The 56,522-nt window shown below is 57.4% G+C and carries 60 protein-coding genes, 1 tRNA gene and 1 pseudogene (2 of these 62 running past the window's edge); 44 read left to right on the top strand and 18 right to left on the bottom strand.

The annotated features are described in order from the left end of the window. Positions 1-110: the 3' portion of an alanine dehydrogenase gene (gene ald / locus RSE16_13175; protein ID WRH75643.1), read on the top strand. The gene continues 1,018 nt to the left of window position 1, outside the view; 110 of the gene's 1,128 nt are visible here — the last part of the coding sequence; the start codon falls outside the window, past its left edge; the stop codon is at positions 108-110. Here ald and RSE16_13180 read toward each other — a convergent pair. Then, a complete protein-coding gene (locus RSE16_13180; GenBank protein ID WRH75644.1) occupies positions 107-484 on the bottom strand; it encodes a hypothetical protein in 378 nt (125 codons plus the stop codon). The genes ald and RSE16_13180 overlap by 4 nt on opposite strands. On the opposite strand from RSE16_13180, the gene RSE16_13185 reads away from it, so the two are divergent. The 22 genes from RSE16_13185 (at position 474) to RSE16_13290 (ending at position 20,246) form a co-directional block, all read left to right on the top strand. Further along, positions 474-2,372: a PBP1A family penicillin-binding protein gene (locus RSE16_13185; protein ID WRH75645.1), complete on the top strand. Its 1,899-nt coding sequence runs from the start codon at positions 474-476 to the stop codon at positions 2,370-2,372. The two genes, RSE16_13180 and RSE16_13185, sit on opposite strands and share 11 nt — an antisense overlap. Before the next feature lie 71 nt (positions 2,373-2,443). Next, positions 2,444-3,967: a serine protease gene (locus RSE16_13190; protein ID WRH75646.1), complete on the top strand. Its 1,524-nt coding sequence runs from the start codon at positions 2,444-2,446 to the stop codon at positions 3,965-3,967. A gap of 66 nt (positions 3,968-4,033) precedes the next feature. Then, positions 4,034-5,848 carry a cobaltochelatase subunit CobT gene (gene cobT / locus RSE16_13195; GenBank protein WRH75647.1) on the top strand — a complete coding sequence of 605 codons (1,815 nt, stop codon included), beginning with the start codon at positions 4,034-4,036 and terminating at the stop codon, positions 5,846-5,848. 58 nt (positions 5,849-5,906) lie between these two features. After that, complete coding sequence (locus RSE16_13200; protein WRH75648.1) at positions 5,907-6,578, top strand: nitroreductase; 672 nt, start codon at positions 5,907-5,909, stop codon at positions 6,576-6,578. A gap of 137 nt (positions 6,579-6,715) precedes the next feature. Then, positions 6,716-8,146 carry a cysteine--tRNA ligase gene (gene cysS / locus RSE16_13205; protein ID WRH75649.1) on the top strand — a complete coding sequence of 477 codons (1,431 nt, stop codon included), beginning with the start codon at positions 6,716-6,718 and terminating at the stop codon, positions 8,144-8,146. A gap of 30 nt (positions 8,147-8,176) precedes the next feature. Next, positions 8,177-8,533 carry a hypothetical protein gene (locus RSE16_13210; GenBank protein WRH75650.1) on the top strand — a complete coding sequence of 119 codons (357 nt, stop codon included), beginning with the start codon at positions 8,177-8,179 and terminating at the stop codon, positions 8,531-8,533. Beyond that, positions 8,530-9,474, top strand: a complete 945-nt coding sequence (locus RSE16_13215; GenBank protein WRH75651.1) for a D-2-hydroxyacid dehydrogenase — start codon at positions 8,530-8,532, stop codon at positions 9,472-9,474. The genes RSE16_13210 and RSE16_13215 overlap by 4 nt, the downstream gene beginning before the upstream one ends. Positions 9,475-9,476: 2 nt before the next feature. After that, positions 9,477-9,779, top strand: a complete 303-nt coding sequence (locus tag RSE16_13220; GenBank protein ID WRH75652.1) for an alkylphosphonate utilization protein — start codon at positions 9,477-9,479, stop codon at positions 9,777-9,779. Between the two features lie 14 nt (positions 9,780-9,793). Next, entirely contained in the window at positions 9,794-10,189 is a 396-nt protein-coding gene (locus tag RSE16_13225; GenBank protein WRH75653.1) for a nuclear transport factor 2 family protein, read from the top strand. Positions 10,190-10,391: 202 nt separating this feature from the next. Next, positions 10,392-11,381, top strand: coding sequence for a TerC family protein (locus RSE16_13230; protein WRH75654.1), 990 nt, complete (start codon positions 10,392-10,394; stop codon positions 11,379-11,381). 13 nt (positions 11,382-11,394) lie between these two features. Continuing rightward, the gene (locus RSE16_13235) at positions 11,395-12,177 is read left to right on the top strand and encodes a universal stress protein (GenBank protein ID WRH75655.1); all 783 of its coding nucleotides are present in this window, start codon (positions 11,395-11,397) and stop codon (positions 12,175-12,177) included. Between the two features lie 132 nt (positions 12,178-12,309). Then, entirely contained in the window at positions 12,310-12,885 is a 576-nt protein-coding gene (locus RSE16_13240; protein ID WRH75656.1) for a NifU family protein, read from the top strand. A 29-nt stretch (positions 12,886-12,914) separates the two neighbouring features. Further along, positions 12,915-13,505: a malonic semialdehyde reductase gene (locus RSE16_13245; GenBank protein WRH77362.1), complete on the top strand. Its 591-nt coding sequence runs from the start codon at positions 12,915-12,917 to the stop codon at positions 13,503-13,505. Positions 13,506-13,523: 18 nt separating this feature from the next. Further along, complete coding sequence (gene tsaB, locus RSE16_13250) at positions 13,524-14,147, top strand: tRNA (adenosine(37)-N6)-threonylcarbamoyltransferase complex dimerization subunit type 1 TsaB (GenBank protein WRH75657.1); 624 nt, start codon at positions 13,524-13,526, stop codon at positions 14,145-14,147. A 5-nt stretch (positions 14,148-14,152) separates the two neighbouring features. Further along, positions 14,153-14,599 (top strand): ribosomal protein S18-alanine N-acetyltransferase, encoded by a 447-nt coding sequence (gene rimI, locus RSE16_13255; protein WRH77363.1) that lies wholly within the window; start codon positions 14,153-14,155, stop codon positions 14,597-14,599. Positions 14,600-14,726: 127 nt separating this feature from the next. Then, entirely contained in the window at positions 14,727-15,161 is a 435-nt protein-coding gene (locus tag RSE16_13260) for a MucR family transcriptional regulator (protein WRH75658.1), read from the top strand. Between the two features lie 106 nt (positions 15,162-15,267). Beyond that, entirely contained in the window at positions 15,268-15,690 is a 423-nt protein-coding gene (locus RSE16_13265; protein WRH75659.1) for a Fur family transcriptional regulator, read from the top strand. Continuing rightward, positions 15,662-16,462, top strand: coding sequence for a lysophospholipid acyltransferase family protein (locus tag RSE16_13270; GenBank protein WRH75660.1), 801 nt, complete (start codon positions 15,662-15,664; stop codon positions 16,460-16,462). The genes RSE16_13265 and RSE16_13270 overlap by 29 nt, the downstream gene beginning before the upstream one ends. Positions 16,463-16,471: 9 nt before the next feature. Then, the gene (gene miaB, locus RSE16_13275; protein WRH75661.1) at positions 16,472-17,791 is read left to right on the top strand and encodes a tRNA (N6-isopentenyl adenosine(37)-C2)-methylthiotransferase MiaB; all 1,320 of its coding nucleotides are present in this window, start codon (positions 16,472-16,474) and stop codon (positions 17,789-17,791) included. Next, positions 17,792-18,784: a PhoH family protein gene (locus tag RSE16_13280; protein WRH75662.1), complete on the top strand. Its 993-nt coding sequence runs from the start codon at positions 17,792-17,794 to the stop codon at positions 18,782-18,784. Beyond that, the gene (gene ybeY / locus RSE16_13285; GenBank protein WRH75663.1) at positions 18,777-19,280 is read left to right on the top strand and encodes an rRNA maturation RNase YbeY; all 504 of its coding nucleotides are present in this window, start codon (positions 18,777-18,779) and stop codon (positions 19,278-19,280) included. Before RSE16_13280 ends, ybeY begins: the two co-directional genes overlap by 8 nt. 30 nt (positions 19,281-19,310) lie before the next feature. Next, entirely contained in the window at positions 19,311-20,246 is a 936-nt protein-coding gene (locus tag RSE16_13290; GenBank protein ID WRH75664.1) for a hemolysin family protein, read from the top strand. 30 nt (positions 20,247-20,276) lie between these two features. Here RSE16_13290 and msrA read toward each other — a convergent pair whose 3' ends face one another. Next, positions 20,277-20,891, bottom strand: a complete 615-nt coding sequence (gene msrA / locus RSE16_13295; GenBank protein ID WRH75665.1) for a peptide-methionine (S)-S-oxide reductase MsrA — start codon at positions 20,889-20,891, stop codon at positions 20,277-20,279. Positions 20,892-20,965: 74 nt separating this feature from the next. Then, entirely contained in the window at positions 20,966-21,649 is a 684-nt protein-coding gene (locus RSE16_13300) for an MOSC domain-containing protein (GenBank protein ID WRH75666.1), read from the bottom strand. 70 nt (positions 21,650-21,719) lie between these two features. Here RSE16_13300 and RSE16_13305 point away from each other — a divergent pair, with 70 nt between their 5' ends. The 6 genes from RSE16_13305 (at position 21,720) to RSE16_13330 (ending at position 27,676) form a co-directional block, all read left to right on the top strand. Further along, positions 21,720-22,883 (top strand): glycosyltransferase family 1 protein, encoded by a 1,164-nt coding sequence (locus RSE16_13305; protein WRH77364.1) that lies wholly within the window; start codon positions 21,720-21,722, stop codon positions 22,881-22,883. Beyond that, the gene (locus RSE16_13310; GenBank protein WRH75667.1) at positions 22,880-24,202 is read left to right on the top strand and encodes a replication-associated recombination protein A; all 1,323 of its coding nucleotides are present in this window, start codon (positions 22,880-22,882) and stop codon (positions 24,200-24,202) included. Before RSE16_13305 ends, RSE16_13310 begins: the two co-directional genes overlap by 4 nt. After that, positions 24,199-25,182 carry an NADPH:quinone oxidoreductase family protein gene (locus RSE16_13315; GenBank protein WRH75668.1) on the top strand — a complete coding sequence of 328 codons (984 nt, stop codon included), beginning with the start codon at positions 24,199-24,201 and terminating at the stop codon, positions 25,180-25,182. Before RSE16_13310 ends, RSE16_13315 begins: the two co-directional genes overlap by 4 nt. Before the next feature lie 186 nt (positions 25,183-25,368). Continuing rightward, positions 25,369-26,616, top strand: a complete 1,248-nt coding sequence (locus tag RSE16_13320) for a mechanosensitive ion channel (protein ID WRH75669.1) — start codon at positions 25,369-25,371, stop codon at positions 26,614-26,616. A gap of 81 nt (positions 26,617-26,697) precedes the next feature. Next, positions 26,698-27,573: a hypothetical protein gene (locus tag RSE16_13325; GenBank protein WRH75670.1), complete on the top strand. Its 876-nt coding sequence runs from the start codon at positions 26,698-26,700 to the stop codon at positions 27,571-27,573. Positions 27,574-27,600: 27 nt separating this feature from the next. Then, positions 27,601-27,676 (top strand) — tRNA-Thr (locus tag RSE16_13330). 139 nt (positions 27,677-27,815) lie between these two features. Here RSE16_13330 and RSE16_13335 read toward each other — a convergent pair. Beyond that, entirely contained in the window at positions 27,816-28,319 is a 504-nt protein-coding gene (locus tag RSE16_13335) for a DNA starvation/stationary phase protection protein (GenBank protein WRH75671.1), read from the bottom strand. A gap of 148 nt (positions 28,320-28,467) precedes the next feature. Between RSE16_13335 and RSE16_13340 the strand changes: the two genes are divergently transcribed. Continuing rightward, entirely contained in the window at positions 28,468-28,932 is a 465-nt protein-coding gene (locus tag RSE16_13340; protein ID WRH75672.1) for a CHRD domain-containing protein, read from the top strand. Positions 28,933-29,081: 149 nt separating this feature from the next. Here the strand turns inward: RSE16_13340 and RSE16_13345 are convergent, their stop codons facing one another. Further along, complete coding sequence (locus RSE16_13345; protein ID WRH75673.1) at positions 29,082-29,351, bottom strand: hypothetical protein; 270 nt, start codon at positions 29,349-29,351, stop codon at positions 29,082-29,084. Positions 29,352-29,583: 232 nt separating this feature from the next. Beyond that, positions 29,584-31,155, bottom strand: coding sequence for an HWE histidine kinase domain-containing protein (locus tag RSE16_13350; GenBank protein ID WRH75674.1), 1,572 nt, complete (start codon positions 31,153-31,155; stop codon positions 29,584-29,586). Positions 31,156-31,653: 498 nt separating this feature from the next. On the opposite strand from RSE16_13350, the gene RSE16_13355 reads away from it, so the two are divergent. Then, complete coding sequence (locus RSE16_13355; GenBank protein WRH75675.1) at positions 31,654-31,923, top strand: GlsB/YeaQ/YmgE family stress response membrane protein; 270 nt, start codon at positions 31,654-31,656, stop codon at positions 31,921-31,923. Between the two features lie 18 nt (positions 31,924-31,941). Next, positions 31,942-32,283 (top strand): hypothetical protein, encoded by a 342-nt coding sequence (locus RSE16_13360; protein ID WRH75676.1) that lies wholly within the window; start codon positions 31,942-31,944, stop codon positions 32,281-32,283. A 69-nt stretch (positions 32,284-32,352) separates the two neighbouring features. On the opposite strand, the gene RSE16_13365 is transcribed toward RSE16_13360, so the two are convergent. The 3 genes from RSE16_13365 to RSE16_13375 are packed head-to-tail and all read right to left on the bottom strand — an operon-like array spanning position 32,353 to position 34,796. Further along, positions 32,353-34,053, bottom strand: coding sequence for a sensor histidine kinase (locus RSE16_13365; protein WRH75677.1), 1,701 nt, complete (start codon positions 34,051-34,053; stop codon positions 32,353-32,355). Then, the gene (locus RSE16_13370) at positions 34,028-34,612 is read right to left on the bottom strand and encodes a sigma-70 family RNA polymerase sigma factor (GenBank protein ID WRH75678.1); all 585 of its coding nucleotides are present in this window, start codon (positions 34,610-34,612) and stop codon (positions 34,028-34,030) included. The genes RSE16_13365 and RSE16_13370 overlap by 26 nt, the downstream gene beginning before the upstream one ends. 1 nt (position 34,613) lies before the next feature. Next, positions 34,614-34,796 carry a NepR family anti-sigma factor gene (locus RSE16_13375; GenBank protein ID WRH75679.1) on the bottom strand — a complete coding sequence of 61 codons (183 nt, stop codon included), beginning with the start codon at positions 34,794-34,796 and terminating at the stop codon, positions 34,614-34,616. Positions 34,797-35,001: 205 nt separating this feature from the next. Between RSE16_13375 and RSE16_13380 the strand changes: the two genes are divergently transcribed. Then, complete coding sequence (locus RSE16_13380) at positions 35,002-35,778, top strand: response regulator (GenBank protein ID WRH75680.1); 777 nt, start codon at positions 35,002-35,004, stop codon at positions 35,776-35,778. A 140-nt stretch (positions 35,779-35,918) separates the two neighbouring features. On the opposite strand, the gene RSE16_13385 is transcribed toward RSE16_13380, so the two are convergent. The 4 genes from RSE16_13385 to RSE16_13400 all read right to left on the bottom strand — a co-directional run bounded on the left by RSE16_13385 (position 35,919) and on the right by RSE16_13400 (position 40,933). Then, complete coding sequence (locus RSE16_13385; GenBank protein ID WRH75681.1) at positions 35,919-37,202, bottom strand: glycoside hydrolase family 130 protein; 1,284 nt, start codon at positions 37,200-37,202, stop codon at positions 35,919-35,921. A 3-nt stretch (positions 37,203-37,205) separates the two neighbouring features. Continuing rightward, on the bottom strand, positions 37,206-39,533 hold the full coding sequence (locus RSE16_13390; protein WRH75682.1) for a glycosyltransferase family 4 protein: 2,328 nt from the start codon (positions 39,531-39,533) through the stop codon (positions 37,206-37,208). Beyond that, on the bottom strand, positions 39,515-39,970 hold the full coding sequence (locus RSE16_13395; protein WRH75683.1) for a hypothetical protein: 456 nt from the start codon (positions 39,968-39,970) through the stop codon (positions 39,515-39,517). The genes RSE16_13390 and RSE16_13395 overlap by 19 nt, the downstream gene beginning before the upstream one ends. Before the next feature lie 165 nt (positions 39,971-40,135). Continuing rightward, the gene (locus tag RSE16_13400) at positions 40,136-40,933 is read right to left on the bottom strand and encodes an enoyl-CoA hydratase-related protein (protein WRH75684.1); all 798 of its coding nucleotides are present in this window, start codon (positions 40,931-40,933) and stop codon (positions 40,136-40,138) included. A 155-nt stretch (positions 40,934-41,088) separates the two neighbouring features. On the opposite strand from RSE16_13400, the gene RSE16_13405 reads away from it, so the two are divergent. The 4 genes and pseudogenes from RSE16_13405 to RSE16_13420 all read left to right on the top strand — a co-directional run bounded on the left by RSE16_13405 (position 41,089) and on the right by RSE16_13420 (position 44,671). Then, positions 41,089-42,267, top strand: a complete 1,179-nt coding sequence (locus tag RSE16_13405) for an acyl-CoA dehydrogenase family protein (protein ID WRH75685.1) — start codon at positions 41,089-41,091, stop codon at positions 42,265-42,267. 159 nt (positions 42,268-42,426) lie between these two features. Continuing rightward, positions 42,427-42,675 (top strand): annotated as a pseudogene (locus RSE16_13410) (acetyl-CoA C-acyltransferase). After that, a complete protein-coding gene (locus tag RSE16_13415) occupies positions 42,672-43,832 on the top strand; it encodes an acyl-CoA dehydrogenase family protein (protein ID WRH75686.1) in 1,161 nt (386 codons plus the stop codon). Before RSE16_13410 ends, RSE16_13415 begins: the two are co-directional and overlap by 4 nt. After that, positions 43,832-44,671, top strand: a complete 840-nt coding sequence (locus tag RSE16_13420) for a hypothetical protein (GenBank protein WRH75687.1) — start codon at positions 43,832-43,834, stop codon at positions 44,669-44,671. The genes RSE16_13415 and RSE16_13420 overlap by 1 nt, the downstream gene beginning before the upstream one ends. On the opposite strand, the gene RSE16_13425 is transcribed toward RSE16_13420, so the two are convergent. Together RSE16_13425 and RSE16_13430 are read right to left on the bottom strand one after the other, a co-directional pair. Further along, entirely contained in the window at positions 44,668-45,798 is a 1,131-nt protein-coding gene (locus RSE16_13425; GenBank protein ID WRH75688.1) for a zinc-binding dehydrogenase, read from the bottom strand. The two genes, RSE16_13420 and RSE16_13425, sit on opposite strands and share 4 nt — an antisense overlap. Before the next feature lie 88 nt (positions 45,799-45,886). Further along, on the bottom strand, positions 45,887-46,132 hold the full coding sequence (locus RSE16_13430; GenBank protein ID WRH75689.1) for a hypothetical protein: 246 nt from the start codon (positions 46,130-46,132) through the stop codon (positions 45,887-45,889). 83 nt (positions 46,133-46,215) lie between these two features. Here RSE16_13430 and RSE16_13435 point away from each other — a divergent pair, with 83 nt between their 5' ends. Further along, the gene (locus RSE16_13435; GenBank protein WRH75690.1) at positions 46,216-47,148 is read left to right on the top strand and encodes a DMT family transporter; all 933 of its coding nucleotides are present in this window, start codon (positions 46,216-46,218) and stop codon (positions 47,146-47,148) included. Here RSE16_13435 and RSE16_13440 read toward each other — a convergent pair. Then, positions 47,129-47,950, bottom strand: coding sequence for a carbon-nitrogen hydrolase family protein (locus tag RSE16_13440; protein ID WRH77365.1), 822 nt, complete (start codon positions 47,948-47,950; stop codon positions 47,129-47,131). The two genes, RSE16_13435 and RSE16_13440, sit on opposite strands and share 20 nt — an antisense overlap. Before the next feature lie 262 nt (positions 47,951-48,212). On the opposite strand from RSE16_13440, the gene RSE16_13445 reads away from it, so the two are divergent. The 5 genes from RSE16_13445 (at position 48,213) to hslU (ending at position 52,001) form a co-directional block, all read left to right on the top strand. Further along, on the top strand, positions 48,213-48,461 hold the full coding sequence (locus RSE16_13445; GenBank protein WRH75691.1) for a hypothetical protein: 249 nt from the start codon (positions 48,213-48,215) through the stop codon (positions 48,459-48,461). 151 nt (positions 48,462-48,612) lie between these two features. Next, positions 48,613-48,876 carry a hypothetical protein gene (locus RSE16_13450; GenBank protein ID WRH75692.1) on the top strand — a complete coding sequence of 88 codons (264 nt, stop codon included), beginning with the start codon at positions 48,613-48,615 and terminating at the stop codon, positions 48,874-48,876. A gap of 198 nt (positions 48,877-49,074) precedes the next feature. Continuing rightward, on the top strand, positions 49,075-50,067 hold the full coding sequence (gene galE, locus RSE16_13455; protein WRH75693.1) for a UDP-glucose 4-epimerase GalE: 993 nt from the start codon (positions 49,075-49,077) through the stop codon (positions 50,065-50,067). Between the two features lie 45 nt (positions 50,068-50,112). Then, positions 50,113-50,679 (top strand): ATP-dependent protease subunit HslV, encoded by a 567-nt coding sequence (hslV, locus tag RSE16_13460; GenBank protein WRH75694.1) that lies wholly within the window; start codon positions 50,113-50,115, stop codon positions 50,677-50,679. Between the two features lie 23 nt (positions 50,680-50,702). Then, positions 50,703-52,001 (top strand): ATP-dependent protease ATPase subunit HslU, encoded by a 1,299-nt coding sequence (gene hslU, locus RSE16_13465; protein WRH75695.1) that lies wholly within the window; start codon positions 50,703-50,705, stop codon positions 51,999-52,001. A 12-nt stretch (positions 52,002-52,013) separates the two neighbouring features. Here the strand turns inward: hslU and RSE16_13470 are convergent, their stop codons facing one another. After that, positions 52,014-54,890: an insulinase family protein gene (locus RSE16_13470; GenBank protein WRH75696.1), complete on the bottom strand. Its 2,877-nt coding sequence runs from the start codon at positions 54,888-54,890 to the stop codon at positions 52,014-52,016. Between the two features lie 57 nt (positions 54,891-54,947). Further along, positions 54,948-55,706 carry a molybdopterin-binding protein gene (locus RSE16_13475; protein WRH75697.1) on the bottom strand — a complete coding sequence of 253 codons (759 nt, stop codon included), beginning with the start codon at positions 55,704-55,706 and terminating at the stop codon, positions 54,948-54,950. Between the two features lie 64 nt (positions 55,707-55,770). Between RSE16_13475 and map the strand changes: the two genes are divergently transcribed. Then, positions 55,771-56,522, top strand: the 5' portion of a protein-coding gene (gene map / locus RSE16_13480) for a type I methionyl aminopeptidase (protein WRH75698.1). Its footprint extends 76 nt past the window's final position; only the first 752 of its 828 coding nucleotides appear in the window; its start codon is at positions 55,771-55,773; its stop codon lies beyond the right edge, outside the window.

Below are 56,522 nucleotides of genomic sequence, written 5' to 3' on the forward strand. Positions count from 1 at the left end.
GAGGTCTGATCGCTGGCCTAAACGTCCACAAGGGCAAGGTTACCAGCAAGGCGGTTGCCGAAAGTCTCAACCTGACATTCGTTGAACCGGAAGTCGCGCTCGCCAGCTAAATCGGCGGTGCATTTACGAAGCGATCCGCCTGCAATTTCCCGGGCGGATCGCCAATCTGTGTGCGGGAAGCGGATACAGCTTTCGGCAAGGTAAAATTTGCTCTACCGTTGGCCGTCTTATTCATATAATACAGTGCATCGATGTTCTTTCGGCGATCAAAGTCCAACACCACACCTGATATCGACGCGCGGCTCGCGGCATTTGACCGCGCATATGCCGGAATGTTTCCCAACGAGCCCAAGCCGTGGGAAGCACCGGCAACGCCGCCACTTAATGAATCTTCGCCGGGCGAAACTACCAAAGGCTGGCTATTGGGAAGAACACGCCGCTGGTGGTTCAGCCGTGCGAGCGCAGCGATATTGTTGCTGTTCATCCTCATCATCTTCTGGCTCGCGATCACCGCGCCCCTGTCAAAGTCTCTGCAGCCTATTGCCCCTCCGCGCATAACATTGCTCGCATGGGACGGGACGCCGATCGCACGCAATGGCGCGGTTGTGGATCGGCCGGTCAAGGTACAGGATCTTCCGCCGCATGTCGTGCAGGCTTTCCTTTCGATCGAGGACCGCCGTTTTTACACGCATTGGGGCATCGACCCGCGCAGCATCGCGCGCGCTATCTGGAGCAACACATTCGGCAGCGGAATCCAGCAGGGCGGCAGCACGATCACCCAGCAATTGGCGAAGTTCACTTTTCTGACGCCCGAAAAAAGCCTGACGCGCAAGGCGCGCGAGGCGTTAATTGCATTCTGGCTCGAAGGCTGGCTGACCAAGGACGAAATCCTCGAACGTTATCTCTCCAACGCCTATTTTGGTGACAATGTTTACGGGTTGCGCGCCGCGTCGCTCCACTATTTCTATCGCCAACCGGAACGGTTGACGCTGTCGCAGGCAGCGATGCTGGCTGGGTTGGTGCAGGCACCCAACCGCCTTGCCCCGACGCGCAACCCCCAACGCGCGGCCAAGCGGGCAAAAATGGTTTTGAACGCAATGGTCGCGACGGGCGCAATCACTGAAGCCAAGGCGGATGCGACACCTATCGCGAAGATTGACGTGCGCTATAAGGAAACGCTGCCCACCGGTACCTATTTTGCAGACTGGGCCATGCCGCAGGCACGCCTTAATGCCGAAAATGGCTATGCTGACCAGGTGATCCGCACCACGCTGGATTCGCGGATGCAGAATATTGCCCGCCGCGTGATCGCCCGTGCGCCGCTCGGCAAGGCGCAGGTGGCACTAGTGGCGATGCGTCCCAATGGTGAAGTCGTCGCGATGGTCGGCGGCAAAAGCTATAAGGAATCGCCGTTCAACCGGGCGACACAGGCAAAGCGCCAGCCCGGATCGACCTTCAAGCTGTTCGTCTATATGACCGCGCTGAACAGCGGCTATTCGCCCAACAGCAAGGTCGATGACAGCCCGATCGTCGATGGCGCCTATCGTCCGAAAAATTACGGAGAGCGTTATCGCGGCGAGATCAGTCTGAAACAGGCCTTTGCACAATCGAGCAATGTCGTCACCGTGCGCCTGTATGACGAGCTTGGCTATAATGCGATCGCACGCACCGCCCGCGATCTGGGTGTGGAAAGCCCGCTAACCCGCGATGCCAGCATGGCGCTGGGCAGTTCTGACATGACGCTACTTGAACTCACCAGCGCCTATGCCGCTGTCGCCGGAAACGCCTATCCGGTGAAGCCGCGCGCCTTTGTTGCCGAAGAGCAAGGCTGGTTTGGTTGGCTAATGTCGGGGGAACGCAGTTTCCGAGGGTCCACGCATCGCGCCATGCTTGATATGCTGGCCGCGACGGTCGATCAGGGAACGGGCCGTGCCGCACGGCTTTCCGTCCCAGCCTTTGGCAAGACCGGCACCAGCCAGGATTACAGGGACGCATTGTTTATCGGTTTTGCCGGCGACCTTGTCGTGGGCGTGTGGGTCGGCAATGACGACAACGCCCCGCTCAAAAATGTTACGGGCGGCGGATTGCCTGCACGAATATGGCGCGATTTCATGAGCCAGGCGGTCAAGGGCGCAGGTCCGCGGCCAAAGCCCAAAGCTGTACCGGCGCGCGATCCAGAAGGCCCTGTTGAACCGCTCGACCTGCCGGAAATTCCCGAGATACCGGTGGATATCAACGTGCCGCAGGTGCGGGTCGATCCGGAAAAAGGCGTTACCGTTAGCGGCCAATTGGAAGGGATGCCTATTGACCTGACCATAGGCCGTGACGGGGTTGACCTGCGCCAACGCGAAGAACGGCAGCCACGCCCCTGATCCACGCCGATTGCCAAGCCCTCAAAACTATGGTCGAAAGGCAGCGGGGGCGGTGTGCGGGAGATTCTCACGTGCGGCAATTGTTATGCGCGCTGCTATTCCTAGTTCTAGCAAGCCTTGCCCCTGCCCAGGTCCAGGCCGACCCCGCCGATATAGCCGCCGCCAGCCGCAGCGTCGTTCGGGTTGTTGTGTTCGCGGCAAATGGCGACAATGTGCCGATCGGCCATGGCTCAGGCATCGTTGTTGCGCCCGACCGCATCCTGACAAACGCGCATGTTGTTGCCGAAGAGGAATATGATGGCGCAATCCGCGTCATGGTCATCCCGTCGGAAACTGGTGGGCCGATAGCGGCAGAGGTGATCGCCCGATCTCCGCGCAATGACCTTGCACTGATTGCCCTTCGCAATGGACGACGCCTGACACCGGCAGCGCTGTTCACCGGTCCGGTGCCGGACGGCGTCGACGTATTTGCCATCGGCTATCCGGGCGGCGTGGACGTCGCACAAGGCCTTGATTTAGATGATGTGATGCGGCCGCAGGCACCGGTTAAAACGCGCGGCAATATCTCCGCCGGCCGTTCCGCCAAAGGGTTTGAAACCCTACTCCACACCGCTGCCATCGGCAGCGGAAACAGCGGTGGTCCTTTGGTCGATGCCTGTGGACGCGTGTTGGGCGTGAACAGTTTTGGTACCATATCTGATGGCAGCGATGCCGAATTTTTCTTCGCCATTGCGCAGCGCGAGGTCGCTACCTTCCTGCGTTCCAACGGCGTCGCTTATCGCAGCGTCGATGCCGAATGCCTTTCGCGCGCAGATATGACCCGCGCCGAAGCAGAGCGGGCCGCCGCAGAAAAGGCGCGGATCGAAGAGGAAAACCGGCGTGCAGATGCGGCGAGGAGCCGCAGCTTTACCGAGGCGCGCCGCCAGGCCGAATATGACATCATCGAAACCCGCGACAACCGATCGATGCTGACGGTGGTGCTGATCTTTATCGCATTGGGCGCTGCCGGAAGCGCCTGGCAACTATTAGAGCGCGAACGGCGCGATCAGGCGAAACTGGCTGGCGGTGCTGCGGCGTTGTTCATCATTGCTGGGCTCATTGCATGGTTCACCCGGCCCAGCTTTTCGGAAGTTGACGAGATCACCCGCGCGGCATTAGCCGAAACGGCAGACCCGGCTGCACCTGCAAAGGCCGCAACAGCAGGCAAGCTGACCTGCGTGATCGACCGGAGTCGCAGCCGCATCACCGTTTCCGATACCGTCGACGTACCTTTCGATTGGCGCCCGGACGGCTGCGTCAACGGCCGCACCCAATATGCGGAAAAGGATGGCATCTGGACCCGCACCTTTGTGCCCGGTCAGGAAGCGCAAGTTTCAGTGGTCGGGTTCAACCCTGCAACCAGCACATATCGCGTCGAACGCCATCTGCTGGGTGAGGAAGCGATGCAGCAGGCGCGGGCAGCGCGAAACCAATATGATGTGAAAAGCTGCTCGATCGATCCCGCTGCGCTGGAAAAGGTAGTGGCGATGAACGAAGCCGTACACGCCTTGTTGCCGCAACAGGCGAATGAAGTTCTTGTCTATCAGTGTGAATGAAACGCGGCGGCACGATGATGAAAGGCTTTCCACGCCGCGCCTTCCCCGCTAACCCGCGATTCACTTATGGCCGACAATTCTCCGCTCGAAAACTTCAAGCAGGTGCTCACCGGCACCGCGCGCGCCATTGCGCATGAGCCGGAGGTGGAAATCGCCTTTACGGCAGATGCCCCCACCCAATCGGGCAAGAATTTCCGCGTGCCGATGCCGGGGCGGTCGCTTCCCCCCGAACAGGTCGCCGAGGCGCGCGGTTTTGCAGACAGTTTTGCACTTCGCCTGAAACATCATGATGCAGGGCGCCATGCGGCACTCCGTCCGCATGAGCCAATCGCAGGTGCGGCCTTTGATGCGATCGAGACGGCACGGATCGAAGCGCTGGGCGCGCGCGCCATGGCAGGCGTAAAGGGCAATCTGGCCCATTCACTCGAAATGCGGCTGCGCACGGACCCCATCAGCCGGGCTCAGGCCGCCGATGAAGTCCCCTTGTCAACTGCTCTGGCATTGCTGGTGCGCGAACGGCTGACCGGAGAGTCCGTGCCTGCCATTGCCGTTCCCGGGGTGGATCTTGTGCGCAGCTGGATCGAGGATAAGGCTGGCGGCGACCTTGACGCGCTTGGCCTGGCGCTCGATGACCAGTCGGCCTTTGCTGCGCTTACGCAGTCAATGCTGGAACATCTTGACCTGACCCAGGGCGAGATCGAACCCAATGACGCCGATGAAGGGGGCGACGAGGCCGAGCAGGAACAGGAACAGGACGGCGAGAGCGAAGACGAAGGTCAGGGCGAAGCCGGCCAGGCCGAGGCGCGGGCCGAACCGCAAGAGGGTGAAGGCGAGGAAACCGAAGCCGATTACGACCAGTCGCAAATGGACGACATGGAGGATGGCGACGGCGAGATGGGCGAAGACGGGATGCAGCCTGTCAACCCGCAGCGCCGCAATTGGGATCACCTGCCACAGTCCGACTATAAAAGCTGGACGAACAAATATGACGAGGTTGTCGGCGCGACCGAATTGGCCGACGAGGAAGAACTCAATCGTCTGCGGGCCTATCTCGATCAGCAACTGGCCGGCCTGCAGGGCGCTGTCACCCGGCTAGCCAACCGCCTCCAGCGCCGCCTGATGGCGCAACAAAACCGCAGTTGGGATTTCGATCAGGAAGAAGGCATATTGGACGCCGCGCGGCTCGCCCGCATCGTCGTCTCACCCGGCCATTCGCTGAGCTACAAGATTGAGCGCGAAACCAAGTTCCGCGATACCGTCGTCACGCTGCTGATCGACAATTCAGGCTCTATGCGCGGCCGCCCGATCAGCATCGCGGCAATCAGCGCCGACATCATGGCGCGCACGCTTGAACGTTGCGGTGTGAAGACTGAGATCCTCGGCTTTACCACCCGTGCCTGGAAGGGCGGACAAGCGCGTGAGGATTGGCTGGCCGCAGGCCGCCCCGCCATGCCCGGCCGCCTCAACGACCTGCGTCACATCGTCTACAAAAAAGCTGACGAGCCATGGCGCCATGCGCGCCGCAACCTTGGCCTGATGATGCGTGAAGGCCTGCTGAAGGAAAATATCGACGGAGAGGCCCTGCTCTGGGCGCATAACCGCCTGATCGCCCGCCCAGAGGATCGCCGCATTTTGATGGTGATTTCCGACGGTGCGCCGGTCGATGATTCGACGCTTTCGGTCAACCATGGCGGCTATCTGGAACAGCATCTGCGCAAGGTGATCGAGATGATCGAAGGTCGCAGCCCGGTGCAACTGATCGCGATCGGCATTGGTCATGATGTCACCCGCTATTACCGCCGCGCGGTCACCATCATGGATGCCGAGCAGTTGGGTGGCACGATGATGGAGCAATTGGCTAGCCTGTTCGACGAGGAATAGCTTGCAATCCGCCCTCAGATGATCGAATTTAATCGCGCGATTAAATCGGGAGCAAGAGATGCAAGTTAGCGAAGCCGTAGCCACCCGCCGGTCAGTGAGGGAATATCTGGATAAGCCGGTAGACAAAGCGGTTCTGGAACATATCCTTGCCAAGGCCCAGAATGCGCCATCGGGTGGCAATACCCAGCCATGGAATGCTATTGTCGCAACGGGTACGCCATTGCAGAAATTGCTCGATAGCGTGGCAGAAGTGCTGCCCCAGGGGCCGGCCGCGCACAAACCCGAATATCATGTCTACCCGCCCGAATTGGACGGGGCCTATAAGGAACGCCGCTTTGGTGTCGGCGAAGCGATGTATGCCGCGCTCGATATTCCGCGCGACAACAAGATGGCGCGACTGATGTGGTTTGCGAAGAATTTCCGCGCCTTTGACGCTCCTGTTTTGATGCTGATCCATACCCCGCGCTACATGGGTCCGCCGCAATGGTCGGATATCGGCATGTGGCTGCAGACGGTTGCGCTGTTGCTGCGCGAAGAGGGGCTGGACTGCTGCTTTCAAGAGGCATGGGCGATCTACACCCCGCAGATTCGTCAATGTTTTGCGATCCCGGATGACCATATCTTTTTCTGCGGGATGGCGATCGGTTATCGTGATCCCAATGCGCCGGTGAACAATTTCCCGGTTCCGCGGGCACCCTTGGAAGAAGCGATCAGTTGGGAAGGCTTTTGAAACGACAGGCGCCCAGGCGCAGGCCGGGACCACCATAAGTCTAACCTTCGATGATGGTCGAACCACCCGCCGCCTCGGCCTGCGGCGGGTTGACGTGGTTCTTGACCTCTCCCGCATCCTGAGCCATCGCCCGGGCCATGACCGACCTGAAACTCTTTAACAGCCTGACCCGAAGCCTCGAAGTCTTCGAGCCCGTCCACCCCGGCGAGGCACGCGTCTATAGCTGCGGGCCGACGGTCTACAATTATCCGCATATCGGCAATATGCGCGCCTATGTCTTTGCCGACACGCTGGGCCGCGTGCTGAGCTATAAGGGTTACAAGCTTACCCATGTCATCAACATCACCGATGTCGGTCACCTGACCGATGATGCTGATGCCGGTGAGGACAAGATGGAAAAGATGGCGGCAGAAAAGGCGCAATCGATCTGGGACATCGCCCGCCACTATACCGAAGCCTATTGGGCCGATGTAAAAGCATTGAACATCCGCCAACCGGCCAAATGGTCGATCGCCACCGATTATGTGCCGCAAATGATCGAATTTGCGAAAAGCATCGCCGACAAGCATTGTTACGAACTCGATAGCGGGCTCTATTTCGATACCTCCACCGTCGCGCGCTATGGCGCACTTGCCCGTGCGCAAACTGACGAGGGAGAAGGAAGGATCGAGGCCGTCGAGGGCAAGCGCCATGCCGCCGATTTTGCGATCTGGCGCAAGACCCCCACGGGCGAAAACCGTCAGATGGAATGGGACAGCCCATGGGGCCGCGGCGCGCCGGGATGGCATTTGGAATGCTCGGTGATGTCAGGTGACCTGCTTGGATTTCCATTCGACATCCACACTGGCGGCATCGACCATCGCGAAATTCACCATCCGAACGAGATTGCACAGAACCAGGCACGCACCTGTTCTGACCATAGCGGTGCCCACTTCTGGATGCACAACAACTTCCTCGTTGAACGCACTGGGAAGATGAGCAAAAGTGCAGGCGAATTCCTGCGCGTGCAGCTTCTCATCGAAAAGGGATTTCATCCCCTCGCCTATCGCCTGATGTGCCTGCAGGCGCATTATCGCAGCGAACTGGAGTTCAGCTGGGATGGGCTGCAGGCGGCCTTCACACGGTTGAAGCGCATGGTGATGGCAGTCGCGCCTTTGAAGGACGCGGTCTCCGCATCCGAAGTCACCGACCAACGGCTGACCGGGTTGTTTGCACGTTTTGATGCAGCAGTATCGGACGATCTCAATACCGCCATCGCCCTTACTGCGCTGGAAGAAGCGATCGCGCTAAAGAAGATAGACTTGGGGCAAAAGCTGCTTGCCATCGCGCAGATGGATGCGGTGCTCGGGCTCGATCTGCTAAAGGTAAAACGCGCCGACCTGCGCGTGCGTCCCAAATCCGCCATCATCAGTGAAGCCGAAATCGAAGCCGCGCTTGCCGCACGTAAGGAGGCGCGCGCCAGCAAGGATTTTGCCGCTTCGGATGCCATTCGCGACGATCTGATCGCCAAAGGCGTCGAAGTAATGGACGGCGACCCGCTCGGCTGGGATTGGAAGATCGAGGTTTGACAGCACCACAATGCCCGCTAACATAGTTGCATGTTGCAACTGATTTCTTGGATGGTACTTGCTGCCATTCACGCACTCCCCGCGCTGGCACTATTTCGTCCATCCATGATCGGTCGGCTTTATGGCGTAGCGGGCGATAATCCCTTATTCCTCTTGCTCCACCACCGGGCCGCGTTGTTTCTGGTGATCTTCGTCCTTTGCATTTGGGCAGCATTTGATCCTGCCAGTCGACGGCCAGTGAGCGTGGGTGCGGCGATCAGCATGTTGTCATTCCTGATGCTCTACTGGTCGACTGGCTCTCCTGCCTCGTTGAAGAGCATTGCCATTGCAGACCTTGCGGGTATGCCGTTCCTCATCTTTGTAGCTTGGAAAGCCTTTACCGCATGAGCAAAGTAAAGTTTGTCGCAGCCAGCCTGATCCGTCCGATGATCGAGGCACATTTGCCCGATTGGGTTGAACCGCACTGGTTCATGACCAAAGACGAGGCGTTGGCGCTCGCTCCTCTGGCCGAAATCGGCTGGTTCGACATGTATGACAAACAGGATATGGCGGCGATCATCACCGCTGCAACCAACCTCAAATGGCTCAACAGCATCTATGCCGGTGTCGACGGCATGCCATTGTCCGCGCTGAAAAAGCGCGGGACCAAGGTAACCAATGGTGCCGGGATTAATGCAATCACCATTGCTGAATATGTGGTGATGGGCATGCTGACTATCGCCAAAGGCTACCGCGACGTGATGCGTGCGCAGGAACGGCACGAATGGCTGATCGATTCGCCCGGCAAGGTCGAACTTTACGGATCGAAGGCGTTGCTTCTCGGTTATGGCGCAATCGGCAAACTCATCGACGAGCGGCTAAAGGCATTCAATGTCGATGTCACCGTCGTCCGCCGCACACCGGGGCCGGACAGCCTTGCCCCGGACGCTTGGCGCGCGCGGCTGGGCGAGTTTGATTGGGTTATTCTGGCCGTCCCTGCGACGGCCGAAACCGAAGAGATGATCGGCGCTGACGAACTGGCAGCGATGAAGCAATCGGCGGTGCTGGTAAACATCGCGCGCGGATCGGTCATCGATCAGGATACTCTGGTGAAGGCGCTTCAGGAAAAGCAGATAGGCGCTGCATTTCTGGACGTAACGACCCCCGAACCGCTGCCCGCCGAACACCCGCTATGGAGCCTCGACAATTGCCATGTGACGATGCACCTTTCGGGCCGCGCACAGGACAAGATGTTCGCCCGATCGGCTCAGCGTTTCCTGGAAAATCTGCGGCGCTATCACAAGGGCGAGCGACTTGAACCGCTGGTCAACCTCGATCTGGGATATTGAAAATGAGCGACGAGGACTATGTCTATGACGAGGACAGCGGCGAATGGATCAGCGCCGCCGAAGCTCGGGAGAAAGCCGCAACGGCCGGCCAGGTCGAGGTGCGCGATGCCGTGGGTAATTTGCTCGCCGATGGTGATCAGGTAACGCTGATCAAGGATCTCGAAGTCAAGGGTGCCGGCCAGACGCTGAAACGTGGAACATTGATCAAATCGATCCGCCTGACTGGTGATGCACAGGAAATTGATTGCCGTTATGACGGGATCAAGGGCCTTGTCCTGCGCGCCGAATTTGTCCGTAAACGCTGAATAAAGGACCAGCCATGCCGCATAACCCCGCCGAAATCTGGCACAAGGTTGCCTTGTCCCGCGACCCGAATACGATCTCCGCGACGCTCCATGATGATTGCGTTTTTGAAAGCCCGGTCGTGCACACGCCGCAAGTGGGCAAGGCAATCACATCCCAATATCTCGCTGCAGCCGGGTTTACGCTTGGCAATGACAGCTTTCGTTATGTCGGCGAATGGCATCGGGAAAACAGCGCGATCCTGGAGTTCACAGCCGAGATAGACGGGATCAAGATCAACGGCATCGACATGATTAGCTGCGACGATGATGGCCTGATTACCCATTTCAAGGTGATGGTCCGCCCGTTAAAGGCGGTGAACATGCTGCATCAGAAAATGGGCGAGATGCTGGAAAAGATGAAAGGCGGCTGACGCCCCTTTGCTGATTTTTCGTTCAATTCGCGGTTGAAAATTTTGAACTAAGCGTTTACTCCGAGCTCGAATCCGGGCCCCTCTGGCGCATGCGGCGGCATGCGTGATGTCGGATTTCTCATCCGAAAGCGCAAACGCGGCGCAACCTCTGCCGGATTTTCCTCTGAAAAATCGGTGGATTGGAAATATTGGGGCCTGATTCATGGACTTCCTTTTTGATTCGTTTCTTGGAACGCCGGTCTGGTTCTGGCTGGCATTCCTCGGCATCGTCGTCGTGCTGACGGCGTTTGACCTGGGCTTCCTGCACAAGGAAGACAAGGAAATGGGTATTGCCGAAAGCCTGAAATTGTCGGCTTTCTACATCAGCATTGCCCTCGCCTTCGGCATCTGGGTCTGGCTCCAAAAGGGAGCAGATCTGGGCATGAAATATTACACCGGCTTCTTCATCGAAAAGGCTCTGTCGATCGACAATGTCTTCGTGATCAGCCTGATCTTCACCTATTTCGCGATCCCTGCGAAATATCAGTATCGCGCGCTGCTGTGGGGCATCATCGCAGTCATTGTGCTTCGCGGCATCATGATCGCGCTGGGCGCAGCACTGGTAGAGCAATTCTACTGGACGCTTTACATCTTCGCCGTTTTCCTTGTGGGCACGGGCATCAAGATGCTCGTCAAGGGCGAGCAGGAGATGGACGTCGCAAACAACCCCGTAGTGCGTTTCGCGAACAAGCATTTCCGTGTCACCAAAGAGCTGCACGGTCAGAAATTCCTTGTGAAGGTACAGGATGAAAAGACCGGCAAGATGGTCCGTGCGATGACGCCGTTGCTGCTCGCGCTGATCGTTATCAACATCGCCGATCTAATCTTCGCAGTGGACAGCGTGCCGGCGATCTTCGCGATTACCACCGACACCTTCATCGTCTATACGTCGAACATCATGGCGATCCTCGGCCTGCGCGCGCTCTATTTCGCGCTCGCCGCGATGGTGCACCGGTTCCACTATCTGCAATTCGCGCTCGCGTTGGTACTAATCTTCATCGGCTCGAAAATCTTCATATCCGACTTCCTGATGGGCGGCGCCAAATTCCCGCCGGTGCTCAGCCTTGCTGTCACCTTTGGCCTGATCCTCGGCGGCATTCTCTATTCGCTCTGGAAGACCAAGGGCGAAAACACCACAACGCCGTCTCATTAAGGAGCAACCGATTATGTCAATCAATGCCATCTTTCTGTTCGCGCCATCCGAAACGGCGGATACCACCAAAGGACCGGCAGCTTTTGCGATCAGCCTCGCAAAGGCACATGATGCCCATCTGACCATCTTTACGGTGGCATTGGATGTTACAACACCGGGACGGCAGAGCGATGCCGATTCAGTCGCAGCAGCACTGACCGCGGCAGCAATGGCGGCTTCGGTGCAGTTTACGTTGGTGACCGAGCATTCGCATGCCATCGGCATCCATGAGGTTGTAGCTGAACACGCCCGACTGCATGATATTAGTGTGATCGGCACCAATAGCGATGGCCTATTGAGCGAACGGACCCTTGCCGAACATGTGATGTTTGAAAGCGGTCGTCCGCTGATCGTTGTGCCGCAATCCTATGCCGTGCCTTATCAGCCCAGCACGATTGCTGCCGCATGGGACAACGGTGCACCTGCTGCCCGGGCATTGGGCGACGCGATCACGCTGTTCGCCCCCAAGACAATCGCATTACTCGCCATTGAAGGCGAAAAGCCGATGCCAACCGACATCGACCATGACCGTCTCGCGATGCTGACCTCCCGCCGCGGCACCGATGCCTCGTTCAAGGTCGCGCCTCTCGGCAATCGCAGCATCGGTGGTGCGTTACAGGCAGAAGCGGTCGCATCAGGCGCCGGCATGTTGGCAATGGGCGCATATGGCCATTCCCGCCTGCGCCGCTTTGTTCTTGGTAGCGCCACAGGCGACATATTGAAGAATTGCCAAATGCCGATCCTCCTCTCCCATTAAGCGATCGGCGATAAACCAAAACGTACCGCAGTACGCATCTTGCCCCGTTCCTTAGCCGGAACGGGGTTTTTCTTTGCACTCGCCAACAAATAAAGGCTTGTCTGTTGCTGGCCGCCTCCCCAAATGGCGAGCATGATCATTGAAACCGAACTGACGCCCAACCCGGCGACCATCAAATTCCTTCCCGGCCGTTTCGTAATGGAAAGCGGCACGCGCGATTTTGCCGATCCCGAAGAGGCAGAGGCGTCCCCGCTGGCTCAAGCCCTGTTCGGACTGGGCGATGTATCTGGCGTATTTTTCGGCAAGGATTTTGTCTCGGTTACTGCAGCCCCCGGTGTCAATTGGTCCGATCTGAAGCCCGATGTGCTCTCAGTGTTGCTGGATCATTTCTCGGCCGACATGCCGCTTTTCCATGCGCCGCGCGCGGGCTTTTCGGTCCCCGCAGCCGACACAGAATATCCGCTCGATGATCCCGCCGATGCCGAGATTGTCGACCAGATCAAGGAATTGATCGAAACCCGCGTACGTCCCGCTGTCGCCAATGATGGCGGCGATATTGTCTATCGCGGGTTCCAGCGCGGCGTTGTTTTCCTGCAGATGCAGGGTGCCTGCTCGGGCTGCCCGTCTTCATCCGCCACCTTGAAAAACGGCATCGAACAACTGCTTAAACATTATGTGCCCGAAGTGACTGAAGTCCGCGCGGCCTGACACTCAGATAAAACGGGGGTAATATGCCAATCAATGCACCGCTCGACACTGCAGCGCTCGACCAGCTTTTTCGTAATGCGCGCAGCTATAACGGTTATCTCGACACGCCGGTTTCCAATGCGCAGTTGGATGCCGTCTGGGAATTGATGAAATATGGCCCGACGTCGGCCAACTGCCTGCCCGCGCGGATCATCTGGTGCGTCAGCGAAGAGGCGAAGCAGAAGCTTGCTGCGCTCACCATGCCAGCCAATGGCGAAAAGATACTCTCTGCACCCGCCACAGCAATCATCGGCATGGATCTGGAATTTTATGAAAATCTGCCGGAGCTTTTCCCGCATACCGACGCGCGGAGCTGGTTTGTGGGCAATGATGCGTTGATCGAAAAGACCGCTTTCCGCAATAGCAGCCTGCAGGGCGGTTACTTCATCCTTGCCGCTCGCGCGCTTGGTTTGGATACTGGGCCGATGTCGGGTTTCGATAATGATGCAGTAGATGCGGCCTTTTTTGCCGGTTCGACAATCAAGTCGAACTTCATTTCAACCGTCGGCTATGGCGATCCGGCAACGATTTTCGATCGCAGCCCGCGCCCCGCATTTGACCGCTTTAACAAGATCGTCTGATCGGCTACCCGCCCCTGCGTGAAACGTCTGGTTATAGATACAGCGACGCAGGCCTGTTCGGTTGCGCTATTTGACGATGATGTCTGCGTGGCCGCCCAGCATGAGGTGATCGGCCGCGGCCATGCCGAACGGCTGGTGCCGATGATTGCCGGCCTGCCGGACAAGGGACGCGCGCAGTCGATTTGTGTAAATGTCGGTCCGGGCAGCTTTACCGGGATCAGGGTCGGCATTTCTGCCGCCCGCGCACTCGCACTGGCATGGCAGGCTGAATGCTTTGGCTATGGCTGCCTCGATCTCGTGGCGGCGATGGCCCGTTCCTCTCGCCCGGAAATTGGCGCGTTAGACGTTGTGATGATTGGCGGGCATGGCGAGTATTTCGTCGCATCATATGGTGCAGGGCAAAGCTATAATGCTGCCGTCGCATCACTGCCGATAGAGATTGCCGTTCAGCAATTGCGTGCCCCTGTCATTGCAGGGGATGCAGCCGCAGCCTTTGTCGAAGCACGCGGCTGGGGTGAAGCGTTACCGGTCTTTCCGGATGCGAAATATTGGCCGTTCATCGCCCAGGCCAGTGCGTTACCGCCAACACCGCGTTACGGCCGCGGGGCCGATGCCAAACTGCCCGGGGGGGGCGCGCCTTGATCGACGTGATAAAGGGCGATGGCCGCGACGTAGCCACGATTATGCCGGTGATGTCTGCGGCGTTTGATGCCAGTTATGGGGAAGCGTGGACAGCCGCCCAGTGCCTATCCCTGCTGACGATGCCGGGCAGTTCTCTTTATCTTGCACGAATTGATAATGATCTGGCGGGGTTTGCGCTGACGCGCTGGGTCGCAGATGAAGAAGAATTGTTGCTGATCGCCGTTCATCCCGACTGGCAATGCAACGGTATTGCTTCTGCACTGATCGAAAATATCAAGGCGACTGCGCGCAATGCAGGACGGCGTACAATCTTCCTTGAAGTTCGGGCAAACAACTCTGCCTTTCACTTTTACTGCCGAAATGGTTTTGAGCAGATTGGTGTGCGAACCGGCTATTATCTCGGCGCCAATGGAGCCCGATACGATGCCATTTCTATGAAATTTCAAATTTGAAATGACTTGTTTGATTTCTTTTAAGGAAATTTAGTAGAGGTATAGACAATTTCTACATTGAAGTTTTTAGCAAAATACGCTTTACTCGGTCTGCTGTATAAAAACAAACGGGTATGGGAGTATTACAATGACCGATGCAATCGACGGCAATAATGAGATGCTGATCACCTTGACGGCTGATATTGTTGCCGCGCATGTCAGCAATAATAGTGTGTCAGTTGGCGATTTACCGGCACTTATCGCAAATGTACATGGTGCGCTTGCCGGGCTTGGTGAGCCGGCTGCCATAGCAGCAACGCCGCTGGAACCGGCAGTTCCTGTCAGGAGTTCGGTCAAGCGCGATTACATTGTCTGCCTTGAAGATGGCAAGAAATTGAAAATGCTGAAGCGTCACCTGATGACGCATTATGGCATGACACCTGATGACTATCGCGCGAAATGGGGCCTTGCTGCCGATTATCCGATGGTCGCGCCGGCTTATGCTGAGCAGCGCCGCGATCTGGCAAAGGCCATCGGTCTGGGCCGGGCACCGGGATCGGGCCGGAAAAAGAAAGTCAAATAAGCTTCGGCGCATCGAACGAAACATGGCCGGCCCCTCGGGTCCGGCCATTTTCTTTTGGCCAATTGCTTTAATTGACGAATCCGCAGGCGACACTAAATACCGGCATATGGAAACTCGGATCGATCTAGAGGCACTTTGCCAAGAACGCGGCCTTCGCATCACCGACCAGCGTCGGGTCATCGCGCGCGTCATATCGGATGCCGACGATCACCCGGACGTCGAAGAACTGTATCGCCGTGCATCCGCGATCGACCCGAAGATTAGCATCGCGACGGTTTACCGTACCGTTCGCCTGTTCGAAGAGGCTGGCATCCTTGATCGCCATGATTTTGGCGATGGCCGCGCCCGCTATGAGGCATCGCCAGAAGCGCATCATGATCATCTGATCGATGTCGAAACCGGCAAGGTAATCGAATTTGTCGATCCGGAGCTTGAGGCGTTGCAAAAGCAAATTGCCGAAAAACTCGGCTATCGCCTCGTTGATCACCGCATGGAACTTTATGGCGTTGCAATCAGCCGCGACGATTGAGCGACGCAACCCGCTGGCCTTCATTTTCGGCCAATTGATGCTGCTGTCGCGGCTAATGCTGATGATCGCATCGCTGATTGTCGGACTTTTGCTGCACAATATCTGGCGACTATTACGCCAGCCATCGCCCTGGCCGCGTCTTTTCCTGCTGTCGATCAGTTGGACAGCCGGCATTGCGACGGCAACGCGCGGGCGACGCTTGCGCAGCAACGTGTTCTACGCTGCCAATCATCATAGCTGGCTCGACATTCCGGTCATGTCGGGCGTCACGGGCTGCACCTTCGTCGCTAATGACGGCATCGAAAAATGGCCGCTGATCGGATGGCTGTGCAAGATCAACAACACGATATTTGTCAGCCGCGAAAACCGGTTGAGCGTCGGCGGACAGGTCGATGAACTGCGCGAAGCCATGGGCGGCGCCCAGCCAGTGACAATTTTCCCGGAAGGTACGACGCATGACGGCTCAGGCCTGTTGCCGTTCAAGCCATCGCTGTTCGCCGCGCTGGTGCCCCCGCCGACGGCGATGCTTGTGCAGCCGGTATTCCTGACCTACGGCCCACACACTCGGCGCATGTCCTGGGTGGGCGAGGAAGGCATTATCGACAATTTTCTGCGGGTGATGTCTTACATAATGCCGGTCACGGCAACGCTGCATTTCCTCGAACCATTCGACCCCGCCCATTATGCCGACCGCAAGGCGATCGCGGCGGAGGTGCGCCATCGCATTTCCGAAGCAATGCAGGCTGGCGACCATTACCGGCGCGAGATATAGCGCCCGTCTATGAGCAACGAGTCGCCCAAGACCTTCACCATCAAAAATTACGGTTGCCAGATGAACGTCTATGACGGCGATCGGATGGCTGAACTTTTATCGGCGCAAGGCATGTCGGCCGCCGCCGACAAAGCCAATGCAGATCTGGTAGTGCTGAACACCTGCCATATCCGTGAAAAGGCGGCCGAAAAGGTGTATTCCGAAATCGGGCGCCTGCGCCGGCGCGATGGTTCGTCGCCAATGATCGCGGTGGCCGGTTGTGTTGCCCAGGCCGAGGGTTCGGAAATCAGCCGCCGTGCACGCGAGGTCGACATTGTTGTCGGACCGCAAGCCTATCACAAGCTACCAGAAATGGTCGCGTCGGTTGCGCGCGGCGAGAATGTGGTCGATCTTGACCTGCCCGGCCTCGACAAGTTCGATGTCCTGCCGAAACGCCGTAAAACGGGTGCGGCCACGTTTTTGACAGTGCAGGAAGGTTGCGACAAATTCTGCACCTATTGCGTCGTGCCTTACACACGCGGCGCCGAAATCAGTCGCGGCTTTGCCGAACTGATCGATGAAGCCAAGGCGCTGGTCGATGCAGGCGCAAAGGAAATCACTTTGCTGGGGCAAAATGTGAATGCCTGGCGCGATGGCGAACAGGATCTCGGAACACTCATCCGCGCGCTTGACCAGATCGATGGGCTTGCCCGTATCCGTTACACCACCAGCCACCCTAACGACATGACGGACGGCCTGATCGCGGCGCATGCCGAGGTCGAGAAACTGATGCCCTATCTGCATTTGCCGGTGCAGGCGGGAAATGATCGCATATTGAAGGCGATGAATCGCAGCCACAGCCGCGACAGCTATTTGCGCATCCTCGACAAGGTGCGCGCCGTACGTCCGGATATCGCCTTGTCAGGTGACTTCATCGTTGGGTTCCCGGGTGAAACCGATGCCGAATTTGAAGACACTTTGAGCATCGTTCGCGAGGCGCGCTATGCCCATGCCTTCAGCTTCAAATATAGTCCGCGCCCCGGTACGCCTGCGGCAACAATGGACGAACAGGTCGCACCCGAAGTCGCAGATGAACGGCTGCAACGGCTGCAGGCGCTTATCAATGAGCAGCAAACCGCATTCAACAGGGATACTGTCGGCAAGCGGACCAGCGTGCTGTTGGAAAAACCGGGCAAACTCGACGGTCAATTGATCGGCCGATCGCCTTGGCTACAATCTGTGCATATCTTGGCGCAAGGGCTTTCCATCGGTGATATTGTCGAGGTAGACATAGTTGACGCGGGGCCCCTGAGTCTGAAAGGCGAAATTACCATGCGAGCAGCAGCCTGAATGGCGAAAAAGGCACAGGCCCAACCCGGCGACATGTCGCGGCTGGAAATCACATTTGACCGGCCGCATCTGATCAACACGATCTTCGGCGAATTTGACCGCAATCTGGTCGCCATAGAAAACCGGTTGGGCGTCTATATCTCGGCGCGTGGCAACCGTGTTCAGATCGAAGGCGAAGCCAGCGCAATCGCAAGGGCGCGCGATGTGCTGAACGACATTTACACCCGCGTTGCCCGAAGCGAGGAAATTGACCCTGAAGCTGTGCAAGCGATTATCTCGATGAGTGCAGAACCCACGCTCGACGGCATTGTCCGCAAGGATGACAATAGCGCGCCGATCATGATCCGGACGCGCAAGAAAACGCTCGTCCCGCGCTCGGCAACGCAAATCCCCTATATGGAGGCGCTGGCCCGCGACGAGATCATCTTCGCGCTTGGCCCTGCAGGAACCGGTAAAACCTATCTGGCCGTCGCCCAGGCCGTCGCCATGCTGATCACCGGCGCGGTCGACCGGTTGATCCTGTCACGCCCCGCCGTGGAAGCCGGTGAGCGACTGGGTTTCCTTCCCGGCGATATGAAGGAAAAAGTCGATCCCTATCTGCGCCCGATTTACGACGCGCTTTATGATTGTCTGCCTGCCGAGCAGGTGGAACGGCGGATCGCCAGCGGCGAGATTGAGATTGCTCCGCTGGCCTTCATGCGCGGTCGCACGCTGGCCAATGCATTCATCATTCTGGACGAGGCGCAGAATACCACGCCTGCACAGATGAAAATGTTCCTCACCCGTTTTGGCATGGAAAGCCGGATGGTGATCTGCGGCGATCCCAAACAGGTCGATCTACCCGGGGGGGCAACCTTTTCCGGCTTGAACGACGCGGTCCAGCGGCTTGAAGGCGTCGACGGCATTTCGACGATCCGTTTCAATTCCGCCGATGTCGTTCGCCACCCGCTAGTTGGCCGTATCGTTGATGCCTATGAGGGCACGGATGGTTGAGGTCGAACTCGACCATAGCGACGAATGGGGTGATGGAACGGATTGGCAGGCAATTGCCGATGCCGCAGTCGCTGCGGCCTTCGCCTTTTCCTCGCATGGCAACTTGGCGAACGCAGCATTTTCCCTTTCGCTGAGCATCAACCTTTCGGTTGATGAAGAAGTGCACACATTGAACAGCCAGTGGCGTGGAAAGGACAAGCCGACAAACGTCCTCAGCTTCCCAATGCTGGATGCCGACGAAATGGCCGCCCTTGCCTTTACCGACGATGGAGAGGTGCTTTTGGGCGACATGATCCTTGCGCATGGCGTATGCGTGCGCGAGGCAGCGGAAAAAGGCATCTTCTTGGCAGATCATGTAACGCACCTGATTGTTCATGGCACGCTGCACCTGCTTGGCTATGACCATATCGATGATGCTGAGGCCGATCATATGGAAGCGATTGAGATAAAAGCGCTTGCGTCGCTTGGCCTTGCCAATCCATATAGCACGGATTGAAAACAATCTGGAGGCGGCAAAGCCAATCTGATGCCGGAGGGCGACAGTTTTACCGGGTCGAAAACACGATCCGATGACAATGGCGAAGGCCGATTATGGAAGCGCATCAGAGCGCTGATCTGGCGTCGGAACAATGAGCCTACGCTGCGCGAGCAGCTTGAAGAGAAAATTTCCGAACATGAAGAGGATGTCGAGGAAGGCGTAGAAGCCGAGGAAGACGGAGACCTGTCTGCCCCGGAGCGCGAGATGCTGCGCAACCTGCTGCATTTCTCCGAAAACCGCGTCGATGACGTGATGGTGCCGCGAAGCGATATTCTCGGTCTACGGGAAAACGCCAGTTTTGATGAAGCCGTGGCCGCTTTTGCCGAGCATGGCCATAGCCGGATGCCGGTATACAAGGACACGCTGGACAACATCACGGGCATGATCCACGTGAAAGATATCTTTGCAGTGCTGGCCGAAGGCAAGGAAAAGCCCGACAGCCTTGAGCCATTCATCCGCCAGCCACGCTATGTTCCGCAAAGCATGGGTGTGGTCGAACTGCTTGATGAAATGCGCAGGACGCGAACGCATCTTGCCATAGTGATCGATGAATATTCGGGCACCGAAGGTCTTGTGACCATCGAAGATCTTGTCGAGGAAATCGTCGGCGAGATCGAAGATGAACATGACGACGAACCCGAGGACATGTTTGCAGAGACTTCACCCGGCATATGGGAAGCAGATGCCCGCGCCGAACTTGATGACTTGGCCGACGAACTTGACGCCAAATTGTCCGAGGTGGACGAGGATGTAGACACGATCGGTGGCCTTGCCTTTGTTATAGCCGGCCAGGTGCCAGCGGTCGGCGATGTGCTTGTACATGGGGAAAGCGGCTGGAAGATCGAAATCGTCGATGGCGACGAACGGCGCGTCACCCGTGTGCGGCTCTATCGGCCGGAAGTGATCGGAGAAGCGGCGGGTTGAACTTAAAACCCCCGCTTCGCGGATCTGCCATTATTTCCCCCAGACAGCCTCCAGCCGTTCATCGCGGCCGCAGCGACTGCGGTAATAGCGATAACGGAGAGGGTTCTTGCGGGAATAATCTTGGTGATAGTCCTCTGCCGGATAAAAGGTTACGCGCGGGACGATGCGCGGAGCGAGTGGGCGTTTGAAAAAGCCTTCCAGATAATCGCGCGATGCTTCGGCAGCCTTGCGTTCGCTCTCATTGCTGGGGAAAATGGCTGCGCGATAGCTTTCGCCCTTGTCGCAAAACTGCCCTTCCGCATCGAACGGATCTACATTTTTCCAGAATAGCGACAGCAATTGCGCATAGCGGATTTTCGATGGATCATAGGTCACCAGCACTGCCTCATAATGGCCCGTACCACCTGCGCTCACCGATTCATAATCAGGGTTTTTCGTGCGTCCACCGGTATAGCCGGACACAACATTGATCACGCCCGCTGCCTTTTCAAAATCCGCCTCGGCGCACCAGAAACAGCCCATTGCGAAAATGGCAGTCGCCCGTTCGGGTTTCGGATGCGCACGCTCACTGCGCGCAGCTGCCATGGAAGTGCCAGCAATGATCGCCAACACCAGTCCTAAAGCCATGAGACCCAGTTTCTTCATTATTTATCACAACTCCATTCTTCAACGCCTGCAGAAGATACGAACAACACACCCAAAGGTTGCATCAAAATGATTTAGGCCATGCCGTCGAGCAATTGCCGCGCGCGCCGACGCCAGTTGGCAGCAAGGCTTTCCAGATCGGAAAGTTCACGCAACGCATCCTGCGCGCCCGCCATTTTGTGCCCACCGCCAATCAACAGCTGGAAGGCCCGCTTCACCGTCCAACCATGTGTAGCGCCATGCGTCTGGATAATCTGGTCATCCGGTCCCACATTGCCTTCCTCGATCACCCGGAAGTAATAGCCGCTTCGGCCAGTGCGGATGACGCTTGCAGTCATGTCCTTCACTCCGAAAAGATGGTCGATTTTCCAGCAGGGCTGCCGACCTTGGCTGATTTCAACCAGCGCTTCGCCAATCTGGAAACGGTCACCGATCGCCACACGTTCTTCGGTCATTCCCCGGGCACTGATATTCTCGCCAAAGCCACCTAGCCGATCGAGCAGCGGGTGGGGCTCCGAGCCTTGCTGTGCAAAATCGTCGCGCCAAGCCGGATAATGTTCGGCGGGATAGATATGCACCGCCTTATCAGCATCGCCATGGACGCTGGGATCACCCACCCGGTCACCCTCAAAACCGCGCAGCGTCAGCCGGAGCTTGTCCTGAACCGGCTGGCGCGTTCCAATCGTGCTCATCGCACCGTCAGCGCGGAAAGGCACAGGCTGCCCTGTCAGCAGCGCGTCGATGAATGTCTGGATCATGGCTGATCGTAACGCCACTGGTTTGGCTTGGCCATTGGCAATCCGCCATTGCCGCTTTAATAGCCTGCCGATGCAAACCAGCGATCTTCGCATTGCGCTTTTTAGCGGCAATTACAATTATGTGCGCGATGGCGCGAACCAAGCGCTAAACCGGCTCGTCGGATATCTGTTGCGTCAGGGCGCGCAAGTGCGTGTCTATTCACCGACTGTCGAGGAACCCGCCTTCCCGCCCACCGGCGATCTCGTCAGCGTGCCGTCCATGGCGATACCCAACCGCCCGGAATATCGCATACCGTTGTCGCTTTCCGCGTCCGTGAAGCGCGACTTGGAGGGTTTTGCACCCAATATCGTACATATTTCCAGCCCGGATCGCGTCGCGCGTCAGGCCGCAAAATGGGCACGCGACAGGCAACTGCCCGTCCTTGCATCGGTGCACACCCGCTTTGAAACCTATTTCCGCTATTATAACATGTCGTTTCTGGAGCCGGTGGTCGAAGCATGGCTGCGCAAGCTTTACCGCAAATGCGATGCGCTGGTGGCACCGTCCGAATCGATGGCGCAGGTGTTGCGCGAACAACGGATGAATTATGACATCGACATCTGGTCGCGCGGCGTAGATCGGGATATCTTCAATACAGCCCGCCGCGATCTGCAATGGCGTCGCGACATCGGCATTGAGGATGACATGCCTGCCATCGGTTTCCTCGGCAGACTGGTGATGGAAAAAGGGCTCGACGTGTTTTCGGATACGATCGACCAGCTCCGACGGCGCGACATCCGGCATAAGGTAATCGTGATCGGCGAAGGCCCGGCGCGCAGTTGGTTTGAAAATCGCCTCCCCGACGCGCACTTCGTCGGCTTTCAGGCCGGACCCGATCTGGCCCGTGCCGTCGCCAGCATGGACATGCTGTTCAACCCCAGTGTGACCGAAACTTTCGGCAATGTGACCTTGGAGGCCATGGCCTGCGGCCTGCCCGTGGTCGCTGCCAAGGCCACCGGCAGCCAAAGCCTTGTCGTCGACAATGTATCGGGCCGCCTGATTTCCCCTGGGGCCATCGCCCAATTTGCCGACGCTCTGCGTAGTTATTGCGAAGACCCGGCCCTGCGCAGTGAACATGGCAAGGCCGGCGAACAGCGCAGCCTTGACTATAGCTGGGACGCAATCAATCAGGCGGTCGCCGACACCTATTTGCGGCTGCTGCGCCAGCGCAGCATAAAGGCCGACGGCAAATGACCGACCTGTTCGGCGATCCCCCGCACGCATCGCAGGCGGGCGGCGTCGCCAACGCCCCGTTGGCCGACCGCATCCGGCCGCAGAATCTGGGGGATATTGTCGGACAGGAACATTTGACCGGGCCGGAAGGCGCAATCGGGCGCATGGTTACCGCCGGTCGGCTGTCATCGATGATCCTTTGGGGGCCGCCGGGCACAGGCAAGACCAGCATTGCCCGGCTGCTCGCCGATGCGGTCGGGATGCACTATATGGCCGTTTCCGCTGTTTTCTCGGGCGTTGCGGACCTTAAAAAAGCCTTTGCCGAGGCCGAACAGATGGCCCGCACCGGCAAAGCGACACTGCTATTTGTTGACGAGATCCACCGCTTCAACCGCGCGCAACAGGATGGCTTCCTGTCCTTTGTGGAAAAAGGCATCGTCACCCTGGTCGGCGCGACAACCGAAAATCCCAGTTTCGAGCTCAATGCCGCGTTACTGAGCCGAACGCAGGTGCTGGTTCTGCGACGCCTCGATGAATCTGCGTTGGGCCAGTTGCTTGATCGGGCAGAAGCAATCGAAGGCAAGCCATTGCCGCTGACAGCAGCTGCCCGCGATGCGCTGATCACCAGTGCAGACGGCGACGGGCGTTTCCTGCTCAACCAGGCCGAAACGCTGTTTGCGATCGCACCACCCGATCCGCTTCTCGATCCGCAAGCCATGGCGGCGCTGCTCCACCGGCGCATGCCCGTTTATGACAAGGATCGGGAAGGGCATTACAACCTGATTTCCGCGCTGCACAAATCAATGCGCGGATCCGATCCGCAGGCCGCGCTTTATTGGCTCGCCCGCATGCTCGTGGCGGGGGAAGAACCGCTCTATGTGTTGCGCCGCATCACCCGCTTTGCCGTGGAAGATATTGGTCTTGCCGATCCACGCGCACTGGAACAATGTATCGCTGCAAAAAGCGCCTATGAGTTTCTTGGTTCCCCCGAAGGCGAACTGGCGATTGTCCAAGCCTGCCTCTATTGCGCAACCGCGCCCAAATCCAATGCCGCTTACAAAGCGCAGAAAGCCGCGTGGAAGCTGGCCCGCGAGACCGGATCACTGATGCCGCCAGCCAATATCCTGAATGCGCCGACAAAGCTGATGAAGGATATTGGCTATGGCAAGGGCTATGCCTACGACCATGATAGTGATGAGGGCTTTTCCGGCGCAAACTATTGGCCGGACGAGATGCAGCCGGTCGCGCTCTATCGCCCTGCCCCGCGCGGCCTTGAGGCGAAGATCGCCGAGCGACTGGCACATTGGGAAGGCCTTCGTAAAGAGAGGGGCAAACGATGAGCTATCGCGCAGCAATATGCACCGCCTTGACAGGCCCCGACAGCATCCGCGTCGAACCATGTGAACCTGCACCGCTTGGGCCGGGCCAACTGCGGATTGCAATCCGCGCCGCAGGACTGAATTTTCCCGACCTGCTGATGACTTACGGCAAATATCAATTCCGCCCCGATCCGCCTTTCATACCCGGCATGGAGTTTTCTGGTGAGGTCATCGAGGTTGCGGCTGACGTCAGCGGGTTTGCGCCTGGAGACGCGGTCATGGGCGGCGGCAAGGGCGATTGTATTGCCGAACAGGCGGTGGTTTCTGCTGGCGCGCTCACCCATAAACCCGACGCATTGACATGGGAGGAGGCGGCCTGCTGGCGCGCCGGAGCATCTACGGCATGGCACGCACTCCATGACAAAGCGGTATTGCAGCCGAGCGAAACACTGCTCGTTCTTGGCGCCGCGGGCGGTGTCGGCATGGCCACCGTCGCTTTGGGCAAGCATAAGGGCGCCATCGTGATCGGCACAGGCTCCAGCGCGGAAAAACGTGCGGCGATCCTTCACGCCGGCGCAGACCATGCGCTTGACCCGGCTGATCCCGATCTTGCGCAAAAGGTGAAGGAACTGACCGGTGGCAGGGGCTGCGATGTCGTATTTGATCCCGTTGGCGGAGAGTTGTCGATCACCGCAACCCGCGCCATTGCCTGGGGCGGACGCTTCCTGATTGTCGGCTTTGCCAGCGGCAAAGTGCCGCAATTTCCCGCAAACCATGCGCTAATCAAAGGCTATAGTCTGATCGGCCTGCGTGCCGGCGAAGCAAGCCGCCGCGATCCGGCGTTGGCGAGCCAAACCTCTGCTGCCTTGAGACAACTCGCCGCCGGGGGAGTTATGCGTCCTCACATCTCGCACCGCTTCACGCTCGCACAGACAGCGGACGCGCTGCGCATAATCGAACGGCGCGAAGCAATCGGTCGCGTGGCAATCACAATATGCTGATGATGCGCTCCACCTTTAACTCTGGTGAAATGGTGAAATGGTGAAAGAGCGAATCAAATCATTGCTTTGACTCAACTTTTTTGTGCGCAACATAAAGCGCAGCAATTATTTGCCAGAACCTTGATTACATGGTAAATTCTGTTTCGTTCCTGGCTCGTGGAGGGCCGTTTTAAAGGGGGGGACGACATGGAAAATTTGCAGTTTGCAGGTTACGCCTTTGACCAGGCGCTATTCATGGTCTGGGCAGAGAAAATCTTTTTTGCACTCGTAATTCTTGCAGTCACATGGGCGCTCGCAAAGGCAGCCAAATGGACCTTTGCGAAGATGGTCGACCAGATAAGTTTCCTTCGGCGTGGTACGTCGAACGGTGAAAGTGTCGGCATGGCATTGGGCAAGATTGTGTCGCTCCTGGTCTGGCTTTTCGGCTTACTCGCCGTTTTGCAGCAACTGGGTTTCGACAGCGTGATCACACCCGTCCAAGGCTTGCTCACCAACTTCATCGGCTATCTCGACAATATCGTCTTCGCCGCAGCTATATTCTTCATCGGATCGATGATCGCACGGATTGTGCGCGATCTGGTCGAAACTGCGCTCGGCACGGTCGATTTCGACAAATGGGCCAATAAAGGCGGGGTTGAGGCTGTAACTGGCAACAGCGCGATCACCAAGACCATCGGCACGATTGTCTATGTGCTAGTGATTATCCCTGTCGCCATCGCGGCACTTCAGATGCTGGAAATTTCGGCAATCACCGAACCAGCAATGAACCTGCTCAACATGGTGTTTCAGGCGATCCCGCTGATCATCGGCGCATGCCTGCTTCTCGGCCTGGGTTACGTGCTGTCGCGCTGGATCAGCGGCTTGATCCGCGACCTGTTGCCAAACCTTGGTGCTGACCGGGCCATTGACGAACTGGGCATCCTGCCTGAAGGCCGCAAGGCATCCGGCGTCATCGCCACGATTGTCACCGTTGCGATCATGATCTTTTTTGCCATCGCAGCCACCAACATGCTCGGCTTTCCGCAGCTGACCGACATATTGCAGACGGTCTTGGCTCAGGCGGGCAATGTTGTCTTCGGTGCCGTGCTGATCGCCCTTGGCGTGTTGATTGCCAATATCCTGCGCAATCTAATTGCCGATGCTACCGGGCCAGGCATTGCTTCCAATGTAACCTATTGGATCACCACCGGCCTGTTCGTCTTCATCGGGCTGAAGCAGATGCAGATTGGCGGAATGATCGTCGATTATGCGTTCCTTGCACTTGCGATTGGCGCGGCGGTCGCCTTTGCTCTCGCATTCGGGCTGGGGGGCCGCGATGCTGCGGCACGCGCGCTTGCCGACCTTCGCAACCCGCAGACGTCCGCACCCAAGGCGCCTGCTGCCAAAACGGCCACGAAACGTGCTACGTCGGCGAAATCCGCCACGAAGAAATAAATCTACTTTACCAGAACGGGACTTGGAGGGCGGGTCAAACCCGCCCTTTTCTTTTGGGGCAGCAAGCGGCAAAGCACGCCGATGCGACGCTTTACATCCTTTACCTGCATCGACTGGTCGGGCGCTATTGGTGCGCATCCACCCGGCCTTGCTGTGGCAAGCATAGGGTCGGAAAACGCACCCGAATTGGTGCAGCCTATGCAGCAGCGATGGTCTCGCGCCGCGATCCGCGACTGGCTGCTGCAACTGGCCGAAACGCAGGCCGACATGCTGATCGGCCTCGACCTCTCCCTCGGCTTTCCCTTTATTGATCAGGACGCATTCTTTCCCGAATGGGAGATGAGTCCGACCGACGCACGCGGACTTTGGGCTCTGGTCGAAACGCTCAGCGCAGGCGAGCCGCATCTTGGCGCAAATTCCTTTCTCGCTCACCCAGAGGCGCGCCGCCATTTTCGTCACGCCAAGGGCGATGTCGGCAACCTGTTCCTTCCCGGCATTGGCCGGCTACGCGAAGTCGAACGGCACCAACGCGCCACCCGCCAGGCCAATAGCTGGAGTTGCTTCAACCTTGTCGGTGCAGGCCAGGTCGGCAAAAGCTCACTTACCGGGATGCGAATGATGCACCAACTGCAGGGGCGCATTCCGATTTGGCCATTCGATCCGTTGCCAGAAACAGGGCCGGTGATTGTCGAGATTTATACCAGCATGGCAGCGCGCGCCGCCGGCCTGCCTGCCAATCGCAGCAAGGTTCGTGACATCGAAACGCTGGCCAAGGCACTGGGCGCACTTAGCGCGGGGCTTCCACAACGGCTCAACCGTATGGACGACCATGCCACCGACGCGCTGATCACCGCGGCATGGATGCGTTGCGCCAGCGCAGATCCGCTTTTATGGTCGCCGCCAATACTAGATGACCAAATTCGCCAAACAGAAGGCTGGACCTTTGGCGTGGTTTGACGCTAAAGGCGCTTCCACGCATCGCGCGCCGGCTTAGCTCAGTTGGTAGAGCACCTGATTTGTAATCAGGGGGCCACGGGTTCGAATCCTGTAGCCGGCACCATATTTCCACGACCCTTCCTCTATTATCGGTTCGCCATGCTGGCGTTCGGGCGCGGCAGGTTGTCGCTACGGTTTAGCAAGAACCGAAGAGCCTTGTGCGGCAAGGCTGGAACGATGCCTGCAATCAACTGCATGTCGCACTAAGCAACCGACGCGCGCAGCATCCAGCTATTCCGTTCATGCCGGCCGATGCGCGCGGTCAACATGTCCGCGGTGAAGACATCATCAAATTCATCGGCGATGCGAACGGCGTCGCGCATCCGCCGTGCCACCGTCTCATTGTCCTCGATCAGCGTTTCCAGCATCTGTTTCGCATCGCTTAACGTCGTCTTGCTTTGCAACATACTGCGCTGTTGAAAATCACCAAAGGCGGCGGGGGCGACATGCCCCAAGGCCCGAATGCGCTCGGCAATTTCGTCGATCGCGGCGTCCAGATCTTCATATTGGTCCTGCGTCAGTTTATGGATACCGTAAAATGCCGGACCGACGATGTTCCAATGGACGCCAAGGGTTTTCAGATAGAGCGTGAAGCTATCTGCCAGTGCGTCGGAAAGGACATCGGCCAATTGCTCGGTGCTGAAATCGTCGATGCCGGTGTCTATCGTTTCGACCCCCGGTTCAGGGCCCAGGCTGTTGATCGTCATGCCATTACTCCATCTCTGTGTCTGATGAGAACGTGCCGTCGGCCGCTTGGTTCCAAACCCCCGAAAGGAACGAAGCGGCAAGACAACTGTTTTCAGTGGGCCTGCTCAATGCCGGCAACAATAGATCAATGATCGAAAGGATGATGCAATGGTCAACTGGACCCACAAGCCGTTCCTGTTCGCAACAGCAGCGGCAACAATAGCATTAGGCGGATGCGCAACCGTTGAGGAGGGCGTCGCCGAAGCGTTTGCCGAAACCCACCGCGCCGAACTGAGCGGTGCCAACATCGTCGGCTCCAGCCGGGATAATGATGGTTATGCCCGAGCAGAACTGACGGTATCTGACGAAGCAAACCAGATTTGCTATGATGTGAATGACGTTCGCAATCTCAGCGACATTACAAGCGTCACAATCAATCGCGGTCGTCCCGGAACAAATGGCGCTGTCGTCTTGCGGCTCACAAACGCGAATGAAGGCGGTTGGAAAAACTGCGTCGGACGCGCCGAGTGGATTGAGGATCGGATCGAAAACAATCCTTCGCGCTATTATATCGTCATCAACACTACCGAATATCCGAATGGCGCGATCAGGGGCCAATTTCATCGCAGTTGATCAAAGCAAAGCCCGGTGCGGCAACCGCACCGGGCTTTACCCGGATTTTCACCAGAGTGTGTTATCCGCACCGCGCGGCTGGTGAAAATCCGAATGTTGTTGCGGATGGCTGACGGTTCGCCCGGCGTGTCGTCGCACTCCTTCCGGTTCTAACGGGCAGCGCAACGTTGAAGGAAAGTAATCAGCATCACCATCAGCGCGGAGCCCAACGGAACAAGAGATAGCGTCGCTATCGAGAGGCCTGATCTCAAATTTGATGCGCCGTCAATCAACGTCGAGGCCATTAACCCGGTCAACAATGCTCCGGCCATTCCGGTACCGACATTAAACAGAATGATATGACGATCATCCTTCAGGGCGATCAGACTGGCGACCCAGCCAACCAGACCACCAATGAGCAGCAAAAGGGCTAAGTTCATCGCAATCTCCGCGGCGGTATATAAACTCTGTTCGCCGAACGCGTCAGGCCAGCCAGAGTTCCGCACGATTTCATTGCCGGAAAAAGAAACCTCTGCGTGGTCGTTGGGGGGATCTGGGAGAGGTACCGCGCAGAGGCTCGAGTATCAGGCCATTCGACCGGAAGTTAGGAGGGTCAATTATCGAATGGCACGTTGCCAACGATAAGGCCGCCCATTTGTTCCCAGTAGCAATTCATATCGGCAACGGCGTCACCACCTTGGGCAAGGGTCCGACGGGCACTGTCAGCTGACAGCAAAGTCCTGCCGGCAGGAATTCGAGCTTGGCAGCACCTGAAAACTCCTGCGACATAATACTTTCCAAAAGCTCGAGTCCGAACCCGCGCCAGTCAGGAGGTTTGACCGGCGGGCCACCCGTTTCTGACCAGATAATCTCCGCCTTTCGATCACCAATGCTTCGCCAGACGATGTCCACACGGCCGGTCGCAGCCGTCAGTGCCCCATATTTCGCGGCATTGGTTGCCAGTTCATGGACCGCCAAGCCAAGCGACAATGCAATATTGGGCGCGAGTTTGATGTTGGGACCGGTAATCGCGATAACGGGCCCGGTACTGTGCAGGAACGGGGCCAGTTCCGCCTCAAAGATATCGCGGATATCAGCGTTCGACCATTCATTCTGCGTCAGCAATCCATGCGTCGCCGCCAGCGCGCGTATCCGTGCGGCCAGGCTATCAGCGAATTCGTCCAGCGTTGCCGACCGACGCTTGGTGAGTGCCAAAATGGACAGCACGTTCGCCAAGGTGTTTTTGACACGATGGTTAAGTTCGCGGTTCAGCGTCTTACGAATCTGCAGCTGTCGAAACTGCCATTCAAATGCTTCACGATCATAAGCTGCAGCGCGCACCAACATTCGGGTGATGAACAACAACATGCCTGAAATGATCAGGCCGACAAAAATGAACCATTTCGTGAAGGATGACAGCATGGCAGGCGGTGCACCTGCGATGACTAGCGTCCATTGCGTGTTGCCAAAATCGAGTTGGGTGGACCGCGAGAATAGGTTTCGGCTTTTATCTCCAGCTTCGGCAAGCAAGTTCGACGCCGCGATCGACCCGGCATAAAGCGCGGCATAAGAGGGTGGATGCGGGATAGCGGACAATTGGCTCTGCAGAAAATCGTCGCCGCGAAACGCAACATAGACCATCCCCTTTGGCAACTTGCCGCCAGTTGGGACCGGCTTGTAAATCAGAAAACCCAGCTTTGGGTGCCGCCGCAGGTCTTGCATCAAAACAACCGGAGCCGTTGTTGTGGGCTTTCCGGTTGCGATGGCCCGGTCAATAGCATCGCGGCGCTTCTGTTCACGATACATGTCGAAACCGATCGCAGACCGGTTTCCAGGGTTTGACGGGAACAGATAGGTAATCTTGACCGAAGCTATCTTGCCTGTGCCATCATCGCCTATAAATGCCCAACCAACGCCGCGCGCTCCATCAATGTCGATGGAAAGTGCAGCGGCCCTTACAAATTGTTCGAATTGCTCCTTACCGGAATCGACGTGCGACAAGAATAGAGCGCCGACCTGCAGGACGGCATCATAGGCCGCCTCCTGCCGCATGATCGCTTGCTTCAACTCAACCTCTTGAACCTCGAGACGCTCGCTAATCGCGGCGCGCTCGGACGTTTCCGAAGCGACCGCACCAACCACGACTAGCGCAACCGACAAGGCAAAAACGACAAGCGGAAAAGCGCGTGAATGACGTTCCAACCAATCATGCTTTCGGACCCGCGCTTCGAGCGACCTATCCATGTTATGTTTACCCGCCAATCAAAGCCACGCCCTCATATTGTTGCCCTCGTAACGCGGCAGAACCGCATTAGTTTCCCGGTGCGGGAATGTTGGAAAGATTTGCCGAGCGATGGAACATCGCTTTCAGTGCGCTGTTAAGATCGAACTAGGCTGATCGTTTTGCCATCGCGAGTGATCAAGATGACAGTGCAAATGGCCCAGTCGAATAAGGGCCTCTGCAGACGGCATCACATTTTGGAAAATCGGTTGTGATGCCGTCTGCATGTCTTTGCTATTCGACAATAAGCTTTGATTGCAAGCACAGGAAACGGGTCGCAAAACCCTGGCTTTTCTATGTTCAGGTTTATGATCGTCATCCGGCAAGCAAGAAAGCTGCACCTAACTATCACGAGGAATAAGCGCAGTCAGCGTCGCAAATAACCCGGTTCGTCTTCTCTGCCTGTCGGGAACCTAAATCAGCATCCGGGGTTTACCTGTTTCCATAACGGAGACAAACCAATGAACATCATATTGATTTTGCTGGTTGGAGGCATCCTCGGATGGCTGGCCAGCTTGATAATGCGCACCGATGCCCAGCAAGGGGTTATTTTGAACATAGTGGTGGGGATCGTTGGCGCAGTCATCGCCGGCTTTATCATCACGCCGATGATCGGCGGTGCTCCCATCACATCGGGTGCGTTTGATTTCCGATCACTCTTGGCATCGCTAATCGGTGCAATCCTGCTTTTGGCCTTGGTCAATCTCGTCCGCCGCGGAACGCCGCGTTAGAATAAGGAAGCATTGCTCATGAAAAAAATTGCAAATCTCTGCCTGATCGGTGCCGCAGCACTATCCATGGCGGCATGTGACAAATCGACCACCGATGCAGGCGACACGCAAGCCGACAATATGGAGGCAGCCGCTGACGCAACGCGCGAACAGGCTGATCTAAAGGCTGATGCCATGGAAAACCGGGCCGACACGCTCGACAAGCAGATTGACGGCGTCGATTCCAATGCTGAGCAGTCCTTGGAAAACAAGGCACAGAATGTTCGTGACAGCGCCGAAAGCAAGGCCGATGCGATCGAAGAAAAGGCCGACAAGGTCCGCGACGGAACAAGCACTGTGACGACGACAGAGAAGCGTTAATCCGCTTCAAAAATCGCTGGCCAAATGGCCAGATCCAGAAAGATCGAAGGGCTGCCCAAGTGGCAGCCCTTATCTTAACGCCAGAGACTCCGACGTGTTCGATGCGGGTGCACCTTCAATCTGCAGCGGAAAACGCATCGACAAAACCGTTGCGCCCGGCTGACTGCTGATGTCGATTTTGCCGCCCGCCTGTTCTGCGTAGGCGCGGATCAGATCTATTCCGGTATTTCCGGCGCTAGTCGCATCGGCAAAGCCGGTGCCATCATCCTCCACGCGCATTTCTGCCTCGCCATCCCTGGCGGTGAAATCCACGTTGATCTTCCCAACCCGGCCCTCCCCAAATCCATGCTGGAAAGCGTTGGCGACAGCTTCGACTGTAAAAAGCGTAACCGGGACAGCCTGATCTGCGGGAAGAGCAAATTGTTGCGCATGGCAATGCAGTTCAATGTCCCTGCGGGTCTTATAGGTCTGCCGGAACTGGGCGCACAAACCTTCAAGCAACTGCGCCATATCGGCCGTTCCAACCGCAGTCCCATGGTCCGATTCATACAGCAATCTGTGGATCAGGCCGAGCGCCACAATGCGGGATCGCGCCTGTGACAAAGCCAGTTGTGCAACCGGATCGGTCACCCGATCAACCTGAAGCGCAAGCAGGCTGCTAACGATCTGAAGATTATTTTTTACGCGATGATTGACCTCTTTGGTCAGCGCTGTCGTGACAGACAATGCATGACGCAGATCGCTTTCCTGCTTTTCGATGGCTTGGGCCATGTCATGCAAATCAGACGCGAATTGTGCTAGTTCGGTGGGCGCACGATCAAATTCATGCAACGCTCCGTTGAAGTCACCCTTTGCAAAGCGCGCCGTCAGATCGCGCAATCTTTCCAGCCAGCGCAGGATCAGATGCCGAGTGGACACCCATATCGCGACCCCCGTAAACAGCAGCGCCAAAAGAGGAAGTAAGAGGCTCGGCCACATACGAAATAATGTTGATTTCCAAGTGGTTTTGGCAGGTTCAGCATAAACAATATAAAGTTCTTCCGCGAAAAATGGAGCGGACACATAGGTCCAGCGCTTTCCATCGCGCCCGCTCAACATATGCGGCCGCTCGCGCGCCATCACGACCTGATCAAATTTCTCGAAACCTGCGCGACCGGCGCCCACCAACGGTCGGCCTTGCCGGTCGACCACGAACACCACACTGCTAGCGGATGTCTTGGCCTCAATCGAACGTCGCAGATGGGCAATGCTGACTTTAGCGCTTACTGTGCCGTTGAAGGCTCCATCTGCGGCCATTATCGGCTTCACCATCATCAGCACGGGCAGAGCTGATATTGCTCCGACCTTTGGCTCGGCCAAGTAAAGGCTGGTCCGCCCTTCGCGCGCGCGCCACCAGTTTTCCGACGACATGTCATGTCCATCAGCAAAGGGCAGCACTGCGCAGCGAAGCTTCCCATCGGCATCCACGCGCACGAAATTCACAATCGCCGTTGCACCGCGCAGTTCGCCCGCAAGATTTGTGCTGCAAGCAGAGCCGATCAACTGCACATCTCGCTGCGCTGCGAGCACCGACAGCGAATGCCCGGCAATGACGAACGGATCACGATCGCTTTCGGCAATGGACCAAGCATTGGCACGCAAGCGGTTGGCAACCAGTTCGCGAGAGTCTTCAACGGCCAGCCATATCTGCCAGGCCGTAATTGTGACCAAAGGGAAAATTGCCGCAAATAGAACCCATATCAGGTTAGTGCGGATTGTTCGCCCTGCCATCGACATTCCCCCCACTTGCCGAAGGGGTCGGTTGTTCGGACGAATCTTCCCCTTCAATCAAGCGCATCAGCGCCGCACGCCCTCTCGCAAGGCGGCTTTTCACAGTCCCCAGACTGCACCCGGCAACATCGGATGCCTCTTCATAGCTCATGCCCGCGCCAGCAACCAGCAGCAGCATTTCACGCTGCTGAACCGGCAGTCGATTGAGCGCCTTATCCAGATCGAGCAGATTGAAATGCATTTCCTGATTGGGGGGTTGCACCAGAAGTCGCTCAGCTGCTTCGGGATCCCATGATGCCAATCGCGCACTCTTGCGCTTGCTCGTGTAAAATTGGTTGCGGACGATCATGAACATCCAGGCACGAAAATTTGTACCCAGCGTAAAGCTGTTTCGCGCCGCCCATGCGCGCATCATCGCCTCTTGGGCCAGATCATCGGCAAGATCGCGGTCGCGGCATAGCCCGCGTGCAAATGCGCGCAGCGAAGGGATCAAGGCGATCATTTGCGCCCTGAATTCTTCCAGTTGTTCATCAACGGGACCTGCTGCGTTTTCCGCCATGTTATTTGCGCTTCGCCGGGCCCGATTGCCCGTCCAGACGGTCGAGCAAAGCCATGAAATCATCAGGAATGGATTCGGATGCAACCTGATCATAAAGTTGCTTCAGTGCAGCCTCAACCGGGTCGAATGCTGACCCTGTGCGCACCTTGCTGACCTTCTCTCCATCATTTTTATTCTTGTTCATTCATCACGCCCCTTTTTGCCATCGGCCTGAAATTAGGCAGATGGCAGCGAAAACCCGGGTTGGCCGATAGCCCTCTTTGCATTTGCCACAATCGCAAACTGGCGGTCTCACTTCGAGTAAAAATGCGTTACCCCTGAAAATGTTCCGAGGGCGGGAACAAAAAAAATTTCGATCGGTTATAATGAGACAATAGAGAGGAAATCTCATGTCATTACGTGATGCCGTGCAAACAGAATTGCCCTACTTGCGGCGTTATGCCCGGACCTTAACCGGGTCACAATCTGCAGGGGACACCGCGGTCAGGGAAACGTTGGAGGCTCTGATCGCAGAGCCCGGGTCATTTAGTCGTGAGAGCATCCCGAAAGTTGAGCTTTTCCGGATCTTTCATAAATTATGGAACCCGCCAATGATCTCATTGATCCAACTTGCGGACGGCGTGGTCGGCAATTTGCCAATAGAGGCGCGCCAGTCGATCCTGCTGACTACAATTGAAGGCTTCTCGGCCGAAGAAGCCGCAACCATTCTGGACATCGACACCGATGCAATCAAAGCAAATGTCGCCGATGCGCGCTCTGCAATCAATGACCAACTTACGGCACGGGTGATGATCATTGAGGATGAACCGATCATCGCCCTCCATTTGAAACGCATCGTGGAATCGCTCGATCATGAAGTCACCGGCATCGTGCGCACCCGTGATGAAGCCGTGCGCCACGCTTCGGAAATGCACCCTGAACTTGTTCTGGCCGACATCAGCCTTGCCGACGGATCGAGCGGCATCGACGCCGTTCGCGATATCCTGGCTCACGAAATGCTGCCGGTCATTTTCATTACGGCGTTTCCCGAACGCTTGCTAACGGGCGAACGGCCCGAGCCAACCTATCTGATCACAAAGCCATTTGAACCGGAAACGGTGGCTGCGACGATCTGGCAAGCCCTGCTGGTTCACCGCGAAACTCAGGTTCATGCCGATGCGGTCTGACACCGCCCAAGGACGAAAAACCGGAGAATGAACCGCCAGCCCTGACAACTGGGGATTTTTTGGGAACGAAAGTCAAACAGTCTCAATTTCGGTTACACAGTGGCCGCACGATAAAGTTTCGCACCACCACAATTTTTGCCTCAACCGTGCATCGATGCCAAAATCGAGTTGATGGGAAAAAAGCCGAAACAGACTGAACTATCGGCAACGCCATATGGCAGAAAAAGGTCGGCACCGACACGGATCGCGCCGCAAGTATAGACCACATTGGGCACATAGCCCTCCCGGTCTTCATCCACTGCGGACAAAATGGGCTGCACTGATCGGCCGAGCACGATGCTGGGATCATCCTTGTCGAGCAGAAGCGCACCGATGGAATATTTGCGCATTGCGCCAACGCCATGCGTCAGCACCAACCAGCCCTCGTCGATCTCAATTGGCGGGCCGCAATTCCCTATCTGGATAAACTCCCATGGGTAGCGGGGTTCGAGAAGCAACTGCCCCCCCTCCCAACAATCCAACCGATCTGAGTGCAGCAGGTAGAGATTTTGCCCATCCTGTCGGCCGAGCATGAGATATTCGCCGTCAACCTTGCGAGGAAACAGCGCCATCCCCTTGTTTCGGGCAGCATCGCCATTGATCGGCGACAGTCTGAAGCGATCAAAATCATCAGTCCGCAGCAATTCAGAGCCGATCGAATGGCCACTATACGCGGTATAAGTGCCGATAAATTCGCGCCGCCCATCATCGTGGGTGAATTCGACAAGCCGCAAATCTTCCAGCCCGTTGCGCTGCGCTTCGGTCATCGGGAAAATGACTGTCCCCGAAATCGAACTGTCGGGGTGGCGGCGCACGACCGGCGCAACGATCTCCTGTTCGGTCTCATGGTCAAGCAGCGCAGCAGTTGCGAACAGCGGCTCGGGATGCAGTTGCAGGTCGCGCCCTTCGGCGATGATTGCCTCACGAAATGCAATGGTCGAAATATGCCCCTCACCCACCGCGCGCAAAGCAAGCACGATCCTGACGCTTCCGTCCTGCAAGCCCGACTGGTCAGGGTGGCGAACAACGGTCGGGTTCATCAGCGCTGCGGCGGCGTAGCTATATTCATGGCAGAAATAAGCACCAATCAGCTTGCGCATTTCCGGGCGGGGTTCAGGGCCGGATAGCCCCAATTTTGGGCTGATCTCGATAAACCGACGCTCGAAAACATCCTCAATCTGCCAGTGTCGTTCGGCAAAATCACCCAGCACGACACCGAGCTCGCCGCGCACGGTTCGACTATCGAGCGCAGTGATGGCTTGTGCCAGTTTCTGCACCCGACTGAGATCCGGCCCGGATGCCTGCCAGGCAAGATGAAACGGCCTTACGACCACCCTTCCGGGATCAGCGTTGAGCCTTAGTGGATGCGTCCAGCCGTCAATCACAGATTAGACCGAGAGAGACCGCGAGGCATTGGTCCTGGTTGCGGCAGTCACAACCGGAACCGCTAACTCACCGCTCTCGGCCAGACGGCGCAATTCCTGCATCGATGCCTGACCCATATGCAGTGCCAGTACCGATTCTGCACCCTGATTCAGGTTGACGCCAACAGGGGTTATGCCGTCATAGCAATCGCCAACGGCCGTTACCGCCAGCGGTAACCCGCGATCATTCTGACCATGGAACCATCCATAGGCCGCTTCGGCCGTGTCGAACCATTTGCTGTCAGCCTCGTAACGATAGGCGGCCAGCGCAGCGTCAATCATCGCCCAAGCGTCGACCGGTTGCTGGTCGAACGGATCGCCAGCAATGTCCAACGCGCCAAAGGCGTTCGAGCCCACTGGCCGGAAATGACCAGCCTCGGTCTGCAACAGCGCGATCCAATCGAGCGCTTCTAGCGCCTGAAGCGCCGCCACATCATTGCCTAACCTGTCCGCGCCTCGCAGCATCGCTTCAGGAAGGCGGCAATTATCATAGGCAAGACAGGGTTCAAACCACCGCCAGCCGGGACGCGAATAATGCTTGTACGCACTCCATAGGAAGGTCAGTCCATAGTCCAATATTGCCTTGGCATGCCGATTTTCAAGGTCAGCCGAAAGGGCTAGATCGGCACCCAGCATGGCGAATGCGATTGCTCGGGGCGATGTGAAATCAAGCGCGATCGGTGCAGCCTCAGCCCATAGCCGGGATGCCCAGAGCCGCATGGCGGGATCGCGCGCCTCCGCAACGGTCGCGCCGATCGCCCATAAAGTGCGGCCATTGCTATCAGTCGACCCTGAAGGTTCGAGCCAGTTGCGATCGTAGCCCATGAAATTGCGGAACGCCCGGGCGTCGGGGTTCCAGCTGTGCTGGACAAAGGCCGCAAAGGTTCCCGCCATGGCGGCAAAGCGGCCTTCACTGCGATGCGCAAGCATCAACGCACGCGCATTATCATCGACGCAATAACCATGGTGGCGATCAGGAATCGAAAGCACCGAATGCTGGATAATCCCGCAATTGTCCGTCAGTCGGAATAGCCCGTTTTCGGGTAAAGGGTGGCGTGGCAGCTTGATAAACTTGCGCACGCGCAACTGTTCGCACATGCGCAGGGTTTGCCGTGCAAATTCGGGCCAGGTCGTCGCACGTCCAGCCTCATACGCGCGCAATTGCATTGCAGCGAGACGATCGGGATTGGCAAGCAATGCGTTCACGGCATCGCCGAGCGCCGCTGGATCTGCAAAAGGTACAAGTTCACCCTTGGCATCGGCAAGCAATTCACGTGCATGTTTGTAGGGCGTGGAAACAACGGCCTTGCCCAGTGCTAGCGCGTAGGACAGCGTCCCCGACGTCGATTGGTCGGCCGACGCATAAGGCGTCAGGTAAACATCCGCGGCCTCGATCCGATCGAGAAGTTCCTCCTTATCGAGATATTTGTTGATCCAGAGGATATTATCTTCAACGCCCAGTTCACGGGCAAGTTGCTCAAGCTTTTCGCGATAGGCCTCACCTTCGAAGGCAAGCAGTTTCGGGTGGGTGGCGCCGGCAATACAGTAACGGGCACCAGGGTTTTCGGCACAGATTGCCGGCAGCGCGGCGATCGCGGTTTCAATCCCTTTGCCCGGAGAGATCAGACCGAATGTCATCAGCAGGGGTGCATCGTCCAGATCGAGGCGCTGCTTCATCTCGCGCGATCTGCCAAAGGGCCGGTCGGGCACGCCGTGCGGGATGATAGCGATACGGTCGGGCTCGACGCGATAGACACGCTCCAATATCGCGCGGCCTTCATCCGACATGACAACCAACCGTGCGGCGCGATCAGACAGCCAGCGCATCACGCGCTGTTGTTCCGGGGTGGGGTTTTCCAATACGGTATGCAATGTCACAACAAGTGGCGCTGCGACGTGCCGCAGCATGTCGATGATCCATTCGCCCGCCTCGCCGCCGAAAAGACCGAATTCATGCTGCAGCCAGACGATTTCCGCCTTACTACGTTCAATCTCTTTACCGGCCTCGCGATAGGCCTCCCGATCATTTTCAGGAATGATCGTCTTGACCATGGACGGGCAAGCGCATGCATCCTCCGATACCATTGCGTAGATATCCAACTGCGTTTTTGGCGAAACGGCCGCAAGCGAATCGACCATATCCTGCGTAAAGGTTGCAATGCCGCATTTGGTTGGCGGGAAATTGCCGACAACCGCGATATGGCCAACACCGTTTGCAGCCACACCGGCGATCGGCAACCCATGCGGAAAACGCAGGACATCGTCAGATTTTGTCAGAATATTCTCAAGCATCGATAACCACCCAATCGGATTTCAAGGATTGACGTGACGGCGACATCCGGCCGTGGATTGAATGATTGCCACAGGTCGGCCTGATGTTTGCTGATGTGCACACACCCCTTTAACGTCGGGATCGCCACAATGTTCCGCCGCCTGTTGCTAGGCTCTTTAAAATGGCGCAGCATGACCCAGTCAAAACCAATAATCCATGCGCCAGCGGTCGCATCGCCTTTGTAATTAAAGGTTTTAAAGGTACCGTCGCCGAGCTGAAAAAACGGGATGGACCCCCGCCGATAGTTCGACCGGGGCCTCCGCTGAATGTTCATCCGGAGCAAACGGGGGCGTAAAACTCCGAACGACATTCCGGAAACACCGTCCGACAGCTTTGGTTCCCAGCACCGAAAATTTTTTTGCGAAACACCGCGCTGCGCTTCGGGCTTATCAAACAAGCATGTCAACGGAAGGGCCGTGGTTCAAACATTGCCCCTATGCGTCCGCAACGGCATATTCCGTTGTCGGCACTGTCGTTTGGATCAACGGCGGACTGGCGCAGGGCAACCCCGCAGCAACACTGCCAAAAGCAAATAGTTAAGGCCGACCCATTTTACTTCGCACTACTTACTCTTGAAGACCGGCTTTCGCTTCTCGACAAATGCTGTCATCGCTTCGCGGGAATCGCTCATCTGACCAAGCACGATTTGCTGACGGTCCTCGATAGCCATGGCATGATCGAGGCTGGGCGCGTCGATGTTGAGGTTGAGCGCCTGCTTCGAAAGGCGCAAACCCCATGGAGTTGTTGCCAGCATCTCTTCGGCCAGCGCCAAGCCTGCATCAAGCAAGCCGTCTTCGTCTATGATTTCGCTGACCAGTCCCGACCGCAACGCGCGATCGGCGGTTATGAACCGTCCAGTGAGGATCATCTCCGAGGCAAGCGACGCCCCCACCAGCCGCGGCAGGAAATAGCTGGACGCCATGTCGCAGCCGCCGAGCCCAATGCGGATGTAAGCAGCGTTCATTTTCAGCGATGGTGCGCCGTAGCGCACGTCTGCCGCCAAGGCGAGGCTAAGGCCGCCACCTGCCGCTGCACCATGAACAAGCGCGATGATAGGCTGCGGGCAACTGCGCATTTTGCGATAAATATTACCGATTTCGGTCTGGGTCTTATAGCTGGCAATGACCGGTTCGTCGTCACTGCCGCTGCGATGTTCCTTGATATCAAGGCCTGCACAAAAGGCGCGCCCTGCGCCGCGCAAAACGACAACCCGCACCTCGCTACGCTGCTGCAATCCTCCGAAATAATCGTTCAGTTCCTCGGTCATCTTCACCGAAAGCGCGTTGAGCGCATCCGGTCGGTTCAACGTCAGGATTTCGATGGCGTCGCGGCTTTCGACCGATATAGTTTCATAAGACATTTTCAGGGCTTTCCGAATCCGGATATGTGAGGCAATGCCAGTTTAACTAAGCAATTAAACAAGCCACAGGCAAGGAATGAGCGATCGGTCCGCTTGAAGGAAAAGTTGTTGCGATGACAGGTGATGCCCGCGAGGCCCAATTTGAGGAACAAATTATGAGCAACCCCAGCATGGACCCCGAAATCTTTGATGCCTTTATCGATCAACTGCGCCGTTATGTGCGTGAAAGGCTAATTCCGGCGGAAGACGATGTGATCGCCAATGATCGCATCCCTGACGATATTCTCTCCGAAATGCGGGAGATGGGCCTGTTCGGCATCACCATTCCCGAAGAATTTGGCGGCGCCGGGATGAGCATCAGCCAATATATCGAAACGGTGAAGCAGATAAGCTATGCTGCGCCCGCTTATCGGTCCACCATGTCGATCAATGTCGGAATGACCGGGAGCGCGATCAAGAATTTCGGTACCACTGAGCAAAAAGCTTACTGGTTACCCCGTATCGCCAGCGGCGAGATCGCCTGTTTCGGACTAACGGAACCCGGCAGCGGATCGGACAGTGCGGCGATGCAAACCTTTGCGGCACGCGATGGCAATGGCTATGTCCTCAATGGCACAAAGCGCTACATCACCAATTCGCCCCATGCGAAAATCGGCCTGATCATGGCACGCACCTCGAAAGAGGCATTGCCCAAAAACGCCCATGTCTCCGCCTTCATCGTGGATATGGACAGTGCAGGGATCAGCATAGGCAAGCCCGACAAGAAAATGGGACAGACCGGCGCACATATTGCCGACATCATCTTGGAAGATGTCAAAATCCCGGTTGATGCTCTGGTCGGTGGCGAGGAAGGACGCGGTTTCCAGATCGCGATGCAAAGCCTCGACAATGGCCGCCTTTCGGTTGCAGCCATGGGCGTCGGTATGGGCCGCCGCATCCTCGACACGGCAATCCGCTACGCCACTGAACGCAAGGCTTTTGGGGAGGCAATCGCCAATTTCCAGTTGATCCAGGCGATGCTCGCCGACAGCGAGGCCGAACTTTATGCAGCCGAATGCATGATCGCCGATGCCTGCGTACGTGCTGATCGCGGCGAGGCGATCATGCGCAAGGCGGCCGCCGCCAAGCTGTTTGCGTCCGAAACTTGCGGTCGTGTCGCTGACCGCTGCGTCCAAATCTATGGCGGCGCAGGCTATCTCGCCGAATATCCTGCAGAGCGCTTCTTCCGCGATGCCCGCATCCTGCGCATTTACGAAGGTACCAGCCAGATCATGCAATTACAGATTGCCAAGCATTTGCTACGCGAGTTTGCTAGCGAAGGCGCTGTTTGGTAATTGGCCATGTACAGTCTTTTCTCCCGCCTTTCTGTTGTTGAAGCGTCGAGCTTGGTAGCTTCGCCTTTTGCGGGTCTGAATCTGGCGCAGATTGGGGCCTAGGTTGTTCGTCCGGACCAAATTGAGGGCGGTCAGCGCTGGCCGGTCATGCAGGCGAACAACGAAGCCTTTGCACCGCAGGTGCTTGCCTGCCTCAAGGGCTGGGGCTGGTCGGATGATGACAGCCGGCACGCCATGCTCAACGTCAACGGCTCGGGCATCTCGCTCGGCCATCCCATCGGCGCAACCGGCGGCCGCATTCTTGCCAACCTCACCTGCGAGATGCAACGCCGCGACATACGCTATGGTCTCGAAACCATGTGCATCGGAGGCGGTCAAGGTATCGCAGCCGTGTTTGAAAGGGCATGAACGACATGCATGATTATTCCGACATCCGCGAAGAAGTCGCCAAGCTCTGCGCGCAATATCCCGGCGAATATTGGCGCGCAAAGGATAAGGAGCGCGCCTACCCATCCGAATTCGTCGCGGCATTGGGCGAAGCAGGTTATCTCGCTGCGCTGATCCCCGAAGAATATGGCGGCGCTGGCCTGCCTCTGTCGGCGGCAGCGGCCATCCTTGAGGAAGTCCAGAAGCAGGGCTGCAATGGCGGCGCAGTGCACGCACAAATGTACATCATGGGTACCTTGCTGCGCCATGGCAGCGAAGAGCAGAAGCAGCGTTATTTGCCCAAAATCGCCACAGGTGAACTGCGATTGCAGGCCTTTGGCGTGACCGAACCGACCAGCGGCACCGATACGCTAAGCCTGAAGACGGTCGCGAAGAAAGATGGCGACAAATATATCGTCAACGGCCAAAAAATCTGGACGAGCCGCGCCGAGCATTCGGATTTGATGATGTTGCTTGCACGCACCACACCGCGCGAAGAGGCCGCCAGCCGCACTGAGGGGCTTTCTGTATTCCTTGTTGATATGAAGGAAGCGCTGGCCGCCGGCACGCTGACCATTAACCCCATCGACACGATGATGAACCATGCGACCACCGCCGTCTTCTTTGATAACATGGAGGTCCCTGCAGCCAATCTGATTGGCGCAGAAGGTAAGGGTTTCCGATATATATTGTCGGGCATGAACGCCGAACGGCTGCTGATCGCTGCGGAATGCATCGGCGATGCCAAATGGTTCATCGAAAAGGCAACCGGCTATGCCAAGGAGCGGGTGCTTTTTGGCCGTCCCATCGGGCAGAATCAGGGTGTCCAATTCCCCATCGCCCGCGCCTATGCGCAAACGCGCGCCGCCGACCTTCTGGTGCAGGAAGGCATCCGCAAATATGAAGCGGGCGAGAATTGCGGCGAGGAAGCCAATATGGCGAAGATGCTTGCCGCAGAGGCCAGCTGGGCCGCTGGCGAGGCCTGTGTACAGACGCATGGCGGCTTTGGCTTTGCCGCCGAATATGATGTCGAGCGCAAATTCCGCGAAACGCGCCTCTACCAGGTGGCGCCGATCAGCACGAACATGATCCTTTCCTTTGTGGCCGAACATGTGCTCGGCCTGCCGAGAAGCTATTAATGGGTGAATGGGATGCCTGGATCGGTCGGCAGATGGTGCAGAGAGACAGGCTCACGCCTGCCCTGCTGAAACGATTTTGCGCCACGATCGATAGCGCGGGCACAAACGATATCGCCCCGCAGGCGATCCATTGGGTGCTTTGCACACCCGAAGCTGCAACCGCGCAGTTGGGTATTGATGGCCATCCGCAGCGAAGCGACAGCCCCGACAGCTTCTTCCCGCCTGTGCCCCATCCACGTCGCATGTGGGCGTCAAGCAAGGTCGACTTTATCGCGCCAATCGCTGTGAATGCGGAGATTGAGCGCGTTTCCACCATCGCCTCGATCAATGAAAAAACGGGCAGCACCGGCAGTCTGGTATTCGTCGACGTAGCGCACGAAACAAGAGCCGATGGAATGCTAGCCATCGAGGAAAGGCAAACGCTCGTTTATCGTGAGGCCAATAGCGCCAAGCCAACCCCCGTCCCCCCGCCGGTGGCGATCGATTTCAGCAAATGGGATTTTCACCGCAGCCTTGTGCCGAACGAGACGCTGCTATTCCGATTTTCCGCGATCACCTTCAACACGCACCGCATCCATTATGACGCGCCCTATGCGATCAACGAAGAGGGATATCGCGGCCTTGTCGTTCATGGCCCGCTGATGTCGAGCCTGCTGATGGATCTGGTGGCGCGAGAATTTGGCAGCAATGCGCTGGCCCATTATGCGTTCCGCGCTCAATCGCCCGCCTTTGCAGGCGAAGCACTACATCTTGTCGGCAAGCGCGAGGGTGATTTGCTCACCCTCGCGGCATTGGGTTCCGATGGCCGTATCTGCGTTGCCGCAGAAGGCGCACTTTAGGGCCGGATCAGATATTTCTCGGCGGTGCGCTTGGCATTATAGGCCTGCAGCACTGCCACTTCGACTGCCTGCTCCAGGCTGACTTCATGGCTGTAATGGCTTTTGAAGGTGGTGGTCAGTTCGGCGGCAACGCGGGCACGCATCCGGCCAACAATCTCCGCCCCGGCCTTTGCCATGAACGGCGTAAGCAGCCAGCCACTTAGCCCCCAAGTCAGGCCGAAATTACGGTTGAGGATGGTCGGGCCAACGTCAAGCGCGCCATAGATATAGACCTGCTTCATCTGGTCCGAACCATAGCGGCTATAGCTGGTCATCCGCCGCACAGCCGCAGTTTCCATCGCGCCCAAAATCTGCCCGGCAAGCTTTCCGCCGCCAATGGGATCAAAGCCGAGGAAGGCCTCGGTCTTTTCAATCGCGTCAGTCAACTGATCGACAAAGTCTGCATCATTGGAATTGAGTATGATTTCCGCACCAATGCCCTTGAGCAATTCGACCTGCGCCTGGCTGCGTACGATATTGACCAATGGTATACCGTCGGCCTTGCAGATCTTCACCAGCATCTGGCCTAGATTCGAAGCCGCTGCGGCATGGACGATGCCCTTATAGCCTTCCATCTTCATCGTTTCGACAAAGCCAAGCGAGGTCAGCGGATTGACGAAGCAGGATGCGCCGTCCTTAGGATCTGTGCCATCGGGGAGAGGCATACACGCCATGGCAGCAAGGCACCGATATTGCGCATAAATCTCGCCGCCAATCAAAGCGACGGTTTTGCCGAGCAGCGCCTGCGCCGCATCCGAAGCACCGGCAGCGACGACAATGCCACAACCTTCGTTGCCGATCGGCATCGCCTGCCCCATGCGCGACGCCATGAAGCGCATTCCGGCTTCGGCAACGTCCATCTGGACGCCGGGCAGGCCGTCGCGCGAGATTGCGCGCGCGGTCGCAACGTCAGATGCGCCGACCATCAGGCCCAGATCCGACGGATTGATCGGGGTTGCCAGCACCTTGACCACAACCTCATGATCCTTTGGTTGGGGCATGGGCAGATCTGCCAGATACAGTTCGAGCACGCCCTCCGGCTTCAGTTCGGTCAGCATGGCGCGGTTGGTGGCAGGCAGGTCGGTCATTTCTCTCTCCATTTTGCAGGCAGGATTCGATCCTGCTTTGCAACCGATCTAGCCGATGCGCCAACAGGCTTCAATGGGGCGGCGGTTTTCAGCCCGCCTTGAATGCAAGCGCTGCGGCGATCAATGTCGTCCCGACGGCCAGCATGCTGATCCCTGTCCAGGGAATATAGCTGACTTTACCGATTGCCGTGCGCTTGTTTCGGCGCCAATCGGCAAATATGCTGATAGCGGCAAGCACCGCCGAAACGACGGCAATCACCGCCCACATGTGAAAATCCCATTCGTACAGCAGCCAATCGAGCATTGCGGCCAAATGGCGGCAAGCCCTGCGCATTGCAAGCCTTTGCATGGGAACCGGGGCATCGGGGCCGGGGCATGGGGGCTGGACGAAAACGGCAGGGCGGCTAAGGCGGTGGCATGGCGTTCGCCGACCCCTTACCCGCAAAGCCTTTGCCTGCCCCGCCCTCGCGGCCGCTGCTTGGTATCTTGTTCCGACTGCTGGCGATGATCATGCTGGCAACGATGTTTGTATTCGCAAAAATCGCCGACGACATGGGCGTGCATGTTACCGAAAGCCTGTTCTGGCGGCAGCTTGCAGGGCTTCCGGTCTCTCTCGCCTTTCTCTGGTGGCAGGGCGACCTGCGCGCAATCCGCACTCACCGGCCCATGGCGCACGCTGTGCGCATGCTGCTCGGGGTCAGCGCGATGTTGCTCAATTTCTCCGCAATGCTGCTTCTCGACATGGCGGAGGCGACGACCTTTGGTTTCGCTGCGCAGATTTTTGCGACCATCCTGGCGGCATTTCTTCTGCGCGAACAAACGGGGCGTTATCGCTGGGCAGCGGTATTGGTCGGTTTTGCTGGAGTGTTGATTGCCCTGCAACCTGGCGATCACGCCGTGAACCCGCTCGGCGCAGCCGTCGCACTTGGCGGGGCAGTGGCCACCGCAGCCGTGATCGTGCACATCCGTCAACTGACGCGAACCGAGGCATCGGGCGCGATCGTATTCTGGTTCTCGCTGACCTCAATGTTGCCGCTGGGTATCGCAATGCTGTTTTTCGGCAAGGCACATCCTCTTCAGGCATGGCTGGTGATTGCAGGGCTGAGCCTTGCTGGTGCTATGGGCCAGATGCTGCTGACCGCATCGCTACGCCATGCCACCGTCGCTACGACAATGACGATTGATTACAGCATGCTGATCTGGTCGGCCCTTGCCGGCTATCTCATCTTTGCCGAAATACCGAGCAGCAGCATCTGGACGGGCGCACCCATCATTATCGGTTCCGGCCTCTTCATCGCTTGGCGTGAACAATATCTTGCGAAGAAAAGGATCAATCCAGCGGCGGAATGACACGCCGGTTCAAATGCACCGGCACCTGTGCACGCACTTCATCGACCCGGCTAAGGTCGATTTCTACAAAACCCAGTCCCTCGCCGTCGCCCATATCGAGCAATATCTCTCCCCAGGGATCGATGACAAGCGAGTGACCATAGGTTTCGCGCCCATCCTCATGACCGCCCGACTGGGCAGCGGCGATCACAAATGCCGCCGATTCGATCGCCCGGGCGCGCAGCAAGACATGCCAATGGGCCTTACCGGTCGGAACGGTGAAGGCTGCCGGCATTGCAAAGGCGCGCGCGCCTGCCTTGGCCAGTTGGCTATACAGATCGGGAAAGCGCATATCATAACAGATGGTTAGGCCCAACGGACCCAAGGGCGATTGGGCAAGCACCGGATGGCTACCACCAGCATAGGCATTTGATTCGCGCCAACTCTCCCCAGTTGCAAGGTCGACATCAAATAAATGCATCTTGTCATAACGGGCCACGATTTGTCCCGCAGGGTCAATCAGCAGCGTACGGTTAGCAAATCGGCCAGAACCATCTTCCGAGAGGACGGGCACAGAACCTAAATGAACCCAGATATGTGCTTCACGCGCGGTGTCGCACAATGCAGCGATATGCCGATTCGCGCTTTCATGCTGGATGTGGATCCGACCACGCTCCCGGTTGCGATCCAGCAAAAGCGACATTTCGGGCGCAAAATAGAAATGTGCACCTTGATTCGACGCTGACCGGATAGCAATGTCCATCGCCGCCCGATTAACTGCCGGATCAACCCCGCTGTTCATTTGATGGATGGCGATTTTCATCATTAAACTCCACAATCCCTCAGGTCATCGCAAACTTGGCACCACCAGACCTTTTTCTGGACTGAAATCGGAGTGACTGTAACAATAGATTAACCATTTTCTGTTGTCGCATCCAGCGTGTCTTCTGCGCAACAGTTGCGCGCAAGTCGAATGCAAAGTCAATTTTTCAAATTGTCAGCGGATTCAAAGGTTGCGCTAAAACCCTCTTTGTGCAAGAGGGGCGCTGGTGTGTTAAAGCCACATTCTTAAAGGAGCCAAAAAAATGCGTTTCGGTAAAGTCTCGCTCGCTGCGGTGGCTGCTGTTGCTCTGGCCGGTGCCCCGGTCGTTGCTCAGGCTGCTGCTCCTGTAAAGCCCGTTGCTGCCAAGGTGCAGCGCGCTGGCGTTGCGAAAGAAGAAAGCAAGCTCGGCGGTGGTAGCGGCGTAATCGTCGCGGTTATCGCAGCTGCTGCTGTTATCGCTGGTATCGTTATTGCCGCTGGCAACGACGACGATGCGCCGACCAGCCCCTGAGCTCGGTCGTCAATTTGACGAAAAAGGCGGCCTTTGTGCCGCCTTTTTTTACATTTGATTAGACGTTTTTATGGTTGCCATGTCCGCGACAAGCTGACAGCGTACCAAGCAACTGAGGTCGCATCTCACAAATAATAATTTGAATAAAAGTTTGAAGGAGTTTGAAATGCGTCTTGGAAAAAATATTCTGGCAGCAGCAGCTGCCATTGCAGTGATTGGTTCGCCGATCGCTGCACATGCTTCGAATGCTGTATCGAAGCCGGTTACGGCCGAAGTGAAGCGCGTCGGCACCGCGAAAAAAGCCGAAAACAAATTAGCAGGTGGTAGCGGCCTCATCGTTGGCATCATTGCTGCTGCTGCAGTGATTGGTGGAATCATTCTCCTTTCCGACGACGACAATCCAAGCAGCCCCTGATTTTCAGGCAATAGCTTTCGAAAAAGGCGGCTACGTGCCGCCTTTTTTATTTGCTTCAGAATTAAGCATTTATCGAGACTGTTGTAGTTTATATCGAAAGCCAAGCCGGCAACACAAGCTCGACAAAGTTGGCGCATCCATTCAAGAAAGCGGATAAAGAACTGTGCCGCGCAAACCGCAATTTCGGAGAATGCAGATATGACGGCTGAAACCAATGTCCTCGTCACAGGCGGCGCGGGCTATATTGGCAGTCATGCCGTCCTGGCTCTGCTCGATGCCGGTAAAAGACCGGTTGTCATCGACAATCTTGTCACCGGATTTCGCTGGGCCATTCCGGAAAATGTCACCTTTTATGAAGGCAATGTCGCGGATGCCGATCTGGTCGCCCGGATCATTAGGGAAGAACGGATCGATGCAATCATGCATTTTGCCGGGTCGATCATCGTGCCGGAATCGGTTGAGAACCCGCTTAAATATTATGGCAACAACACCGCCGCGAGCCGCAGCCTAATCGAATCGGCACTGACAAACGGTGTCCGACACTTCATCTTTTCGTCAACCGCCGCGACTTACGGAATCCCCGACTCCAGTCCCGTACGCGAAGACATGCCGACATTGCCGATCAATCCCTATGGCATGTCGAAACTGATGACCGAATATATGCTGCGCGACGTCGCGGCTGCGCATGATTTCAACTATTGCGCCTTGCGCTATTTCAACGTGGCGGGTGCAGACCCTTCGGCACGCAGCGGTCAATCGACCGCAGGGGCAACCCATTTGATCAAGGTCGCTGTGGAAGCCGCGCTGGGCAAGCGTGATTCGGTGGCAGTCTTTGGCACCGACTATGCAACAGCGGATGGAACCGGCGTGCGCGATTACATCCATGTCAGCGATCTCGCCGCAGCCCATGTCATCGCGCTCGACGCGTTGCTCGCCGATCCGGCATCAAGCCACATATTGAATTGCGGCTATGGCCATGGCTATTCGGTGCTTGAGGTGCTGGACGCCGTTGACCGGGTGACTAACCAGAAACTCGACCGAAAGCTCGAAGGCCGGCGCGCTGGCGATCCCGACGAACTGATTTCGGACAATCGCGCCATCAAGGCCCGCTTTGGCTGGGAACCGCGTTTCGATAATCTGGACACCATCGTGGCCCACGCCCTGCAGTGGGAACGTAAATTGTCCGGATAGGCCCAAGGCTTGCACTCCGCGCTCTGTGGCACCATATCGCGGCCGATGGACAATCAATCACATAGCAATCCCAATGCCTGGTACGGCACCACCATTCTGTCTGTCCGCAAGGGCGGCAAGGTCGTAATTGCAGGCGATGGTCAGGTGTCGATGGGCCAGACCGTGATGAAACCCAACGCCCGCAAGGTCCGGCAGTTGCATGACGGCAGCGTTATTGCAGGGTTTGCCGGTGCAACCGCCGATGCCTTTACACTGTTCGAGCGACTGGAAAAGAAACTGGAATCGCATCGCGGGCAATTGATGCGCGCGGCAGTCGAACTCGCCAAGGACTGGCGGACCGACAAATATCTGCGCAATCTGGAAGCATTGATGATTGTTGCGGACAAGGATGTCACCCTGATCCTGACTGGTAATGGCGACGTTCTGGAACCCAATGACGGGATCGCTGCCATTGGATCCGGCGGCAATTTCGCACTTTCGGCGGCACGCGCGCTGATGGATTATGAGGATGATGCCGAGACGCTGGCTCGCCATGCGATGAAGATCGCTGCGGATATATGCGTCTACACTAACAACAACCTCACCGTGGAAATCATGGACAGCGCAAGCTGACCCGCAAGGAAATCTCCCTTACAATGAGCCAAAATTTGACCCCCAAGGCGATCGTCGCTGCATTGGACGAGCACATCATCGGGCAGGCCGACGCAAAGCGCGCGGTTGCCGTTGCGCTGCGTAACCGTTGGCGCCGCCAGCGCTTGCCTGCCGAATTGCGCGACGAAGTGACGCCGAAAAATATCCTGATGATCGGCCCGACCGGCTGCGGCAAGACCGAAATCAGTCGCAGGCTTGCAAAACTGGCCGATGCCCCGTTCATCAAGGTCGAGGCGACCAAGTTTACCGAGGTCGGCTATGTAGGCCGTGATGTGGAACAGATTGCGCGCGACCTGGTCGAGGAAGCCGTCCGGCTTGAAAAGGACCGGCGGCGTGAGCAGGTACGCGAAGCCGCCGAAGCCGCCGCAATGGAACGCATATTGAAACCGCTCGCCGGTGATACCGCCAGCGAAGCGACCCGCGAGGCGTTTCGCCAGCGCATCCGCGATCGACATATGGACGATGTCGAAATCGAGATAGAGGTATCCGACGCCCCAAACATGCCGATGGAATTGCCTGGCATGGGCGGCGGCGCGATGATCAATATCAGCGAGATGATGGGCAAGGCCTTTGGTCAGGGCCGCACCAAGCGCCGCAAATTGAAAGTGCCCGAAGCTTGGGCAAAGCTGGTCGACGAAGAGGTCGAAAAACGGCTCGACCAGGATGATGTCGCACGCACCGCCATCGCGGACGCGGAGGCCAATGGCATCGTGTTTCTGGATGAGGTCGACAAGATTGCGGTCAGCGACGTGCGCGGCGGATCTGTCAGTCGCGAGGGCGTACAGCGCGACCTGTTGCCGCTGATCGAAGGCACCACCGTTGCCACCAAATATGGCCCGATGAAAACCGACCATGTGCTTTTCATAGCAAGCGGCGCGTTCCATGTTTCCAAACCGAGCGACATGCTGCCCGAACTGCAAGGCCGCCTGCCGATCCGTGTCGAGCTAACCGCACTGACTCAAGATGATTTCGTGCGCATCCTTTCGCAGACAAAGGCCAATCTGCCGCAACAATATGCAGCCTTGCTTGGCACCGAAGATGTCACGCTGGAATTCACCGATGACGCCATAACTGCTCTTGCGCGGATCGCGGCTCAAGTGAATGAAAGCGTCGAGAATATCGGCGCGCGCAGGCTACAGACCGTGATGGAAAAGCTGCTCGAGGACATCAGCTTTGATGCTGAAGATCGCAAGGGCGAATCCATACGCATCGACGCCGATTATGTGCAGGCACAGCTTGCCGGCATCGCGAGGGATGCCGACCTTTCCAAATATGTGCTTTAATACCCGTGCGCGTTAGCGACCGGTGATCGGGGCGCTCGGATTTTCGGGCGCAACGACCATCTTCCAGCTTTTCCCCGCAACCAGATATTGTGCCGCCAGTGCCTGCAACCGTGCGGGCGTTACCTTGCTGTAATCGCTATATAGTCGCGCCAGCGCCGCATAGCGTTCGGCATTATAAGTCGCGCCTTCCAGTTCGTTCATCCAGAACAGATTGCCGGTGGTGGCGCGCTCGACATATTGCAGGATTGGCTCCAGCGCCCTTTTCAATTCGTCCTCACCGACAGGCTTGGTCGCAAGATCGAGCGCAACTTCCGATGCAAAATTGAAAAAGCGTTCGGCATCCTTGGGCTGCATCTGGCTATATGCCATCAAAAAGCCGCCGCTGCGGAATTCGTCGGGCCACATCGCCGTCGCATCAGGGCTATAGCTTGCTGCCTGTTCAGACCGGAATTTTTCAAACAAACGGTCGCGGAACAGCGCGGCAAGGATTTCCAGCTCACGCCCCTCGCTGACCATTTCGATACCGCCACCGGTCGGCCAGGCAACAACGGCTGCTATCTGGTCGGCGGGACCCTTATGGGTAAGCCGTAGCGGGGCAGTTGCCGATGCGGGGAAGCGCACCGTCTCTGCGCCTGACGGGAGAGGAGCCGCTGGACGCGGCTTCATCGCGCCAATACTGTCCTGCAACGCCTTGATCGCGTCCTCGGTCTGGAAATCACCAAAAAGCAAGACCTCCACAGGACCGCTGGCCAGCAGCGGCTCCCAATATTTGCGGAACGCAGCCGGCGTGATCTTGCGCACTTCATCGGGTGTTGGGATTTTCCAACGCGCATCATCGCCCGACAACCGATATTGCAATTCGCGCTGCAACACTGCCGTGGCCGACATTTCAAAGCTGCGATAGCCAGAAATGGCGAGCGACTTTTCACGTTCCAGCGGAGCGGCATCCCAGCCGGGATGTTCCATCTTGATCGCGATCAGTTTCAACTGATCAGCCAGATCTTCCGGGCGGGTCGAGGCAGAAAATTCAAACGCGTCATTATCGACGGCGAAATTGAGTTCGATGCGCCGGCCGTTGACGAGTTGATCGATCTGCGTGCGGTTGAACTTGCCTATGCCGCTTTCACCGATCACGGCAGGCCCCGTCCAAAGCATTCCACCATTTTTAGGCGCAACGGCCTGATAGCCACGGCCGAAGCGCACCAGCACACGCACCTGCCCGCTTTCTGCCTGGTTAGGAAACAGCAATGCGCGCCCACCATTGGCGAGTTGCAGCGATTCCATATCAAAACGCGGGAGAGGAGTGCGCAGCATCACCTGCCCGGGCGCACCAAGTTGTGGCAAGTCGCCAAAGCCGATCGCATTTCCCGCAAGCCGCACATCATTTGCAGCGGCGACCGGCATGGTCAGCGCCATCGCCAATTTCTGATCAGCATCGGCGCCCGGATCGGTCGGTGTCGTGCGGAGGATGCGCACCGCGTCGGCGGTGAACAGCGCCTTTGTTGCGGCGTGAAGCCTTTCCGGCGTGAACTTCGCACGCATCGCATCAAACACCGCAACGACAGTATCGGGCGCAGCCACAGTCTCACGAATATCGACTGCCTTGACGATATCTTCTGCCTGCTTGGCCGAGGCCTCGAACGGATAGCTATCCTTCATCGTGCGCAGCGCATTGCCGAACAGGGTCAATTCACGCTCAATATCCGCAGTCGAAGGTGGTGCCGCAATCGCATCTTCGATGATGGCGCGCACATCGCTTACTGCTTTCTGCCAGTCGTCTCCGATCGGCGTGACGATGACAGTGGTGATATCGGCACTGCGGGAAATATCCTCTTGCCCGACCTCTGCCTGGCTGAAGCTGGCACCGCCGCGTGCACGGGTAATCAAACGGCGATTGAGGATCTGCTGCGCAACCGCATCGATCAGCAATTGCTCATTATAGAGGATGGTGTCATCGACCTTCACCCAAGGCCGGGCATAAATCATCGCGACATTAGGCGGCAAGGTTGGCTCGACAATCGTGCGCGCCACTGCGCCATTGCGATCCGGCTTGCCGAAATCGGGTTGGAGCGCGCTGGGCCCTTTGCCTTTCCATTCGCCGAAATATTGCCGGACAAGGCGTTCCAGTTCGGCAGGGTCGTGATCACCCGCGATTACCACGACTGCATTTTCCGGCCGGTACCACCGTTGGTGAAAGGCCCGAAGCGCCTCCGCCGTGGCCGCATTCAGTGTTTCAAACGTGCCGATGGTCGAACGGGCGGCAAGCCGTTGCCCCTGAAAGGCATGTTCGCGCATCGCATCACCCAATGTGCGTGATGCCCCGTCGGATTCGCGCAATTCAGCCTGAACGATCAATCGCTCAGCATTCAGCGCCGCATCCGAGATATTCGGCGCGCGCATCATGCCCGACAACAGCTTCATGGATTCGGCCAAGGCCGCCGGTTGCGCATTGGGAAGGTCAAGCTTGTAGACCGTCTGCGTTGGCGTCGTCTGCGCGTTGCTGTCGCTGCCGAACGTCACGCCGAACCGCTGCCAGATCCGCTTTGCCTCGCCATCGGGCACATATTCGGAACCGCGAAAGGCAAGATGTTCGATCAGATGGGCAAAGCCCTGCTCATTATCTTCCTCATGCAGCGCGCCGGCATCGATACGCACGCGGATCGACACCTGACCCTGCGGCACGACATTGCGTTTCACCGCATAACGAAGCCCGTTTTCCAGCTTGCCGAAGGTCCAGCTTGTGTCGACGGGAACATCGCTGCCTTCATAAAGCCATGGCACTTGCGCCGTCTTCGTTTCAGCAACCGGCGTCGGCTGTGCAACAACGGCATGTACGGGAACCAGCAACGCGAGCGCGGTTGCAAGGCGGAGGCTATGGAGCAGTTTCATCAATCGGTTTCCTGCTGCGGCGTCGATTGACCCAGGATGAATGGTGGTACCAGTGATTTAGATTCCACCATCGACAACGGGATAGCCCAGCCCTGCCAGTCCGGATTTCAAGGCCTCGATGCACTGGCCCAGCATATGGGCATCGGTTGAACGGACAACGAAATTGGCACCGACCCGGCCTTCGCGGAAGAAAGGATAGCTGCCGATCTGGCAGCCTTCATGCGACTTTTCCGCCTGGCGGAGCAGTTCGGCAATCTCGCTTTCGGCGACCCAACAGCCAATCTGGTGCGACAGCAGCGGCGCGCCGCCTTCGAGCGTGCCGGTCAGCGCATCAAGCATTCCCGCGGTGATGTGCGGAACGCCCGCCATGATGAAGATATTGCCGATCTTGATCCCCGGCGCGCCCGACATCTTGTTGGGGATAAGGTCCGCACCGTCAGGCACCCGCGCCATCCGCAGCCGGCCTTCATTGATGCCGCCGCGGGTTTCATAATAGCGTTCCAATATTTCCTTTGCGATCGGGTGCAGCACAACGGAAACACCCAGCGCCTTGGCGATGGCATCCACGGTGATGTCATCATGCGTCGGTCCGATGCCGCCTGTCGTGAACAGATAATCGTTGCGTGCGCGCAGCGCATTGACCGCCTCGACAATCGCCTCCTCGACATCGGGGACGACGCGCACCTCGCGCAGGCGAATGCCCTGCACGTTAAGCCAAAGGGCAATCTGGCTGATATTCTTATCTTGGGTGCGGCCAGAGAGGATTTCGTCGCCGATGATAACCAGCGCGGCGGTATAGATGCGGTTTGATGTCATCCGACTGGCATAGCGAGAAAGACTCCCCTCGCAAAGCGCCGATAAAAGCCCTATATCGCCGCCCATGAACCAATATGTTGCCGTGACCGCCGACGAAGCCGCAATCCCCCGCGACGGGGTGATCAAACTGCATGGGCAGGAAGCCTTTGAAGGCATGCGCAAGGCCGGCCGCCTTGCCGCAGAGATACTTGATGCACTTACCAGCTTTGTCGTTCCCGGCATCAGCACGCAGGATATTGATGATCTGGTCCACGAAATGACGCTGAAGGGCGGCGGCATTCCGGCAACATTGGGCTATCGCGGTTTTACGCACAGCTGCTGCACCAGCATCAACCATGTGATCTGCCATGGCATCCCGTCGGACAAGAAATTGCGCGACGGCGACATCATCAATATTGACGTGACGCCGATCATTGATGGCTGGCACGGCGATACCAGCCGCATGTATCTGGTAGGTGATGTGCCGACCAAGGCAAAACGGCTGGTCGATGTAACCTATGAATGCCTGATGCTTGGCATCGAACAGGCAAAGCCTGGCAACCGTATCGGCGATATCGCCCACGCGATCCAAACCCATGCCGAAGGCCACCGTTATGGCGTGGTCCGCGAGTTTTGCGGGCATGGCCTCGGCCGTCTGTTCCACGACGCCCCCGAAGTTGTCCATGCCGGCCGCCCCGGCACAGGCCCCGAACTGAAACCCGGCATGATCTTCACCATCGAACCGATGATCAACATCGGCAAACCACACGCCAAGATGCTTGATGATGGTTGGACGGCGGTAACGCGGGATCGTTCATTGAGCGCGCAGTTTGAACA

This window comes from Sphingobium sp. (assembly GCA_035196065.1).
Lineage (GTDB): Bacteria > Pseudomonadota > Alphaproteobacteria > Sphingomonadales > Sphingomonadaceae > Sphingorhabdus_B > Sphingorhabdus_B rara.

Excerpts from the sequence above, each read along its gene's own strand:
- RSE16_13180 (WRH75644.1), bottom strand. The coding sequence starts at position 484 with ATGAACAGCAACAATATCGCTGCGCTCGCACGGCTGAACCACCAGCGG.
- cobT (WRH75647.1), top strand. The coding sequence starts at position 4,034 with ATGGCCGACAATTCTCCGCTCGAAAACTTCAAGCAGGTGCTCACCGGC.
- RSE16_13200 (WRH75648.1), top strand. The coding sequence starts at position 5,907 with ATGCAAGTTAGCGAAGCCGTAGCCACCCGCCGGTCAGTGAGGGAATAT.
- cysS (WRH75649.1), top strand. The coding sequence starts at position 6,716 with ATGACCGACCTGAAACTCTTTAACAGCCTGACCCGAAGCCTCGAAGTC.
- RSE16_13210 (WRH75650.1), top strand. The coding sequence starts at position 8,177 with ATGTTGCAACTGATTTCTTGGATGGTACTTGCTGCCATTCACGCACTC.
- RSE16_13215 (WRH75651.1), top strand. The coding sequence starts at position 8,530 with ATGAGCAAAGTAAAGTTTGTCGCAGCCAGCCTGATCCGTCCGATGATC.
- RSE16_13220 (WRH75652.1), top strand. The coding sequence starts at position 9,477 with ATGAGCGACGAGGACTATGTCTATGACGAGGACAGCGGCGAATGGATC.
- RSE16_13225 (WRH75653.1), top strand. The coding sequence starts at position 9,794 with ATGCCGCATAACCCCGCCGAAATCTGGCACAAGGTTGCCTTGTCCCGC.
- RSE16_13230 (WRH75654.1), top strand. The coding sequence starts at position 10,392 with ATGGACTTCCTTTTTGATTCGTTTCTTGGAACGCCGGTCTGGTTCTGG.
- RSE16_13235 (WRH75655.1), top strand. The coding sequence starts at position 11,395 with ATGTCAATCAATGCCATCTTTCTGTTCGCGCCATCCGAAACGGCGGAT.
- RSE16_13240 (WRH75656.1), top strand. The coding sequence starts at position 12,310 with ATGATCATTGAAACCGAACTGACGCCCAACCCGGCGACCATCAAATTC.
- RSE16_13260 (WRH75658.1), top strand. The coding sequence starts at position 14,727 with ATGACCGATGCAATCGACGGCAATAATGAGATGCTGATCACCTTGACG.
- RSE16_13265 (WRH75659.1), top strand. The coding sequence starts at position 15,268 with ATGGAAACTCGGATCGATCTAGAGGCACTTTGCCAAGAACGCGGCCTT.
- RSE16_13270 (WRH75660.1), top strand. The coding sequence starts at position 15,662 with ATGGCGTTGCAATCAGCCGCGACGATTGAGCGACGCAACCCGCTGGCC.
- miaB (WRH75661.1), top strand. The coding sequence starts at position 16,472 with ATGAGCAACGAGTCGCCCAAGACCTTCACCATCAAAAATTACGGTTGC.
- RSE16_13280 (WRH75662.1), top strand. The coding sequence starts at position 17,792 with ATGGCGAAAAAGGCACAGGCCCAACCCGGCGACATGTCGCGGCTGGAA.
- ybeY (WRH75663.1), top strand. The coding sequence starts at position 18,777 with ATGGTTGAGGTCGAACTCGACCATAGCGACGAATGGGGTGATGGAACG.
- RSE16_13290 (WRH75664.1), top strand. The coding sequence starts at position 19,311 with ATGCCGGAGGGCGACAGTTTTACCGGGTCGAAAACACGATCCGATGAC.
- msrA (WRH75665.1), bottom strand. The coding sequence starts at position 20,891 with ATGAAGAAACTGGGTCTCATGGCTTTAGGACTGGTGTTGGCGATCATT.
- RSE16_13300 (WRH75666.1), bottom strand. The coding sequence starts at position 21,649 with ATGATCCAGACATTCATCGACGCGCTGCTGACAGGGCAGCCTGTGCCT.
- RSE16_13305 (WRH77364.1), top strand. The coding sequence starts at position 21,720 with ATGCAAACCAGCGATCTTCGCATTGCGCTTTTTAGCGGCAATTACAAT.
- RSE16_13310 (WRH75667.1), top strand. The coding sequence starts at position 22,880 with ATGACCGACCTGTTCGGCGATCCCCCGCACGCATCGCAGGCGGGCGGC.
- RSE16_13315 (WRH75668.1), top strand. The coding sequence starts at position 24,199 with ATGAGCTATCGCGCAGCAATATGCACCGCCTTGACAGGCCCCGACAGC.
- RSE16_13320 (WRH75669.1), top strand. The coding sequence starts at position 25,369 with ATGGAAAATTTGCAGTTTGCAGGTTACGCCTTTGACCAGGCGCTATTC.
- RSE16_13325 (WRH75670.1), top strand. The coding sequence starts at position 26,698 with ATGCGACGCTTTACATCCTTTACCTGCATCGACTGGTCGGGCGCTATT.
- RSE16_13335 (WRH75671.1), bottom strand. The coding sequence starts at position 28,319 with ATGACGATCAACAGCCTGGGCCCTGAACCGGGGGTCGAAACGATAGAC.
- RSE16_13340 (WRH75672.1), top strand. The coding sequence starts at position 28,468 with ATGGTCAACTGGACCCACAAGCCGTTCCTGTTCGCAACAGCAGCGGCA.
- RSE16_13345 (WRH75673.1), bottom strand. The coding sequence starts at position 29,351 with ATGAACTTAGCCCTTTTGCTGCTCATTGGTGGTCTGGTTGGCTGGGTC.
- RSE16_13350 (WRH75674.1), bottom strand. The coding sequence starts at position 31,155 with ATGGATAGGTCGCTCGAAGCGCGGGTCCGAAAGCATGATTGGTTGGAA.
- RSE16_13355 (WRH75675.1), top strand. The coding sequence starts at position 31,654 with ATGAACATCATATTGATTTTGCTGGTTGGAGGCATCCTCGGATGGCTG.
- RSE16_13360 (WRH75676.1), top strand. The coding sequence starts at position 31,942 with ATGAAAAAAATTGCAAATCTCTGCCTGATCGGTGCCGCAGCACTATCC.
- RSE16_13365 (WRH75677.1), bottom strand. The coding sequence starts at position 34,053 with ATGGCAGGGCGAACAATCCGCACTAACCTGATATGGGTTCTATTTGCG.
- RSE16_13370 (WRH75678.1), bottom strand. The coding sequence starts at position 34,612 with ATGGCGGAAAACGCAGCAGGTCCCGTTGATGAACAACTGGAAGAATTC.
- RSE16_13375 (WRH75679.1), bottom strand. The coding sequence starts at position 34,796 with ATGAACAAGAATAAAAATGATGGAGAGAAGGTCAGCAAGGTGCGCACA.
- RSE16_13380 (WRH75680.1), top strand. The coding sequence starts at position 35,002 with ATGTCATTACGTGATGCCGTGCAAACAGAATTGCCCTACTTGCGGCGT.
- RSE16_13390 (WRH75682.1), bottom strand. The coding sequence starts at position 39,533 with ATGCTTGAGAATATTCTGACAAAATCTGACGATGTCCTGCGTTTTCCG.
- RSE16_13400 (WRH75684.1), bottom strand. The coding sequence starts at position 40,933 with ATGTCTTATGAAACTATATCGGTCGAAAGCCGCGACGCCATCGAAATC.
- RSE16_13405 (WRH75685.1), top strand. The coding sequence starts at position 41,089 with ATGAGCAACCCCAGCATGGACCCCGAAATCTTTGATGCCTTTATCGAT.
- RSE16_13415 (WRH75686.1), top strand. The coding sequence starts at position 42,672 with ATGAACGACATGCATGATTATTCCGACATCCGCGAAGAAGTCGCCAAG.
- RSE16_13420 (WRH75687.1), top strand. The coding sequence starts at position 43,832 with ATGGGTGAATGGGATGCCTGGATCGGTCGGCAGATGGTGCAGAGAGAC.
- RSE16_13425 (WRH75688.1), bottom strand. The coding sequence starts at position 45,798 with ATGACCGACCTGCCTGCCACCAACCGCGCCATGCTGACCGAACTGAAG.
- RSE16_13430 (WRH75689.1), bottom strand. The coding sequence starts at position 46,132 with ATGCGCAGGGCTTGCCGCCATTTGGCCGCAATGCTCGATTGGCTGCTG.
- RSE16_13435 (WRH75690.1), top strand. The coding sequence starts at position 46,216 with ATGGCGTTCGCCGACCCCTTACCCGCAAAGCCTTTGCCTGCCCCGCCC.
- RSE16_13440 (WRH77365.1), bottom strand. The coding sequence starts at position 47,950 with ATGAAAATCGCCATCCATCAAATGAACAGCGGGGTTGATCCGGCAGTT.
- RSE16_13445 (WRH75691.1), top strand. The coding sequence starts at position 48,213 with ATGCGTTTCGGTAAAGTCTCGCTCGCTGCGGTGGCTGCTGTTGCTCTG.
- galE (WRH75693.1), top strand. The coding sequence starts at position 49,075 with ATGACGGCTGAAACCAATGTCCTCGTCACAGGCGGCGCGGGCTATATT.
- hslV (WRH75694.1), top strand. The coding sequence starts at position 50,113 with ATGGACAATCAATCACATAGCAATCCCAATGCCTGGTACGGCACCACC.
- hslU (WRH75695.1), top strand. The coding sequence starts at position 50,703 with ATGAGCCAAAATTTGACCCCCAAGGCGATCGTCGCTGCATTGGACGAG.
- RSE16_13470 (WRH75696.1), bottom strand. The coding sequence starts at position 54,890 with ATGAAACTGCTCCATAGCCTCCGCCTTGCAACCGCGCTCGCGTTGCTG.
- RSE16_13475 (WRH75697.1), bottom strand. The coding sequence starts at position 55,706 with ATGACATCAAACCGCATCTATACCGCCGCGCTGGTTATCATCGGCGAC.